The organism is Paenibacillus nasutitermitis, assembly GCF_014641075.1.
Lineage (GTDB): Bacteria > Bacillota > Bacilli > Paenibacillales > Paenibacillaceae > Paenibacillus_Z > Paenibacillus_Z nasutitermitis.
The window spans coordinates 1,498,790-1,556,460 of the sequence record NZ_BMHP01000002.1; the positions used below are offsets into that span (position 1 = coordinate 1,498,790).

The 57,671-nt window shown below is 51.5% G+C and carries 52 protein-coding genes and 1 other RNA gene (2 of these 53 running past the window's edge); 17 read left to right on the forward strand and 36 right to left on the reverse strand.

Annotated elements, in window-relative coordinates; translation table 11 throughout:
- Positions 1 to 563, reverse strand: partial view of a rhomboid family intramembrane serine protease gene (locus IEY46_RS17010; RefSeq protein ID WP_188993140.1) — the 5' portion only. The gene continues 49 nt to the left of window position 1, outside the view; the window shows 563 of its 612 coding nt (coding positions 1-563); its start codon is at positions 561 to 563; its stop codon lies off the left edge, out of view.
- Between the two features lie 101 nt (positions 564 to 664).
- On the opposite strand from IEY46_RS17010, the gene tpx reads away from it, so the two are divergent.
- A complete protein-coding gene (gene tpx / locus IEY46_RS17015; RefSeq protein ID WP_188993141.1) occupies positions 665 to 1,183 on the forward strand; it encodes a thiol peroxidase in 519 nt (172 codons plus the stop codon).
- A 95-nt stretch (positions 1,184 to 1,278) separates the two neighbouring features.
- Here tpx and IEY46_RS17020 read toward each other — a convergent pair whose 3' ends face one another.
- The 4 genes from IEY46_RS17020 to cshA form a co-directional block, all read right to left on the reverse strand.
- Positions 1,279 to 1,671, reverse strand: coding sequence for a DUF1499 domain-containing protein (locus IEY46_RS17020; RefSeq protein ID WP_188993142.1), 393 nt, complete (start codon positions 1,669 to 1,671; stop codon positions 1,279 to 1,281).
- A 94-nt stretch (positions 1,672 to 1,765) separates the two neighbouring features.
- A non-coding RNA gene (ssrS, locus tag IEY46_RS17025) (6S RNA) lies at positions 1,766 to 1,949 on the reverse strand.
- Positions 1,950 to 2,015: 66 nt separating this feature from the next.
- A complete protein-coding gene (locus IEY46_RS17030; protein ID WP_188993143.1) occupies positions 2,016 to 2,783 on the reverse strand; it encodes a YesL family protein in 768 nt (255 codons plus the stop codon).
- Between the two features lie 274 nt (positions 2,784 to 3,057).
- The gene (cshA, locus tag IEY46_RS17035) at positions 3,058 to 4,644 is read right to left on the reverse strand and encodes a degradosome RNA helicase CshA (RefSeq protein ID WP_188993144.1); all 1,587 of its coding nucleotides are present in this window, start codon (positions 4,642 to 4,644) and stop codon (positions 3,058 to 3,060) included.
- Between the two features lie 139 nt (positions 4,645 to 4,783).
- On the opposite strand from cshA, the gene IEY46_RS17040 reads away from it, so the two are divergent.
- From IEY46_RS17040 to IEY46_RS17050, 3 genes are all read left to right on the forward strand, one after another.
- Complete coding sequence (locus IEY46_RS17040; protein ID WP_188993145.1) at positions 4,784 to 5,641, forward strand: YitT family protein; 858 nt, start codon at positions 4,784 to 4,786, stop codon at positions 5,639 to 5,641.
- Between the two features lie 168 nt (positions 5,642 to 5,809).
- A complete protein-coding gene (locus IEY46_RS17045; protein WP_188993146.1) occupies positions 5,810 to 6,004 on the forward strand; it encodes a hypothetical protein in 195 nt (64 codons plus the stop codon).
- A gap of 163 nt (positions 6,005 to 6,167) precedes the next feature.
- On the forward strand, positions 6,168 to 7,379 hold the full coding sequence (locus IEY46_RS17050; protein WP_188993147.1) for a putative glycoside hydrolase: 1,212 nt from the start codon (positions 6,168 to 6,170) through the stop codon (positions 7,377 to 7,379).
- 90 nt (positions 7,380 to 7,469) lie between these two features.
- On the opposite strand, the gene IEY46_RS17055 is transcribed toward IEY46_RS17050, so the two are convergent.
- The 4 genes from IEY46_RS17055 to IEY46_RS17070 all read right to left on the reverse strand — a co-directional run bounded on the left by IEY46_RS17055 (position 7,470) and on the right by IEY46_RS17070 (position 10,566).
- Entirely contained in the window at positions 7,470 to 8,006 is a 537-nt protein-coding gene (locus IEY46_RS17055; protein WP_188993148.1) for an NADPH-dependent FMN reductase, read from the reverse strand.
- 95 nt (positions 8,007 to 8,101) lie between these two features.
- Entirely contained in the window at positions 8,102 to 9,070 is a 969-nt protein-coding gene (gene pfkA, locus IEY46_RS17060; protein WP_188993149.1) for a 6-phosphofructokinase, read from the reverse strand.
- A 39-nt stretch (positions 9,071 to 9,109) separates the two neighbouring features.
- Complete coding sequence (locus tag IEY46_RS17065; RefSeq protein WP_188993150.1) at positions 9,110 to 10,189, reverse strand: tetraprenyl-beta-curcumene synthase family protein; 1,080 nt, start codon at positions 10,187 to 10,189, stop codon at positions 9,110 to 9,112.
- Positions 10,190 to 10,215: 26 nt separating this feature from the next.
- A complete protein-coding gene (locus IEY46_RS17070) occupies positions 10,216 to 10,566 on the reverse strand; it encodes a hypothetical protein (RefSeq protein ID WP_229750336.1) in 351 nt (116 codons plus the stop codon).
- Positions 10,567 to 10,820: 254 nt separating this feature from the next.
- Here IEY46_RS17070 and IEY46_RS17075 point away from each other — a divergent pair, with 254 nt between their 5' ends.
- Positions 10,821 to 12,149, forward strand: coding sequence for a multi antimicrobial extrusion protein MatE (locus tag IEY46_RS17075; RefSeq protein ID WP_229750337.1), 1,329 nt, complete (start codon positions 10,821 to 10,823; stop codon positions 12,147 to 12,149).
- Between the two features lie 10 nt (positions 12,150 to 12,159).
- A complete protein-coding gene (locus IEY46_RS17080) occupies positions 12,160 to 13,353 on the forward strand; it encodes an MFS transporter (protein ID WP_188993151.1) in 1,194 nt (397 codons plus the stop codon).
- A gap of 156 nt (positions 13,354 to 13,509) precedes the next feature.
- Here IEY46_RS17080 and IEY46_RS17085 read toward each other — a convergent pair whose 3' ends face one another.
- From IEY46_RS17085 to IEY46_RS17095, 3 genes are all read right to left on the reverse strand, one after another.
- Entirely contained in the window at positions 13,510 to 14,238 is a 729-nt protein-coding gene (locus IEY46_RS17085) for a YebC/PmpR family DNA-binding transcriptional regulator (RefSeq protein WP_188993152.1), read from the reverse strand.
- A gap of 187 nt (positions 14,239 to 14,425) precedes the next feature.
- Positions 14,426 to 14,623 (reverse strand): cold shock domain-containing protein, encoded by a 198-nt coding sequence (locus IEY46_RS17090; RefSeq protein ID WP_188993153.1) that lies wholly within the window; start codon positions 14,621 to 14,623, stop codon positions 14,426 to 14,428.
- Between the two features lie 74 nt (positions 14,624 to 14,697).
- Complete coding sequence (locus IEY46_RS17095) at positions 14,698 to 15,399, reverse strand: methyltransferase domain-containing protein (RefSeq protein ID WP_188993154.1); 702 nt, start codon at positions 15,397 to 15,399, stop codon at positions 14,698 to 14,700.
- Positions 15,400 to 15,600: 201 nt separating this feature from the next.
- Between IEY46_RS17095 and IEY46_RS17100 the strand changes: the two genes are divergently transcribed.
- The 3 genes from IEY46_RS17100 (at position 15,601) to pepF (ending at position 18,111) form a co-directional block, all read left to right on the forward strand.
- Positions 15,601 to 15,834, forward strand: a complete 234-nt coding sequence (locus IEY46_RS17100; RefSeq protein ID WP_188993155.1) for a hypothetical protein — start codon at positions 15,601 to 15,603, stop codon at positions 15,832 to 15,834.
- Between the two features lie 128 nt (positions 15,835 to 15,962).
- A complete protein-coding gene (locus IEY46_RS17105; protein ID WP_188993156.1) occupies positions 15,963 to 16,142 on the forward strand; it encodes a hypothetical protein in 180 nt (59 codons plus the stop codon).
- Between the two features lie 178 nt (positions 16,143 to 16,320).
- A complete protein-coding gene (gene pepF, locus IEY46_RS17110) occupies positions 16,321 to 18,111 on the forward strand; it encodes an oligoendopeptidase F (RefSeq protein ID WP_188993157.1) in 1,791 nt (596 codons plus the stop codon).
- 154 nt (positions 18,112 to 18,265) lie between these two features.
- Here the strand turns inward: pepF and IEY46_RS17115 are convergent, their stop codons facing one another.
- From IEY46_RS17115 to IEY46_RS17135, 5 genes are all read right to left on the reverse strand, one after another.
- Positions 18,266 to 19,147 carry an ABC transporter ATP-binding protein gene (locus IEY46_RS17115; RefSeq protein ID WP_188993158.1) on the reverse strand — a complete coding sequence of 294 codons (882 nt, stop codon included), beginning with the start codon at positions 19,145 to 19,147 and terminating at the stop codon, positions 18,266 to 18,268.
- A 4-nt stretch (positions 19,148 to 19,151) separates the two neighbouring features.
- Positions 19,152 to 22,043: an ABC transporter permease gene (locus IEY46_RS17120; protein WP_188993159.1), complete on the reverse strand. Its 2,892-nt coding sequence runs from the start codon at positions 22,041 to 22,043 to the stop codon at positions 19,152 to 19,154.
- Between the two features lie 46 nt (positions 22,044 to 22,089).
- Positions 22,090 to 23,133, reverse strand: coding sequence for an efflux RND transporter periplasmic adaptor subunit (locus tag IEY46_RS17125; RefSeq protein ID WP_188993160.1), 1,044 nt, complete (start codon positions 23,131 to 23,133; stop codon positions 22,090 to 22,092).
- On the reverse strand, positions 23,111 to 23,839 hold the full coding sequence (locus tag IEY46_RS17130; protein ID WP_188993960.1) for an ABC transporter ATP-binding protein: 729 nt from the start codon (positions 23,837 to 23,839) through the stop codon (positions 23,111 to 23,113). The genes IEY46_RS17125 and IEY46_RS17130 overlap by 23 nt, the downstream gene beginning before the upstream one ends.
- 186 nt (positions 23,840 to 24,025) lie before the next feature.
- Positions 24,026 to 24,874, reverse strand: a complete 849-nt coding sequence (locus IEY46_RS17135; RefSeq protein WP_188993161.1) for a DUF92 domain-containing protein — start codon at positions 24,872 to 24,874, stop codon at positions 24,026 to 24,028.
- A gap of 151 nt (positions 24,875 to 25,025) precedes the next feature.
- On the opposite strand from IEY46_RS17135, the gene IEY46_RS17140 reads away from it, so the two are divergent.
- The gene (locus IEY46_RS17140; RefSeq protein WP_229750338.1) at positions 25,026 to 26,183 is read left to right on the forward strand and encodes an HD domain-containing phosphohydrolase; all 1,158 of its coding nucleotides are present in this window, start codon (positions 25,026 to 25,028) and stop codon (positions 26,181 to 26,183) included.
- Between the two features lie 43 nt (positions 26,184 to 26,226).
- On the opposite strand, the gene IEY46_RS17145 is transcribed toward IEY46_RS17140, so the two are convergent.
- From IEY46_RS17145 to IEY46_RS17160, 4 genes are all read right to left on the reverse strand, one after another.
- A complete protein-coding gene (locus IEY46_RS17145; RefSeq protein WP_188993962.1) occupies positions 26,227 to 26,961 on the reverse strand; it encodes a glycerophosphodiester phosphodiesterase in 735 nt (244 codons plus the stop codon).
- A 5-nt stretch (positions 26,962 to 26,966) separates the two neighbouring features.
- Entirely contained in the window at positions 26,967 to 28,421 is a 1,455-nt protein-coding gene (locus IEY46_RS17150) for a CapA family protein (RefSeq protein ID WP_188993162.1), read from the reverse strand.
- 82 nt (positions 28,422 to 28,503) lie between these two features.
- Complete coding sequence (locus tag IEY46_RS17155) at positions 28,504 to 29,487, reverse strand: MBL fold metallo-hydrolase (RefSeq protein ID WP_229750339.1); 984 nt, start codon at positions 29,485 to 29,487, stop codon at positions 28,504 to 28,506.
- The gene (locus IEY46_RS17160; protein WP_188993163.1) at positions 29,484 to 30,230 is read right to left on the reverse strand and encodes a class I SAM-dependent methyltransferase; all 747 of its coding nucleotides are present in this window, start codon (positions 30,228 to 30,230) and stop codon (positions 29,484 to 29,486) included. Before IEY46_RS17160 ends, IEY46_RS17155 begins: the two co-directional genes overlap by 4 nt.
- A 187-nt stretch (positions 30,231 to 30,417) precedes the next feature.
- Between IEY46_RS17160 and IEY46_RS17165 the strand changes: the two genes are divergently transcribed.
- The 3 genes from IEY46_RS17165 to IEY46_RS17175 are packed head-to-tail and all read left to right on the forward strand — an operon-like array spanning position 30,418 to position 33,943.
- Positions 30,418 to 31,746 carry a spore germination protein gene (locus IEY46_RS17165; RefSeq protein WP_188993164.1) on the forward strand — a complete coding sequence of 443 codons (1,329 nt, stop codon included), beginning with the start codon at positions 30,418 to 30,420 and terminating at the stop codon, positions 31,744 to 31,746.
- Positions 31,743 to 32,843 (forward strand): GerAB/ArcD/ProY family transporter, encoded by a 1,101-nt coding sequence (locus IEY46_RS17170; RefSeq protein ID WP_188993165.1) that lies wholly within the window; start codon positions 31,743 to 31,745, stop codon positions 32,841 to 32,843. The genes IEY46_RS17165 and IEY46_RS17170 overlap by 4 nt, the downstream gene beginning before the upstream one ends.
- Positions 32,840 to 33,943 (forward strand): Ger(x)C family spore germination protein, encoded by a 1,104-nt coding sequence (locus IEY46_RS17175; RefSeq protein WP_188993166.1) that lies wholly within the window; start codon positions 32,840 to 32,842, stop codon positions 33,941 to 33,943. Before IEY46_RS17170 ends, IEY46_RS17175 begins: the two co-directional genes overlap by 4 nt.
- Here the strand turns inward: IEY46_RS17175 and fni are convergent, their stop codons facing one another.
- Entirely contained in the window at positions 33,944 to 35,023 is a 1,080-nt protein-coding gene (gene fni, locus IEY46_RS17180) for a type 2 isopentenyl-diphosphate Delta-isomerase (RefSeq protein WP_188993167.1), read from the reverse strand.
- Between the two features lie 260 nt (positions 35,024 to 35,283).
- Between fni and nagB the strand changes: the two genes are divergently transcribed.
- Both nagB and nagA read left to right on the forward strand, forming a co-directional pair.
- Positions 35,284 to 36,012: a glucosamine-6-phosphate deaminase gene (nagB, locus tag IEY46_RS17185; protein ID WP_188993168.1), complete on the forward strand. Its 729-nt coding sequence runs from the start codon at positions 35,284 to 35,286 to the stop codon at positions 36,010 to 36,012.
- A complete protein-coding gene (gene nagA / locus IEY46_RS17190) occupies positions 36,009 to 37,202 on the forward strand; it encodes an N-acetylglucosamine-6-phosphate deacetylase (protein ID WP_188993169.1) in 1,194 nt (397 codons plus the stop codon). Before nagB ends, nagA begins: the two co-directional genes overlap by 4 nt.
- A 71-nt stretch (positions 37,203 to 37,273) precedes the next feature.
- On the opposite strand, the gene IEY46_RS17195 is transcribed toward nagA, so the two are convergent.
- From IEY46_RS17195 to citZ, 8 genes are all read right to left on the reverse strand, one after another.
- Positions 37,274 to 38,197, reverse strand: coding sequence for an NHL repeat-containing protein (locus IEY46_RS17195; protein WP_188993170.1), 924 nt, complete (start codon positions 38,195 to 38,197; stop codon positions 37,274 to 37,276).
- 172 nt (positions 38,198 to 38,369) lie between these two features.
- Positions 38,370 to 39,155, reverse strand: a complete 786-nt coding sequence (locus IEY46_RS17200; protein WP_188993171.1) for a DeoR/GlpR family DNA-binding transcription regulator — start codon at positions 39,153 to 39,155, stop codon at positions 38,370 to 38,372.
- A gap of 1 nt (position 39,156) precedes the next feature.
- Positions 39,157 to 40,113, reverse strand: coding sequence for a sugar kinase (locus tag IEY46_RS17205; protein WP_188993172.1), 957 nt, complete (start codon positions 40,111 to 40,113; stop codon positions 39,157 to 39,159).
- 33 nt (positions 40,114 to 40,146) lie between these two features.
- Positions 40,147 to 40,578 (reverse strand): hypothetical protein, encoded by a 432-nt coding sequence (locus tag IEY46_RS17210; protein ID WP_188993173.1) that lies wholly within the window; start codon positions 40,576 to 40,578, stop codon positions 40,147 to 40,149.
- 78 nt (positions 40,579 to 40,656) lie between these two features.
- Positions 40,657 to 42,879: a DNA helicase RecQ gene (recQ, locus tag IEY46_RS17215; protein ID WP_229750340.1), complete on the reverse strand. Its 2,223-nt coding sequence runs from the start codon at positions 42,877 to 42,879 to the stop codon at positions 40,657 to 40,659.
- Positions 42,880 to 43,129: 250 nt separating this feature from the next.
- Positions 43,130 to 44,071 carry a malate dehydrogenase gene (mdh, locus tag IEY46_RS17220; RefSeq protein WP_188993174.1) on the reverse strand — a complete coding sequence of 314 codons (942 nt, stop codon included), beginning with the start codon at positions 44,069 to 44,071 and terminating at the stop codon, positions 43,130 to 43,132.
- Positions 44,072 to 44,317: 246 nt separating this feature from the next.
- Positions 44,318 to 45,613 carry an NADP-dependent isocitrate dehydrogenase gene (gene icd / locus IEY46_RS17225; RefSeq protein WP_188993175.1) on the reverse strand — a complete coding sequence of 432 codons (1,296 nt, stop codon included), beginning with the start codon at positions 45,611 to 45,613 and terminating at the stop codon, positions 44,318 to 44,320.
- A 158-nt stretch (positions 45,614 to 45,771) separates the two neighbouring features.
- Positions 45,772 to 46,887, reverse strand: a complete 1,116-nt coding sequence (citZ, locus tag IEY46_RS17230) for a citrate synthase (RefSeq protein WP_188993176.1) — start codon at positions 46,885 to 46,887, stop codon at positions 45,772 to 45,774.
- Between the two features lie 343 nt (positions 46,888 to 47,230).
- On the opposite strand from citZ, the gene IEY46_RS17235 reads away from it, so the two are divergent.
- Positions 47,231 to 48,760 carry a Ppx/GppA phosphatase family protein gene (locus tag IEY46_RS17235; protein WP_188993177.1) on the forward strand — a complete coding sequence of 510 codons (1,530 nt, stop codon included), beginning with the start codon at positions 47,231 to 47,233 and terminating at the stop codon, positions 48,758 to 48,760.
- Here IEY46_RS17235 and ppk1 read toward each other — a convergent pair.
- On the reverse strand, positions 48,751 to 50,814 hold the full coding sequence (ppk1, locus tag IEY46_RS17240) for a polyphosphate kinase 1 (protein WP_188993178.1): 2,064 nt from the start codon (positions 50,812 to 50,814) through the stop codon (positions 48,751 to 48,753). The two genes, IEY46_RS17235 and ppk1, sit on opposite strands and share 10 nt — an antisense overlap.
- 285 nt (positions 50,815 to 51,099) lie before the next feature.
- Between ppk1 and ytvI the strand changes: the two genes are divergently transcribed.
- Positions 51,100 to 52,221: a sporulation integral membrane protein YtvI gene (gene ytvI, locus IEY46_RS17245; protein WP_188993179.1), complete on the forward strand. Its 1,122-nt coding sequence runs from the start codon at positions 51,100 to 51,102 to the stop codon at positions 52,219 to 52,221.
- 699 nt (positions 52,222 to 52,920) lie between these two features.
- Here ytvI and IEY46_RS17250 read toward each other — a convergent pair.
- From IEY46_RS17250 to accD, 5 genes are all read right to left on the reverse strand, one after another.
- Positions 52,921 to 53,313 (reverse strand): FxsA family protein, encoded by a 393-nt coding sequence (locus IEY46_RS17250; protein WP_188993180.1) that lies wholly within the window; start codon positions 53,311 to 53,313, stop codon positions 52,921 to 52,923.
- A gap of 18 nt (positions 53,314 to 53,331) precedes the next feature.
- Entirely contained in the window at positions 53,332 to 53,787 is a 456-nt protein-coding gene (locus tag IEY46_RS17255; protein ID WP_229750341.1) for an acyl-CoA thioesterase, read from the reverse strand.
- A 214-nt stretch (positions 53,788 to 54,001) separates the two neighbouring features.
- Positions 54,002 to 55,756: a pyruvate kinase gene (gene pyk / locus IEY46_RS17260; protein ID WP_188993182.1), complete on the reverse strand. Its 1,755-nt coding sequence runs from the start codon at positions 55,754 to 55,756 to the stop codon at positions 54,002 to 54,004.
- 106 nt (positions 55,757 to 55,862) lie between these two features.
- On the reverse strand, positions 55,863 to 56,885 hold the full coding sequence (locus IEY46_RS17265) for an acetyl-CoA carboxylase carboxyltransferase subunit alpha (protein ID WP_188993183.1): 1,023 nt from the start codon (positions 56,883 to 56,885) through the stop codon (positions 55,863 to 55,865).
- Positions 56,875 to 57,671, reverse strand: the 3' portion of a protein-coding gene (accD, locus tag IEY46_RS17270; RefSeq protein ID WP_188993184.1) for an acetyl-CoA carboxylase, carboxyltransferase subunit beta. The gene runs 76 nt beyond the window's last position; 797 of the gene's 873 nt are visible here — the last part of the coding sequence; the start codon falls outside the window, past its right edge; its stop codon occupies positions 56,875 to 56,877. Before accD ends, IEY46_RS17265 begins: the two co-directional genes overlap by 11 nt.

A 57,671-nucleotide genomic window follows, 5' to 3' on the forward strand; every position in this document is an offset into this window, starting at 1 on the left:
ATAACGAACCCTGCAAACAGTCCGCCTACATGGGCCCATAGGCCGATTCCCGGTACAAATACGGAGTACACCAGTCCAAATATCAAAATCATATATACCGTCTTGCGGGATGCATCATCCAGTGATTTTTTCATAAGGGCCAAATACAGATACGCCCCATAGATGCCGTATATCGCACCTGACGCGCCCGCACCCGCCGTTTCTGCTTCCGCAATGGCGCTGAACAGGTTGCCGATGATCCCGCTGATCAGATAGAAAACCAGATAACGGACATGTCCCAGCATCTTCTCCAGCGGCGGCGCAAAAATCAGAACTGCAAACATATTAAAAAACAGATGCTGAAAGCCCAAATGTAAAAAAACCGCCGTCACATAACGCCAAGGCTCCTCAAGGGAAAAATAATTCTCGTCAGGGTAACTGTAAAAAATGCCCCCATTGAGCAGCGCATGGTTTCCGCTAAGCTCATCAATCAGAAAAACCAGCAGGTTCAGGGCAATAATGATCGCCGTGACCGGATACATCCGTAAATAACCGCGAAAGCTTTCATATCGTAGAAAGATCATCCCTAACCCTCTTTCCCGTAAATTGGACAACTGCAATTCATTACGATTATAATAAATTTGTTCTATAACATACAATTTTTTCAGGAGGAGGACGTTTTCCAATGGCTCAAGAACGCACAGGTGTGGCTACCCTCAAAGGTAACCCGCTAACACTGATCGGCCCTGAACTGAAAAAAGGTGATCAAGCGCCTGATTTTCAACTGAACAAATCATTGGTGGATGTCGTTTCATTGAAAGATTTCGCCGGCAAAATCAAGCTCGTCAGCGTCGTACCGTCCATTGATACCGGCGTATGCGATGCGCAAACGCGCCGTTTTAACGAAGAGGCCGGCAAACTTGGTGATAACGTGGTCGTGCTTACCGTCAGCGCCGATCTTCCGTTTGCCCAGGCACGCTGGTGCGGAGCTGCCGGTGTTGAGAATGTGGTCATGTTGTCCGACTACAAAAACAACAACTTCGGCGAAGCCTACGGCGTGCTGATTAAAGATCTTCACCTGGATTTCCGCAGCATCTTCGTCATCGACAGCAACGACACGATTCAATATGTTGAAGTGCTGGGCGAAATGACCGAGCATCCGAATTACGAACTTGCACTGGAAGCGGTAAAAGCTCTCGTATAAGTTACATACGGGCGAGGGCGCCGAACGTTTCGGATCGTACGCCAATTCACAACAAAAGCGAGAGAAGGTTCACTTAAACCTTCCTCGCTTTTTGTTTATATGCCGGACGTTTTATAAGCTGCAAGCTTCTTATCAATGGTTCGGTAAATATCGAGTATCGTCCGATAGTTGGAGCCTAGATCGCCGAGCGAACCCCGTGAAGCCGAATAGATATCAACAGCGGAGATGACGGGATTTACACCGATTACCGATACGGTAATATCCATCGTCCGCCCTGTCATGGTACGTTTCTCCAGAACAATCTCTCCGACAGATACGACTTCATGCAGTACTTTGTACCCCTGCATCTTCTTCAATAAGGAGACAACTTCCTCCCATGCCTTATCCTTCGACAGCTTGTAAAAATGGGATTTTAGCAATGGATCTTTCGCTTTATCGCCAGTCAATTCATGACTGCGCAGCAACCCTATCAGGGTTCGCTTCAACAAAGGTGATCTCCCCCTCTAACGTCTATGTATGCTAACAATTATCATAGCATAAAGCTCACAATAAAAAAAAGGGGTTGCCCCCTTTTCTTGTTTCGAAAAACCCGCTAATGCCGTCCGACCCGCTTGCTTCTGAACCCGCTCTCGCAGGTGGGTGTCCGCAGAAACGTTTTTGAGGTCCCTTTTCGAGGGCATGTCAGCCACGTTCCGATATAGGTCTCCCGGGAAACAGCCATTGGTTCAAAACAACGTAAAGCCGTAACGAGCAAAAGCAGGATGTACGTTTATTATAGAGGTTTTTAATTAAAAAGTAAACGTCAGCTGCTGCCAATTAAGGCACCGCCTTGTCAGCTGTCTTTTTTCACTTCTTCATTGAGGTTCATAAGCTCTGCTTCAGCCTCGGCTTCGGCAGCCTTCTCGGCCTGAAGCTGCAGCTTCGTATAGATCTGATAAAAACCCCAGAAGGATATCGCCGCTACGATGCTGCCCGTGAAGAAAGGCACCAGGAACATCAGCTTGGGTGAGCTGAAGCTGATATACACGACCAGACCGCACATTACCGCAGTGGACAGGGAGCGGAAAGGACGCCCGATTGTCAGCAAAACGGCATTCTTCAGCAGTTGAAACGTCTTCATATGGTAATGGACAATCATCGAGAAGAAGTTAAACAAGGAAACGGCAAGCAGGGCTATAATCGCAATAAACAAATACGATACAAGCTGGAATTTCGCTAATTCTTTCAAGTAGACCTGGAAGTCAACAATCAGAATCGCGAACAAAATCACATAAAGGATGCCGCCAATCATGCTCTGCAGGTAGCTTTCCTTATAATTCCGGAAAAAAGTACGCAGAAGCGGCACATCCACCTCGCCCATCACCCATTTGCGGGCAACGCCGAACATCGCCGCCGTCGCCGGAAATAGCGTAAAAGGAGCTATAATGCTCGACAAGATAACACTGCTCAAAAATTGATCGGTATTTTGAGCCATAATGACCGGAAAAATCAAGAAAATATACGGAATCGAACATACAATCCATAATACATTCGTCACCGATAGTCTCATAATCCATTCCGAAATCTTGTACAGCCCGCCCATTAAGCCTCTCATTTCCATGATTGCCTGAATCCCCCTAAGGCGCTTTTTTAGAAAAAAAAGAGAATGCGTGTCCTTTCGCTAAAAGCCGGGCGCTCTCATTTCTGTTGAAACGCGTTCAGCAAGCGATTTCATTATTCTCTAACTATATTACATAATGCCCCTATCCGCCAATATTTCATTCCAGGCTGTCCTTGTTGGCGGGTATTGCGTATGACCAGAACAGCATTGCAATTGAAGAAAACCGGGGCAATCCGCCGATTGCTCGGCTATACGGATAGCCCCGGTTACATCTTTAATTGCGGTTGAAATCCTCCGAAGATTGACGCGAACGACGGGTGTCGCTGCTGCGTCCTTGCGAAGAGCCTCTGCTGCCTTGTCCGTCACGATCGCTGCGGTTGTAGCTGCTGCTTCCGCCACTGCGTCCGCCGTAACCGCCACGGCTGTCGCCGCTGCGGCTTCCGCTGCTGCGTGGACCGCTGCCGGAACGATTGCCTCCGCCAAATGGTCCGCCGGAGAAACGGCGTCCGCTTGAACGGACATCAGGTCTGCGTTTTTTCGCGCGAATCGGATCTTCCGGAGTCAGCTCGATGCTGATATCCTTCTTTTCGCCCGTAATCAGCTTGATTGCGGCTGCGAGCAGATTCACGGAATCATATTGTTCGAGAAGCTGAATGGTAATGGCTTTGAATTCATTAATGGAATCACTTTCGACGAATTCAAGAATACGCTCAGCCGTCACGCGCTGTTTGCCTTCAATCGCTTCCGCAATGCTAGGCAGCGGCTTCTTCGCGATCTTGTGGCGCGTCACTTTCTCGATGAAATGCAAATGGTCGATTTCACGTGGAGTGACGAATGACCAGGCTGTACCTTCTTTGCCTGCGCGGCCTGTACGGCCGATACGGTGAACATAGCTCTCCGGATCCTGCGGCAAATCGAAATTGATGACATGCGATACGCCAGACACATCAAGTCCGCGCGCAGCAACGTCCGTTGCCACAAGCACGTCGATGCTGCCGTCACGGAATTTGCGCATAACATTGTCGCGCTGGTTCTGCGACAGGTCCCCGTGCAGGCCGTCTGCGGAATAACCGCGTTTTTGGAGAGCTTCGCTGAGCTCATCCACCCGGCGTTTGGTGCGTCCGAAAATAATCGCAAGCTCAGGCGATTCCATATCCAGCAGGCGGCTCAGCGCGTCAAACTTCTGACGTTCATGAACTTCAATATAAGCCTGCTCGATCAGCGGTGCGCTGATTTGGGTCGGGATTACCGACACATGCTCGGGATTTTTGAGGAATTGCTGCGCCAGCCGCTGAATATTATGCGGCATCGTGGCTGAGAACAGCATGGTGTGACGGTTCTCCGGAACCAGCGAGAGGATCGAGGTGATATCCTCCATAAAGCCCATGTCGAGCATTTCATCCGCTTCATCCAGCACAACCGTTTGCACGTCGTCAAGCTTGATGGTTTTGCGGTTAATATGGTCAAGCAACCGTCCAGGTGTTCCGATAATGATTTGAGGCCTTTTCTTCAAGGAGCGAATTTGTCTACCGATCTCTTGTCCGCCATAAATCGGCAGCGAACGAAGACCTTTGTAACGGGTAAGCTTTCCGATCTCTTCCGAAACTTGAATCGCAAGCTCGCGGGTCGGGGTCATGATTAATGCGACGATACGCTCTTCGGTTACCGGAATCTTGTTAACGAGCGGGATTCCGAAAGCGGCCGTTTTGCCCGTTCCTGTCTGAGCTTGACCGATCAAATCGGTACCGGTCAGCGCAATTGGAATGGCTTTGGATTGGATGGGAGTGGATTCTTCAAATCCGAGCTCCGTGATGGCTTGCAAAACTTTAGGTTCCAAGCCGAATTCAGCAAATGTTTTCAAACTTTTTCAATCTCCTTCTATCTGCACTCTACAGAAAATATACAGTTCATTATAGCACAACATCTTGCATGAATACCAGCTAGTCAAAAGTACACATACTAATTGTACTTTACGCCAAAGCCGGCAGCGGCTCATAATCATGCCGCCGAGCGCATGCAGTCAGGAGGAGATATCCCTGTTAAAGAGGCTGCAGACAACCCTTGTCATGCTTTTAAGCTCCACCTTAATTGCCTTTGGCTTCAATCAGCTGCTCATTCCGTTGAAGATGATCAGCGGAGGCATATCAGGCATTACGATGATTGTCGGCTATGCGACTGGCTTGAATATAGGCTGGCTTTATTTGGTGCTGAATATACCTGTCCTGCTCTGGGGCCTGAAGGTTCTTGGACTCCGGTTTGTCGGCTGGAGCATCTTCTCGGTCCTAACAACAACCCTTGCGATACAACTGATCCCCGCCCAGCCGGTCGTGGACGATCTATTGCTTGGCGCTGTCTTCGGCGGGGTCGTCGTCGGCTTCGGCAGCGGACTTTCCTTGCGGGAAGGGGCTTCAACGGGAGGTTTCGATATCGTTGCCACTGTTTTGACACGTAAACGAGACCTGTCGATCGGCATGCTAATTTTCGCCATGAACGGCAGCATCATTATTGCACTGGGTTTACTTACGGGGGACTGGAACGTAGCCCTCTACTCCCTGATTTCCATTTTCACCTCAGGTAAAATGATTGATCTGATCCACATCCGTTATGTGAAAATCACTGCGTTCATTATTACCAACAACGCACAGGAGCTGCGCAAGGAACTGCTGCCGCTGCAGCGCGGAGTTACCGTGATCCGTACCCGCGGGGGCTACACGGACGCGGAGAGGGATATGCTGATGACCGTGACCACGCGCTTCGAGCTGCCTCAGCTGCAGCAAATTATCCGGAAATCGGATCCCGCCGCCTTCGTAAATATTGTCGAAACCGTGGGAATTATGGGAGATTTCCGCAGGACCTGAGCAGGGTTATCCAATGCCCATCCTGCTTCTTCCGCAATATACGCAAATATGGAATTTTACGTGAACCCCTAGGTTTTTATGTTCGCTGCTGTTATAATAATGCTACCCCGCAGATTTGAATCTTGCCATACGTTTTTGCCCTCCATTACGATGAAAGGGTGATGCTTGATGGACATGGAAACGGTCAAACTGTTGATGATTGTGGAAAAGCTGGTTCCAGAGCTAGTGCCTTTTCTCACGGAGCGGGAATTGAATTTGAATATTGTGCTCCGGGATGGATTGTCATTATTGGAGCCGGGAGATGCGATGGAAATCGTACAGCACAGTATTTGCGAGCATCAAAAAGCTGTATTTTTGCATTGACGACAGACAGCGCGGGAACGTATTTATACGTTCCCGCCTTTTTTTTGTCTCAGATCCGATTAGATCTTGCCCGATTGCTTTATATTCTACAAAAAACCTCTGTGCCTGTTTTTAAAACTGATTTATAATTAAAGGCACTAAGTCTAGTAGGGAGCGTTGTACTATGGATGCCATTATTTCAGTCTTTTTGTTACTTTTCCATGTGATATCCGGGGGAGCGGCGCAACCGGGGAAAGAGAGCGCCTCCACCAACCATTTGCTTACGACTTTGTTCACTGCCGAGGCCCATGCACAGCCTGGTGGAACAGGACAGCAGACACCGCCAAGCTCTACTGGAACAAGCACCAACGGAACCGTGCTGGAGAAAAAAGATCCTCAGCCGGATGCCCCCAAGGTCAAGGGCATTTATGTAACCGCCCATAGTGCCGGCGGAGCCCGCATGGAGACGCTGCTTAAACTGCTGGATGACACCGATCTGAACAGTATGGTCATCGACCTGAAGGACGATGTCGGCTATATTACATACCCTACGGACAATGCGGCGCTGCTGAAGCTGGGCACGTCCAAGAAGTATATCCACGATATAAAGGCATTGATGGAACGACTTGAGAAGCATAAGGTTTACCCTATCGGCCGGATCGTTGTTTTTAAGGATACGGCGCTTGCCGCGAAGCATCCCGAGCTTTCCTTCCGCAAGAAGGACGGAACGGTATGGAAGAATGGCAAAGGGGACGGATTTGTTAATCCTTACCGGAAAGAAGTTTGGGATTATAACATTGAAGCCGCTAAAGAAGCCGCAAAGCTTGGCTTTAAAGAAATCCAGTTTGATTATGTGCGTTTTCCCGAAGGGTTTGAGAACAAGGCCGACTCCCTCGTATTCACGCACAATGAGGTTAGCCGCGTGGATACGATCGCCGAGTTTATCAAATATGCCAAGGCCGAGCTGGAGCCTCTAGGGGTCCGGGTATCTGTAGATATATTCGGATATGCTGCATCCGTTCCCGCTGCGGAAGGAATCGGTCAGGACTTTGTCAAAATATCCAAGCATGTGGACGTCATCTGCCCCATGGTATATCCGAGCCATTACAGCACGGGCTGGTTCGATGTGAAGGATCCCGACAAAGATCCTTACGCAGTCATTAAAGGCTCCATGATCGATACGCATAAGAAACTGGATCCCATCGGTTCTTATAAACCTGTTATCCGCCCCTGGATTCAGGATTTCACCGCAAGCTGGCTGGGCAAAGGCCATTATGTCAAATACGGCAAGGAACAAGTGCAGGCTCAGATCAAGGCGCTTCACGACACTGGAGTCGATGAGTTTCTCCTCTGGAATGCCGGCAATAAATACACCACAGGCGTCGATTACAAATAAACCCGTTTCACACAGAAAAGCCTTGCAGGACTGGCGTTTGCCAGTCGCTTGCAAGGCTTTTCTGCGGGTGCGGGATTCTATTCTTTGCAGCTATTCCTTAAGCAGCTTCGCCGCAAGCTCCAGGAAATAGTGGACGGCATGATGAATGCGCAGCTGAACGCCTTGCGTTACAGGAACGCCGTCAGCGTCAAACTCCCGCTGTACGCCGCCAAGCGAGATCCACTCCGGACAGTTGATCCCATGGACATTGCGGACGATCGTTTGCAGATGCTGCAGCGAATTGACGCCTACCGCTCCGCCGGCCGAGCTGATAGAGAGGACCGGCTTGCTGTCAAACTGCTCCGAGCTGAGGAAATCGAGGGCATTCTTCAGCGCGCCGGAGATGCTGCCATGGTATTCGGGCGTGCTGAGCACGACCGCATTGGCTTCCAGAACAGCCTGACGCAAGGAAAGAACTTCATCAGGCTGAATCTCATCGTCGGAGCAATAGAGCGGAAGACGGTGCGTGTGCAGGTCAACCATCGTGACCTCATGACCCTGTTCTTCTATCAATCTGGCTGCATAGCTTGCAGCCCGGGTACTTGTAGCTCCCATCCGGGTACTCCCCGCAAGAATAACTATTTTCATATGAGTTGTTCCCCTTAATAGATGATGACTTTATCTGATGCCGGGGTACTTAAGGAAACCTGAACACGGTTCCGCAGGCAATTTTCGACCAAGCCTTACAAAGACAGACGCAGGGCCAAATTATACAGTTCCATATTAAAGGGCTTCTTCGTATTCACAACCTTCTCAATATCCGTTAAGGTCAACTCGCCGCGGATGATGCCGCAGCCTTTGCCCGATTTGCCCTCCATCAGCATGCGAACTGCAAAATCGCCCAGTTGGCTGGCCAGTATCCGGTCGTTATGGGTAGGATTGCCCCCTCTTTGAACATGTCCAAGCACGGTGACGCGCGGATCTACATCGCAACGCTCCATTAGCCCCCGGCCGATCTCATCTCCCGTGCTGGCGCCTTCGGCAACGACTATAATACTGTGGCGCTTGCCCGAATGGAAATTATCTTTCATCCGGTTAGCCACCAGATCGATATCAAAAGGCACCTCTGGCACAATGATGGTTTCCGCGCCGCTGGCAAGTCCCGCGAACAAGGCAATATCTCCGCAGCGGCGGCCCATGACTTCCACAATCGACGAACGCTCATGCGAGGTCATCGTATCGCGAAGCTTATTAATGGCATCCACTACGATGCTTACTGCCGTATCGAAGCCGATGGTGAAATCGGTGAACGGGATGTCATTATCAATAGTGCCCGGGAGCGCCATTGTTTTTATTCCAAGCTTGCTCAGCTTATTGGCCCCTTGGTAGGAACCGTCGCCGCCAATCACGACAAGACCATCGATTCCGCGGTCGCGCAGAACATCCGCCCCCTGCTGCTGGCCTTCGGGACTTAAAAACTCTTTGCAGCGTGCTGTTTGCAAAATGGTTCCGCCGCGTTGAATAATATCGCCTACACTGCGCAGGTCCATCTGCCGGAGATCATTATTCAGCAGCCCTTGATAGCCGCGCTGCACCCCGTATACCTCCAGGCCGTGATACAATGCGCTTCTTACTACGGCGCGAACCGCCGCATTCATCCCCTGGGAATCTCCACCGCTCGTCAGAACTGCAATTGACTTGACTGATGACATTTCATCCACTCCTCCAGCTATTTCTTTTCTATCTGTATCTTAAGTTTGCCGCATTCTGATCCAGACACTGTTTCCCCAGAAGAATAACCGGGTAAGCGGACTTCGTCTCATCAGATGTTTGGAAACGCGACGTACATCGGTCTGCTCCCGCACCTTCGGGTCTGACAGGTACAAAGCAAGCAGCCCTTCAATAACCATAGCATGAAACCTGCTGCCCGGAAGCGTCCGCACATCTTGGCGTGCACACCGTGCAATCTCGCCGATTCTCTCCACCAGCTGTGCTTGATCCGCATAATAATTACAGAAGTTCAGATCCCCGCCGGCCCGGTCTTCCTCCTGATCGATTAAATAATCCAGCATGATATGAAGCCCGCAGACATGAGGAAAATAAGCATCCCTGATCAATCTGGCATCGGATACCGCCAGTCCTTTCTCAGAGGCTGCCAGAAACAACATAAACATGCCCAGCGTAGAACCTGTCGCAGCCGCAAACTCGTTCCACTGCAAATGGGGAACCTTATTTCTGTGTTTCTCCCACCACGCAAGCAGCTCCGGTTCACGGCGGCTGCGGACAATATGCTTGTACACCTGCAAATCGCCATAGAGTCCGACCAGTTCGGAAACGAGAGCCTGTACGCTGTCATAGGAAGGAAGCTCTCTGACGCATCGCTGGCAGGTCCGCACCAGTTCGTGCAGATAACCGCCATCCTCCCGTTCGCTTCGCTTCGCATAATAATCGCGCAAGGGAGCCCCAGGGATAACGGCATCCAGCATCGACTGGTGCAAGAGCCGGAAATCCTGCTCATCCTGCGATGTGCTGCGGTCACATAAATTATCGAGGTAATCGCTGATCGTCTGAAGCGCCACGATGAGCGGAATCAACAGATGCCGCTGACGCGGATTGGCGGCCGCATAAATCCCTCCGCCTTCGCAGTGGAACTGCTTGCCATTCATGCTGTCAAGCGCCTGTGTGCGCAGCTCGTCATCAGGTATCCGCTCGGCGATCGCTCTCAGCCGTCCAAGTTCCTCCCGGACCTCCGGAAGAACATATTTATACACCCGGTACATAAGAGTCACTGGTGTTGTCGGAACATAACGAGCGTGCGCTAACCTCTTCATAACAGCGCTCCCCCTTGAACCTATCTTCAGGAATGGCGCCGTGGTTCAATCTCCTGATTGATGCGGTACCAGATGTGAAGATCATTAATCCGGCTGGCAAGCTCAGCAATTTCTGAATTAATGCAGCATGAAGTCTCGAAATCTTCTTCCTCGAACAACTCCGCCTGTTTCACATGAATTAAACGTTCATAAGCAAAAACACGATCCGGGATCGTACCGCGAATGATTTCCCATTGGGTAACTATGGCTGCGCGCACTTGTTCACTATAGCCTTCCCATTCCTGTTGCAGTTCCGGCAGCGCAATACCAAGGCGTTCATTCCATCTAAAAATGTCATCCACAATAGATAACCTCCAACCAATAATGTACCATTTCATAACGCACAAATCCAGCGCGAAAACATGTTCGTGCCGCTCGTTTCCACCACTTGGAAGCGATCTTTATTTACAAGAGAATCAATTTCATAATTTAGGGGAAATCACCTATTGTGATAGATTAAGCTGAATATGCAAGTTGAAATTGGTTCAATCAATAAACAAATTTAACACTCTTGCCCGATCGGCGGCTCTCTGCCTTATCATCCGTGCTATACTGTTAACCATATAAATAACATCAAGGAGACCGTAAATTAATGATTCAACAGCCAGGAACCGTTACCATGGGGCAGTTGTGGCGCTTTTTCCTGCCACTTGGCATTTCCGCGAGTCTCGTCACCTTATCGCATGTTATAATCAACAGCACACTGTCGCGCGCGGATCATCCGGAACAGATCATCGCCAGCTATGCCATTGCCATGAGTCTGCTCATCATAACCGAACGGCCGGCTATTCTGCTGCGGCAGACCAGCTCCACCCTCGTCAGAGACAAACGCTCCTTCCGCTCCATGCTGCTTGTCGGGCAGTCCGTGTTCGCAGCCATTATGGCGCTGGGCCTGCTTATTTGCTACACGCCGCTTGGCATTTGGATTTTCAGAGGCCTATTCGGCGCGGAGCAGTCGCAAGTTCCTGACATTATCGACGTGTACCGGGTGTTGATGTTTGTAAGCCTCTTCTCCGGAATCCGCTGCTTATATCAGGGCGTCATCATCTATAATATGCGTACCAAATGGCTGACCATCGGAATGACGGTTCGCCTCTTGGGAATGTACGGGCTCTCGCTCTACTTTATTCATACGGGCGTACACAGCAGCACCGTGGGGGCCGTTATTTTTCTGGTAGGAATGATCATGGAAGCTGCGATGAGTTTTGCGGAAGGCCGGCTGCTGGTCCGTCAACTGCCGGAAGAAGCAGAGGGGCATCCCGTAAAGTCAGGCAGACAGATATTCTCTTTTTATCGCCCGATGCTGGTTTCCACCTTTATTGCCGTCTGGATCGGGCCTTCTATTAATGCGTTTCTGGGCAAAACAACCGACGCAACGCTGGCGATTGCTTCCTTCGCCCTGGCAGCCAGCCTGGTTCAGCTGGTCACCAGCTTTTTCAGTTATTTTCATCAAATCGTCCTGAATTTTTACAGGATTGACCGGAATGCGGTACGCCGTTTCACATTGGCTTTCGGTTTCATTCCGCTCGCTCTGGTAAGCGTCATTGCTTTCCTGCCTGCAGGCGATTTTATTCTCGGTACAGTCATGGGCGTCGAAGGAAAATTAAAAGAAGAAACGCTCCGCGCTTTAAAGCCCTTTGTCCTCTTCGCCCTTGCCATGCCCTGGCTGGATACGTTCAACGGCATCATCATGGTACGCGGCCATACCCGGGTCATGCTGGGTTCCCAGGCATCGAATCTGCTGTTTACCGTCACAGCCATCGTTGTGCTGGTAGCCCTGACACCCGGATGGAACGGCGCCATAGGTGCCTCTGCGCAATCGATCGGACTAGCCGCTGAATGCGGATTTGTTGCCTTTGCGATCCGGCGCGGACGCAAAACAAACCGGATCATGGCCGGAAAAGTATTGGATATGGAGTGACACACGCATCATGAACTCAACAAACTATATTATAGCCGCCTTCGGACGGTCGCTTACCGCCGGGAAAGAAACCCGGGTCCTTCGCATGTTCTGTTTTGCCGTTTATATGACTCAAGCGATTATTGTTTCCTACTTTCCGCTCTATTTTCTGGATCAGGGTTACAGCGCCTCCCAGATAGGCATTATCTATTCCATCGGACCTTTTATTTCCGTCTTCTCCACCCTGCTGTTTGGAGCGGCCAGCGACAAATACCGCACGCTCAAAAAAATCTTGAGTGTCATTCTCTTTGGCCAGCTCATAATGGTCGCACTGCTGTTCTCCACTCAGACCTTTGCGATCGTATGCTTCATTATGCTGGTGTTCTATTTCTTTCAGACGCCGATAAACCCGCTGACAGACAGTCTGATCCTGTTATCGAGCAAACACACCGGCACACCTTATGCGCTGGTGCGGATCTTCGGATCGCTAGGCTTTGCTTTTATGGCCTTTTCTATGGGGCAGCTGTTAAAGTTCACAGGGTCGTGGGCGACGCTGCTTGTCGGCTTGATTACGATCGGGATCACCTTTTTCCTCTCGCTCGGGCTGAAGGATTACCAGGGCTCGCTCAAAAAAATGGATTTTTCCGGACTGTTCAAGATTTTACGCAAGCCCGATATCGTGACCTTTTTTGCGCTGGTGTTCATTTTGTCCGTTTCCCACCGGATGTACGAAGGATTCCTGGCTGTGACGCTGCGGCAGATGGGCGCAAGCGATTCGCTTGTCGGTGTAGCCTGGCTGGTCTCCTCGGTCAGCGAAATCCCGGTCCTTTTTTTGCTGGGCAAATATGGTCATAAATTCAAAGAACTCCCGCTGCTTGCGATTGCCAGCCTTATGTATGCCGTTCGCTTCTTCCTGGTCGGTGAAATCCAGTCGCCCATATGGGTCATTCCCGTTCAGGCGATGCACAGCATCACTTTCGGCATTTATTTTACAACTGCCCTTCGCTATCTCTCCACCATCATTCCGGATGAATACCGATCCTCCGGGCAAGCTGTCTTCGCCGTGGTGTGGACAGGCTTCGCCGGGATCATCAGCGGGATGGTCGGCGGGTCGATATTCGATCATTACGGTAAAGGCGCTTTCTTTCAATTGGCGATGGTGCTCGCCTTGATCGCTGCGGCAAGTTTTCTCGCCAAGCATCTCTTCTCCCGCTCAAGTGCCTGATGCCTTCGCTAAGCATGCAAAAACCCCTTCCCGGGTCATTCGCAGTCTTAACATCTGCGCACCCGGAAGGGGTTTATTTGAGATTCGTTTATCAGAAGTAATGCAGAGACATCAGCACTCTAAAGCATTTACTTGGTTATTAGCCGGAAATACAAGCTATTCCTCATCTTCCAGCTCGAAGTTGGCGATCACATCCTGCACATCCTCATTGTCTTCAAAGGCATCCATCATCTTCAGCAGCTTCTCGGCATTTTCGCCATCCGCTGTTATCGTGTTCTGGGGCAGCCAGCGGATGGCTGCGCTGCTAAATCCGTAGCCGTCATGCTCAAGAGCGGTCTTCACCCGGTCAAATTCCTGCGGATCCGTGAGAATTTCATAGCTGTCATCGTTGACGATCACATCCTCTGCTCCGCCTTCAAGCGCCATCATGATCATCGTATCTTCATCGGTGTCGTTCTGTTCACGGTCGATGACAAGCAGGCCCTTCTGGTCAAACATGTAGGACACGCAACCGCTCTCCCCCATGTTTCCGCCCCGCTTGTTGAAGATGGAGCGGACATCCGCTGCCGTCCGGTTGCGGTTGTCGGTTAAGCAGCGCACCATAATCGCCACGCCGCCGGGTCCGTACCCCTCATACATGATTTCCTCGTAATCCGCACCATCCGTGCTTCCTGCGGCTTTCTTGATGGCGCGTTCGATATTATCGACAGGCATCTGCTCAGCCCGAGCTGCCGTAATCGCCGTTTTGAGAGCAAAGTTGGACTCCGGATTAGGTCCTCCCTTGCGGGCATGTACATAAATTTCACGAGCCAGCTTCACGAATTTATTATTTTTAGCCTGATCGGCCTTGCCTTTACGGTCTTTAAACAGCTTGAACTTCGGCATTTCCAAATCGCTCCCCTGACGTTAAATTCCAATGTTTATTTTATCATCTTGCACGCCTCCGGGTCAAAGCCTACATGTCAGGATTCAAGCGGATCAGGAGATGGCCAGGATATAAGAAAAACCCGACAAAAAGAATGTCGGGTTTTATATGCGTTGTTATCTGTGTTTAATCGTTTGTGTCCGTGCCTTACAGCTTTACGACGTTGGCAGCTTGAGCTCCGCGATTGCCTTCTGTGATATCAAATTCTACGGCTTGACCTTCATCAAGCGATTTGAACCCATCTCCTTGAATTGCAGAAAAATGTACAAATACATCTTCTCCGCCTTCGACTTGAATGAAACCATAGCCTTTCTCTGCGTTAAACCATTTTACTGTTCCTGTCAATTGAATTACCTCCTAGAATAACGTCATTAAATGACGTGTGCTTCCATTATACACCTATTCTGGAACAGTTGCAATTACATCCGGATAATCAATCCCGTCTCGGAACCGGGTATGAACGGCAGCTTGGAACGAAAGAATTGCGCATGGCCTCCGGCTACCCGGATTTCCTCGAGAAGCAGCTCCATATGCGGGTATTTTTCCAATTTCAAAGAAACCAGCGGGTAAATCCGTATCGAGCCGCCAGGCCGGCATATCCGCATCATCTCAAGCACAGCCTGTTTATGAAACATATAATCAAATTGTTCTTCATATAAAAACAAAAAGTGGCTGCATAGGACCAGGGAGAACCGCTGATCCGCAAATGGCAGGTTTGGGAGACTCCCAGGCGCATAACAGCGCGATCTTGTTTCATGGTCTCCATAGTGGGCGATAAACCGCCGAAGCGACATCTCGCGTCCGGCACGGTGATTGGCCATATTGCCGTAGAAGGACATATCATACAGATCAGCCAGAGCTTCAAGCTTAGCCGTTGACAAGGCGATCTCCGCTTCAGCTTCGGCAAACAGCACTGCAGGTTCAAGCGCGTATCTGGGATCTGCCGCCACTGCCCTGAATCCCCTATCGTCGATATCCGCAGTGAAGGATGAACCACCTGCCGCAATATCCAGGATTTCTCCCGCTTCCAGCTCATGCTCCGGCAAATCAAACATCCTTACATATTCGTCAAATCCCCTGCATGTAACCGCGACTCCGATCTGCTCATACCTCTTGTCCATCTCTCATCTCTCCTCTTCTCAGCTCGTCTCATCTAAGCAACAACCCGGCTCCTTGCCCACTCGCCGATTTCAAACCAGTCCCCTCAAGGACTGCTGCCTGAAATTGTTGAACAAATTTTATCATGAAACATATTTGATTTCCACCCTGTATTTTAGCTATGATTGATGGATACGCCACTATGCCGAAGGGAATGTACGTTCATGTTTAAAAAAGTGCAAATTTATAAGACAGACAAGTACAATATGCTCAATGTCGAAATTCAGGGGAAAACGCTTATCGTACGGGAAATCTCCGATCAATGGGGCGAGGAATGCCATACTTTCGTCAGCCGTCCGGAGATGCTCCATTGGGCCGGGAACCGTTTTAAGCCCGAGAACTTTAAGGGGCGCGAGGAAGAGCTTGCCGCTATTATGGAAGCTTTCCGTTCGGTTTAGAAGATCCTCTGCTCGCGGCCTAAAAGAATATGGAAGGAATTTCATCCTCGGGCAGCGAAGACATATCAGGGCAGGTTATAACGGAATGGCCATCCGAATAGGTTGTGCGGAGGGGAGTTTGAAAGGAATTGGATACAACGGCTACAGTAATTTTTATTATCGCTTCTTTTGCACTCGGTATCCTGACGATCGTGCAGCGGAACAGCATTCCTCCCAGTCTGCGAAGAGGCACGGCTATCGCAGCCATTGTATTTATCGCGTTTGCTTTTTTCCTGATTGTTTATAGTTTGACGACGATGGGTTCATAACCGGAACGTTCCCGGGCAAGACTAGGTGCAAACTCACCTGGGAGCGTGAACCCTGAAGATGAAATGGCTTTCGATTATACTGTCGTTGTCCTTATTGCCGGCCGGCCGCTTAGCCACACCGCTGCCGGCGCCTGTTATGAAAGCTCCATCACCTATACACCAATCGAGGGGGATTCCAATGAACCACGTACCCAAACGTTCCGAAACCAAAGCGGAGAACAGCTGGAAGCTGGAAGATTTATTTGAAAGCCAGTCTGCATGGGACAAGGAATATTCGCATGCGAAGGAATTGATGAAGAAGGTTGATGCGTTTGAAGGCACGCTGTCCGACCCGCAGCAGGTTAAAGGCTGCTTCGAACTTGAAGATGAGCTCTCGCAGCATGTGGAACGTTTATATGTATATGCCAACATGAAGCATCATGAAGATACTGCCGAAGCCGCTTATCAGGCATTATCGGAGAAATCGAAGAAGCTCAGCGTTGAAACGGGAGAAGCCTTATCCTTTATTACGCCGGAAATTCTAAGCTTGCCGGATGCCGACCTGGATGCGATGATCAACAATCCGGGGCTCGCCAAATACCGACATACCCTTGAGGAAATGCGGCGGGAGAAAGCCCATATTCTTTCCAAATCCGAAGAAGCGCTTCTGGCTGCGGTCGGAAATGTGAGCCAGGCCCCGGGGACGATATTCAGCATGCTCAATAACGCGGATCTTAAATTTCCCAAGGTCAAGGACGAGAATGGCGAGGAAGTGGAACTGACCCAGGGTCGATACATACAGTTCCTGGAAAGTAAAAATCGCGAGGTGCGCGAGAACGGCTTTAAAGCCATGTATGAAACCTATGGCAAGCTTAAAAATACATTGGCATCCACCCTCAGCGCCAATGTGACCAAAAACATATTCTATTCACGCGCCCGCAAGTACCCGTCGACACTGGAGATGTCGCTGTATGGCGACAACATCCCCAAAGCGGTATATACCAACCTGATCGACACGATCCACAAGCACCTGCCTTTGATGCACCGTTATATGGAGCTTCGTAAAAAGCTGCTTAAGGTCGATGAGCTTCACATGTATGACCTGTTCGCGCCGCTTGTTGACGAGTTCAAGATGGATATTACATTCGAGCAGGCGAAGGAAACGGTCAAGGAAAGTCTTGAGCCGCTTGGCAAGGACTATTTGCAGGTGCTGGAGCAAGGCTTCAAGGACAGATGGATCGACGTTTACGAGAATGAAGGCAAACGTTCCGGCGCGTACAGCTGGGGCGCTTACGGCACCCACCCTTATGTTCTGCTCAATCATAAAGACAACCTGAACAGCATGTTCACGCTGACGCATGAAATGGGCCATGCGCTTCACTCGTATTACTCCGACAGCAGCCAGGATTACCGGGATGCCCAATATACGATCTTCCTCGCCGAGGTTGCTTCAACGCTTAACGAAGCGCTTCTGATGGATTATCTGCTGAAGAAATCAACCGATCCAAAAGAAAAAATGTATCTGCTGACCTACTATGCGGACCAATTCCGGACAACGGTATTCCGGCAAACCATGTTCGCGGAATTCGAGAAAATCATTCACGAAAAAGCCGAACAGGGTGAATCGCTGACACCGGATCAACTCAGCAAAATCTACTACGACCTGAACAAACTTTATTATGGCCAAGGTATGGTCGTAGACAAGGATATCGAAATGGAATGGGCGCGTATTCCTCATTTCTATACCAGCTTTTATGTTTACAAGTATGCAACAGGCTTCTCTGCAGCAACGAGCTTCTCCAAGCAGATTCTCGAAGAAGGGGCTCCGGCCGTGGATCGTTATCTGGGTTTCCTGAAGAGCGGAGGCAGCGATTTCTCCATTAACATCCTCAAGAAAGCCGGCGTGGATATGTCATCGCCTGAGCCGATCGAGCAGGCGATGAGCGTGTTCGAAGAGCTGATCGCCCAGATGGAGGAACTGACGAAATAAACGGCCGTTGAATGGTTCCAAGAGTGCTTAGAGGATCATTATGGGAGAACATTCGCAAGCTGCAGGTTTCCCACTCCAAAACAAGTCCCGCCATAATCGGCGGGACTTGTTTTGTTTCCTGGGTGCTGGCTTATAAAGGCCATTCTATTACATTTCACTCTTCGGGCGGGTAGAGGATGATGCGCCCTTCCTCCATCTCTACGCGGACCTTGTTTTTCTCTTTGAACTCATCGGCCTGCAGATAATTTGCGGGAATTTGCAAACGTCCTGCTTTGTCGATGACGGCGTATTCAACATGGCTTTCCTCATGTTTAAACAGTCCGCCCCGTTCCAGTTCAGCAAGCTCTTCCGCATACGATTGGCGGCGGATAATTTCCGAAGAGGTCTTGCCGTCGCGAATGGCTACAACGCGGTCGACCTTGCGCGCAAGCAGCGGGTCATGCGTAACAATCACGACCGTGATGCCGATTTTGCGGTTCAACTCGCGAAACAGATCCAGAATCTGATCCGACATCCGCGTATCCAGCGAGCCTGTAGGCTCGTCGGCGAGCAGCAGCTTCGGTTCATTGGCCAGCGCTATGGCAATCGCTACCCGCTGCTGCTCGCCGCCCGAAAGCTCACTCAGCCGGTTCTTGATCCGGTGGCTCAGTCCGACGGCGTCAAGCAGCTCCAAGGCCCGCAGCCGCTTGCGCCGCCCTTTGAGCAGGATCGGCAGCTCCACGTTCTCAAGCGCCGTCAAATAAGGGATCAGGTTGCGGGCATTGTTCTGCCAGACAAACCCGACGGTTTCACGCTTGTATTTGACCAGATCGCGTTCCGCAAACTTCAGCAGGTCCTTCTCATCCACAAGCAGCGTCCCCGCAGACGGGCGGTCAAGGCCGCCCAGCATATTAAGCAGCGTCGATTTGCCGCTGCCGCTGTTGCCGATGATCGCCATCAGCTCGCCCGCTTCAACATGCAGATCAAGTCCCTGCAGCGCAACGACTTCCAGATCATCGGTCTTGTAGATTTTGACAAGTCCATCGCAATGGATCATAAGCTTATTCCTCCCCAAGCTTAAGCGCCTGCGTAATCTTCATCCGGGATACCCGTATACCGATAACAAGCAGTCCGATGAGCAGCATCACCCCAACGACGCTGTAAAGCTGGACATAATCACTCAGCTGATGAATGATCTGGAACGGCGGCACCTGCTCCGAGGCGCTAAAGGACAGCTGGAAGAGCGGAACGAACAGATCACTCACCGTATTCCCGATCCATACCCCCATCACAATTGCCGCAGCAGAGGTCAGCAGCTGCTCGCTGAGCAGCATGCCGATCACCTGCATAAACGAGATGCCCATTGCCCGTAAAATACCAAACTGCAGCGTACGACCTGCAAGCGTCAGCACCCAGAACAGAAGGAATCCGAAGAAGCTGATCATCATCGATATGACAAAACCCAAAGTCATGACACCATTGATTGCCAGCCTAAACGGATCGTTCTTGGAGCGGATCAGCTGCTGATTGGCATCGACTAGTCCCTCGACCGGAATTTCCTTCTTCTCCAGATCTTCATAGATCACTTTGCTGGTGGCATCTTCTTTCAATTTAACCCAGACCTCGTACGGCTCAAGGGCCAGATGGTTCTGGATGTAGGACAGATTTCCAACGATCAGATTGGGCAGCCGGACATTCTCCTCATCCTGGTCTTCGGGAATTCCGCCGACAGGCAGCGGGCTCCAGCCGGGCCAATAATCAATGATCCCGTAAACGGTAAATCCGGCATAATCCAGACCGCTCCATTTAACCGAAAGCGGGTCCCCGGGCTTCACTTGATATTTATCCGCGATAGACCGTGAAATCAGCACGGCTTTGGGATCGGGAGCGATCAGATTCAAATAGCTGTTGATGTGGTGATCGAGCAGACCGCCCCGCATCCAGACTACGTTACCGAAATCAAACGTATCAATGCCGTATAACGTAGCGGTGCTGTCTCCTCCACTTGCGCTGAAATTGGCGTCGTTTTTGCGGAAGACGCGGGCAGCCTTATCCACTCCAGCCAGCTCTGTCATCTTGATAAAGGAAGGCTCAGTGTATGTGACCACCTTCGGCTTGCTCGCCGCATCCTCGGCGGACTCGCCGCCGCTGGGCGCTCCTGGCATTGCCGGAGCGGGCGGGGGTGCATCATTGTCCCAATGAATGTTCAGTTGAATATCCGAACCGACGTGATAATGAATCGCATCCTCCATATTGCCGTTGATGGTCCTGGCAGCATTGGCGCTGAACAGTCCCATGGCGACGGTCATAATCAGAAATACCTTGATCGTCAAATATTGTGTGGATGAACGGCTGATCTGCAGCAGTGTGGAATAAAGTGCAGGCGTCCACCATCTTCGGCCCGCCCAATAGATCAGTTTAATGAACCAGGGATAGATACGCAGCAGCAGCAGGCCGCACCCAAGCGCGAACAGAGCAGGCATAAAAAACAGCAGCGGGTCCACTTGCAGCGCATTCGGATCCAATGCAAGCTGTTTCAGCTCATCCAACCGTTTATTGAAGCCGACCAACAAATAAATTGAAATGGCCAGGAGGATCAGATCGATCCCCGTTTTATGCCAGAAAGACATTTTGCTTGATCGGGCGAGCTGCTGCTTATGACCGACAATTGAAATCCGCGTGGCCAGAAAAGCCGGAATAAGGATAAGCACAATCGATCCCAGCACGGCCGCCACAGCGACCTTATACGATGCGCTATTCAGCGCCACTTCAAGCGACGAACGCTGGACAAACTCCAGGAAGCCGTTTGCGGCACCGAGCATTTTCGTGAAATAGACCCCGATGAAAGGCCCGGTCAGCAGTGCCAGCAGCCCCAGAATAAGACTCTCCGCCGTGAATACCAGCATGATCTGCAAACGGCTTGCGCCGCGGCTGCGCAGCACCGAAATTTCTGTCTTCTGCCGCTCAATAATCAGATTCGCCGCCATATACAGGTAGAAAGCCAGCATGAACATGACCGGCGAATAAAGCGACCATAGCATAATGTCAAGCTTTTCCTTCTTGTCCATATAGGATTGTATCGGCATTTTGGCCGGAATATCGACGGAAGCGATACCAAGGCGCATGGTGAAATAATTGCTCAGCGCCTGGCTTTGCCCCGTGAAATTGGCGATATTGTCGATTTTCAACTGTTCGTAGTTGAGTGAATACTGCCAGATGATGCTGGAGAGCTTCAGCTTCCCTTCCTTCTGGACAAAATCCTGCTCAAACCGCTCAAAAGGTATGTAGAACGATGAATTGTAATTCTCCACATTGAATTGGTCGTAGGCATTGTCCGAACCGCTTTCAATCAGACCCACGACCAGCACCCGGATTTTCTCGCCCGTGTCTTTGTTGGTATATACGAATTCATGCTCCAGGTCACGCTTCAGATCAATGATGAATTTTTGCGTCACAACTGCCTCGTATATGCCATCGCTGCGTGCCGGATCGGGGAAACGACCGTCAATCAGGCGAACGCGCTTCTCCATATCGGTAAATGCCCTGAAGCTGCCGCTGACGTTGATTTCTTTCAGCTCGCGCTCCGAACCGTCCGCTGGAAATACGCGGAAAGATTGTGTAGATCTCGCTACCAGATAGGATTGGGTATCCAGTCCGAACCGCTCAGGTGTTCTGTCCATATAGAGATCGGCTTTGGCGATCATGCCCCGGACCTGCTCTGGCGTCCGTTCACCTGGTGAAATGGATGTGGCTACCCGCACAAAGCCGGGATAAATATTCTGATCCTTCTGGAGCTGCTGCAGCTCCTTGATCAGCGTTCGCTGGAGAATCGCATGCGAATATAAGGGCATGGAGCTGAATAATGCAACACAGATCGTCAAGCCGAACCACAAATTAAGCTGAAGCCAACGATTTTTCGCCATCTTGCGAAAAATCATCGTCCATAACGCCATAGTCGTTTCACCTCTTCTTGTCCCTGAAGTCGGGCATCACGCGAAACTAATTATTCAATATAACCTGCTGTTCGGGTTCAAGCCCCTTGACGATCTCCACTTCCGTAGACGTTATAATTCCCGCCTCTACGTCTACCTCCTTGCGGCGGTCCCCTTCCAGCACCTGCACATAGGTTCGTCCCAGATAAGTGCGCAGACCGCTGCGGGGGAGCACGATAACGTTATCATGCTTCTCCAGCATGATATGAAGCTGGACAGTATCTCCCATGACCAGCTTGTCGTTAGGCTTATCCAATTCGATATACAGCAGCTTGGAATTACGCTCTGCCTGCTCCTTATTATCGGTAAACGGCGCGCTGGAAGGCGACTGGATCACCTTACCGCTCACCTTGTTCTTGCCCACAGTCACTTCGACGACCATATGATACTGAATCGCCGAGATTGTTTTGGGATCCTCCACCATGCAAACGAGATAAAGCTCTTTAGGATCGGATACGCTTACAATCGGCTTATAACCGGATATGCCGTCACCGGCGGCGATCGTATCCTTGTAGGTGACAATACCGTCTATCGGTGCCGTCATCCTCGCTGAAGACGCTTCCTGCTCCAGGGAATCCATGGCAATCTGCTCGCGTTCCTTGTCGATCTCCCTGAGCCTGATCAGACTGGAATCCTCTTTGTTCTGCTTGGCTTTCACAAATTCCAGCGTAGCCTTCTCCAGATTCAGCTTTTGCAGCTTGATCCGCAAATCCAAATCTCCCCTGTCCAGCTCGGCAAGCAACTGCCCGGCTTTTACTACATCGTTCTGGTTAACATAGATATCCTTCAAACGTCCATTTTCTTTGTAAAAGAGCGGTATGCTGCGTTTGGAAGTCACCACAGCCGTACCCGAGAAGTACCGCTCAATCGTCCCTTTCTTGACTTCAACCGAATCGAATCTCTCCTGCGACGGCTTAATCAGCGGCGGCGCGAGCGATTTCTCCCCACTCGGCAGCAGTGAACAGCCTGACAATAACGAGGCAGCGAGCAGCAGCATCGAGGTTTGCTTGAGCAGCATCCTGCGGCGGCTACGATTTTGGTTCAGCGACAATCTCCCCATCCTCCAATGCAATGACATGGTCGACGATTTCCATAATACCGGGATCGTGGGTCGTCATAACGACAGTCATGCCCCTACGCTCCACCAGGTCACGGAATACCTTGATGACCTGGAGTCCCATCCTGCTGTCCAGTTCAGCCGTCGGTTCATCCGCCAATAGAAGCAGCGGTTCATGCGCAATCGCTCTTGCGATCGCAACACGCTGCTGCTCCCCGCCGGACAGCTCCGGCGGGCGGTGCTTCATGCGGGATTTCATCCCCACCCACTCCAGAGCGGTTTCGGCACGTTCCTTATTCAATTTCTTATCGGTGCCCGCAATACGCAAGGCGAATTCAACATTCTCATAAGCGGACATCAACGGAATTAATCCGAATGCCTGAAAAACAAGTCCGAGCTGTGATCGTCTCCAAAGACTGCGCTGCTTCTCCGGCAATCTGGAGAGCTCTTGCCCGTTGAACAGCACCTGTCCTTCCGTCGGCTGGTCAAGCGCAGCCAACAGATTCAATAATGTGGTCTTGCCCGAACCGGATCGCCCCTTAAGCGCGACCATGGAGCCAGCGGCAATATCCAGATGAATATTCTTAACGGCCGTAACCGCTGTCTCACCTCGGCCAAATACCTTCTTCACATTGACGGCTTGCAGAATCGGATCCGGATGCTGTGATTGTTTCACAATCGGGATAGACGGCGTTTCCATCTTCAAATGGGGTCCAGCTCCTTTGTCTGATGAATCGAAAGGCTATCAAACATTTACATTTCATCCATATTGAAGCCCAGCCTATGTCAGAGTTAGAATACCCGCTGTATGAATGCGCTGTCAACCTTATATTATAAGGGTCCCTGCCCGTAATGCACCATCATAGACCTTCCTTCGCTTCAAAAGTCAACCCAACCAGATACCGGCCATCGCTGCAAGCAGTGCCGCTGCAGCGGACGAGAGAAGATTAACGGCGTCATTGGTCATCCATCCCCATCCGCGTATCTTCTGTGCTGCAGTCCCGCAATGCACTGCACGCTCGGTCTGCTTGCCGCAGATTCTGCAGCGGTACATGACCTGAACTGTCGCTCCAAGAAAGGAATCAGCAAAAGCCCCCGCCGTTCCCGCGAGGCTGCCAAGGGCGATCAATCCGAGCGGGTGCGCCGCTTCCTGCCCGGGAGCGATAAGCGGCGACGACAACAGCGCCGAGGCGGCGGCAACGACAGCGGCACCCGCCAGGGCGGCTGCGCTGCCAAGCAGGGTAACTCCGCCGCTTGTTCCGGGGGCGACACGTGCACCGCCAAGCAGCGCGCGCGGCTGCGCCCTGCTGATCGCTCCAAGCTCCGTCGCCCAGGTATCGGCGTTCACCGAGGCCATAACGCCAATAAATGCATACAGCCAGACCGGTTCCGGCCAGATCGCATGGATGGAGCAGAGGATCAGGCCCAGTCCGCCATTGGCCCATACCTGGCCGGCATCGCGCCTGCTCCCCTTGGCGTAATTCGCTTCCGCATTGCGCTTGGTGTGATGCCGCCGTTTGAATTTCGACAAGACGGTTGATGTGCCAAAGAAAACAATCAAGGCCCCGAACCAAACCGGACTGCCCAATGTGACGTAGCCGGTGCCCATCACAACAGCCGCCCAGGACCCGGAAGCCGACAATGAACGGAATCGGTAAGCAAGCATCGCGATTGCAGCGCTGCCGATCAGACCCAGTGCCATGCGAAGCCACCAGGCGTCAATCCATCCCACCATTTTACTGCAAACCTCCTCAAATACAGCTTTACAACTTGCCGGATCCCGCGGAATATTTTCAAACTTGTTCAGTTAAAGGCAGGATTCCCCTGCTCTTATCCAGAAATAGATACGTTATCCGATTCCCTATTTCTCAAGGAGTGTCAACGCTTTGAACTATGAACCTAACCATGCGGTTTCAGACGAAGAACCTTCCTCCAATGAGCGAAGTCCTGAAGAACTGCTTCGCATCATATTTGATTATACCGCTAAAATCGGCAGAGAACGCAGCTTAAGCAGTGTTCTTCTGTTGATGGCAAACATGGGGCGCGACATGATTCTGGCCGACAGATGCACCGTATGGCTAATTGATCACGCCAACCAGGAACTGTTTACAACCGTTGCGCACGGCGTAAACGAAATCAGAATACCTCTTGGCTCCGGGATCGTGGGGCATTCCATTGCCATAGGAGAATCACTGCTGATTGAAGACGCCTATCAGGACCCCAGACATAATGCCGAGAATGACCGGCGTACCGGCTACCGCACCAAATCCATTATTACGGTTCCGTTTGTGGGCAATGACGGCAAGATAATCGGAGCCTATCAGGCTGTTAATAAATGGGCGGCAGACGGCGTTTTCACACGGCATGACCTGGAGCAGCTGAAGCTGGCCGCCTCCTATGCCGGCAAATCTCTGGAATCTATCATGCTGCATGAAGAAATTATGGCTACCCAACGCGAGATTATATTCACAATGGGCCAGATCGGAGAAACCCGCTCTGTGGAAACCGGCCATCATGTGAAAAGGGTAGCTGAATATTCCTATATACTCGCCCTCGGATGCGGAATGCGCGAAGAAGAGGCGGAGCAGCTGAAGCTGGTATCGCCTATGCACGACATCGGCAAGGTCGCCATTCCCGACTCCATCCTGCAGAAGCCGGGCAAGCTTACCGGTGATGAATTCGAGCAGATGAAGCGGCATACCGATGTCGGCTACCAGCTGCTAAGGAATTCAGGCCGCCAGCTGCTCAAAACAGCGGCTATCGTCGCCTACGAGCATCATGAGAAATGGGACGGGACCGGCTATCCCCGTGGAATCAAAGGCGAGGCTATTCATTTGTACGGACGCATTACCGCCATTGCCGATGTTTTTGACGCGCTGGGCAGCGACCGGGTATATAAGAAAGCCTGGCCGCTGGAACGCATTCTGGAGCTGTTCAAGGAAGAAAGAGGACGGCACTTTGACCCGCGGCTTGTCGATATCTTTATGGAGCAGCTGCCAAGCCTTCTGGAAATACACGAACAATACCGCGATCAGGAAATATAAAATAAGGAAACCGGCTCCTGTATAGGTGGCCGGTTTCTTTATTTTATATCCCGTCCTGGAGCAGCTGCGCAAACCGGTCCGGATAATTCGTACAGATCATCAGATTCGGATCGATAGCCGCCAGACGGCGCATTGTGGCCGTATCATTGACAGTCCAGGCCATGACATCGATGCCTCGGCTGCGCATTTCCTTCATTAATTCCGGCGTAATCCGCTTAAAGCCGATTGAAAGAAACGAAGCGCCCAATTGCTGGAGATCCGATGCCAGAGAAGCAGGAGCAAGATCGGTAATCAGCCCTGTTCTCACTTCGGCAGAAAGCTCTCTTACTGTCCGCAATGCCTGATGATCAAAGGATGTGATGACCGAATCATGCTGCAGCCCTTTTCTTTCAAGCAGCTCTACGACCTTTCGCTCCATCCCCGGATAAATGCCATTGTAGGTTTTCAGCTCGATATTCAACCGGCATCGGCCGATAGTGGCGTCCAGAACCTGCTCCAGCAAAGGAACCCGCTCACCGCCAAAGGATTTGGAGAACCAACTGCCCGCGTCCAGACGCGACAGCTGGGTGGTTCTAAAATCCGCTACCGGTCCGGCGCCGCTTGTCGTCCTGTTCAGTGAAGCGTCATGAATAACAACCGGAACCCCGTCCCGCGACAGCTGGACATCCAGCTCCATCCATTGGACAAAAGGAAAGGACATCGCTTTTTGAAACGCAGCCATTGTATTTTCCGGAGCAAGGCCGGATGCTCCCCGGTGAGCAACACATAAATTATGGATCGTCGTCATTTTGCACTTACAACCCCTTCCGCATCAATGGAAGCATTTAACGAAATACCCGACAGCCGTTTAAGCAGCGCCTTCGCTTCTTCACCTTCGAGCGGCGTTGGTTGGGAAGCGACCGCACGCATAGGATTGAACTTCAGCGAGCAATCCCCTTTAATGCTGCAGACCGCGTTGAGCACGCCGGTATCTTTCGTTTTTTCCGTTTTCGTCATATTAAAAATAAAATTGCCCAAGCTGTAGGAAATCCACTTGCCTTTATAGGTTTCAAAGCCTTGCAAGACATGCGGATGGCTGCCGATTACCAGATCCGCCCCGGCATCGATGTATTCATGCGCCAGACGCTTCTGGTCCGCATTGGGATTATCCGCGCGCTCAATCCCCCAGTGAACCATGACAACTACGATATCCGCCTGCTTCCTGGCTTCTTTGATCGCCTTTAAGCCGCGCGTGGAGTCATAGCTTTCGGCTAGTCCGGGGTGATTGCTTCCCGCTTTCCATGAGACTACTGGGAGTACCCGCGTAAGCCCGACATAAGCAACGCTGATGCCGTTTGCTTCCAGATAAACCGGCTTGAATGCTTCGATATCGTCATTCCCCGCTCCGACGTTCGGCATTCCTGCTTCCTCCAGATGACCGAGGGTATCGAGCAGCCCCTCCACGCCTTGATCGAGCGTGTGGTTATTGGCCAGATTGACGATATCGAATCCGGCTTCCTTCAAGGCAGGAAGCGATTTGGGCGAGCCTTTGAATACAAACTGCTTGTCTTCAGCCGGAATCCCGCGTGTCGTGATGGGGTTTTCCAGATTGCCTGCCGTTAAATCGGGTTTTGTCAGGAAAGGCAGCGACTTTGCATACGGATAATCATACCCGTTTTTTTGCATCAGCTTATCCACCGCTGCCGCAAGCAAAATATCGCCAACGAAAGCAAGCGTGATTCTGCGCCCGTCGTCTATTTTCCCATCGTCAGGCTTGACGGCTTCTCCGTCCGTTTCCGATTGACCGGAAGATTCGTCCACCTTGGGCGGGGTCTGCGGATCGCCCTGTGAACCGCTTTGCGAACTGTCCTGTGGATCGATGGGATCGTTGACGGCACCATTGGAGCTCCCCGGCTCAGAATCTTCGGGAGCAGCGCCTTCAGGCACAGTACTTCCGCTTCCTTCCTCTATTACAGGACCACCTTCATTGCCGGACATATTGTCCCCGGGTTGTTCACCGCTGTCTATGGATGCATCCCCGCTTTCGGAAGGATTGCCGGTCCGATCCGGCTGAGCCAGATCCCTATTCCCGGAACTGTCTTCAAGCCTGGTGGACCCGTCATGATTCACGATGTAATAGATGCCGGCAAGTACACAAATGGCCAAAAGCAGCGATACATTGAGCAGCAGCAGCCGGCGCATCCGCCGGTTCTTTCTTTTTTTATTTAACTGGTGAGACTCCGAGCGGGTTATTGCCATACCAAACTAGCTCCTTCTGGCGGCTGCCAATCAGGCCGATTTCAATTGCCGCCGTGCTTCTAATAATAGCTGCTGCCCTTCTTCAGGCCATAAAAACAACGTAGCCCTTGCGAGTATGACGATGAATTTGCCGCCGGTTCTCAAGATGAAATAAATGGGCAAGCGTCTCGGACATCGCAAACCTTAATTGATGAGCGTTGCCGGCGATGCGCTCGCCGAACAGCCGCTGGCAGAGCTCATAGCCGCTGCAGGGCTGCGTTACCAGAAGATGGATAATTTCGGCTAGCCTCCGCTCATGATGCCGCAGAAGCTCTGTAATGCGGGTGTGGAACCCTGTAAATGGATCCCTGTGACCCGGGAAAGCCAGCTCCACCTCATAGGTCTGCAAATGGGCTAGGCTATCCAGAAATTGCTGCAGCGGATCCCCATCCTCTCCTGGCACCACGCTTACATTCGGCGTAATATCAGGCAGCACCTGATCCCCGCAAAACATCCACCGCCGCTTGGCGTTATACAAACACAATTGGCCGTTCGCATGTCCAGGAGCATCAATGGTCAGCCAATCCATGTTCCCAAGCCTTAACGTTTCTCCTGCAGCCATATACGAGACTTCCGGCTGGGGCGTGACCATTTCCCGGAAACCGGCCAGATGGGGGCCAATAGTTTCCAGAACACCTCCCGGCATGCCATGCAAGGCATACAACCCGGTCAGTTCCAAAGCAAATCTATCATCTTCTCCCCATAATCGTAAAGCATAGGAATGAGAGCGCCGGGATATCAGCACAGGTGCGTCCGTACGCTGCTGGAACCATCCGGCCAGACCGTAATGGTCGGGATGCTGGTGAGTAAGCAGGATCAATCCGATGTCCTTATAGTCGATTCCATGAGCCACCAGGGCTTCTCTCCAGGTATTCACCGCATCGGGCGTATGCAGTCCGGGATCGATGAGCGTATATCCGTCCTCCCCCGGAAGCAGATAGCTGTTCACCCACTTCAGGGAGAATGGCAAAGGGACTTTGACCTGAATCATCCCCTCCGGCCAGCCGGCAGTCACCGCGCCGTTCAAGAGAATACCTTTCCCGTCATAATCATCCGCGGAGATTCCGCTTTATCATATGTACGCCCTTCATAATCGCCATATACGCTCTCAAGCGTTAAACCTGCCTCCGACAAAGCGCCTTCGAACCAATCCAGGGACAATAAGCGGACATGCTCCTCATATCTCCTTGCTCCGTCCGTTTCCGAGTTTATGATAATCTGTTTCCTGACGCACTCATCGCGAATAACCCTGGTCTCATCAATCAGCAGACCCGTGGGCTCGTCTATGCGGCGTGAATGAGGTACAAGATGCTTCTTTACATAATCCGGATTAAGAAAATCAATCAGAAACCGGCCGTCCGGAGTGAGGACTCTGCGGATTTCCTTCAATACCTGATGGTTGTCCGCTTGTTCTTCAAAGTAGCCGAACGAGGTAAATAAATTGACGGTTGCCTGAAACTGGCCATCCCCTATGGGGAGGTGCCGCATATCGCCTTGAATCAGAGTGTCAAGCCGGCCTTCTTTGTCCTGCTCACGCGCTTCCTCCAGCAGCGCTTCCGACAAATCCACCCCCGTTACCCGGTAACCGAGATTTGCCAGCGCCAAAGCGTGGCGGCCCATCCCGCAGCCGATGTCCAGAACCCGCGCGCCTTCCGGAAGCTCCAGCCAGCCGGCCATGCGCCCGACCTCGCTGCTGGCCTGCTCCCAATTGCGATGGCGGTATACAATCATATAATCGGAACCGAAGCTCCTTTCATACCAAGCTGACAATGCGAACTCCCCCTTGTTGCTGCGTCCCCTCAGATCTAAATTTTTTAACAAAGCCCGGGACTTCAGGCCGAACATATCTATTATTGTAGCGCACCTTCAGCCTCTCTGGCAAAGAACACTTGGAGTGGCATAATTTGCATGGCGGGGGACAATACTATGCAAGCTAGAATAAAGGAGGAGACTATCAATGCTGCAACGGCTCGCAACTTTATTCGCTGATGCCAAGGATCTAAATCTGCATCGCGTGCAAAATGACTCCTTGATCATCGAAGTCGCCTATATCGCCTCCCTATGCGACGAAAGTAAAGTGAGCGACTTTATTTTGGTTCCTTTTATGAAACAGGAGCATCCTTTCGAAAACATTATCAAATACGACCCCAGCTATAAGTGCATAGACGATCCTGCCAAATGGGCCGATACTCTGCTGCGGGGATTTGCCCTAATCAAGCTGAAAGACACGGTCTATATGCTTGACGTTGCCCGGATTATCCGCAACCAGAGTCCCCAAACCCAAGTTGAAACCGCCATACTTGGCCCACAAATCGCGCTTAGCGAGGATTTGATCGATTCGCTTAATATCATCCGCAGCCGTTATCCCACACCGGAGCTTGCAGTCGAGGAGAAGACGGCGGGAACCATGTCGCATACGCGTGTTCTGCTTGTCTACGACAAGCGCAGAGTCGATCCCAATGTCTTGACCAATGTAAGAAAAAAACTGCAAACCATACAAATAGACTTTCTCCAGGCTCCCGGCCAGTTGGAGAAAGCACTTACCAAAAAACGGAATTTATTTCCCACGATGATGATATCCGAGCGCGCTGACCGTGTTTGTTCCTGCCTGCAGAGGGGGAAAATCATCCTCATTATGCAAGGGTCTATGTTCGCCATAATCCTGCCCGCAACCTTCTATGATTTTATGCATGCGGTTGACGATGACTACGACGCGTTTTGGATGACCCGGGTATTGATCGTGCTGCGCTATTTCGCAGTCATCCTGACCATTACCATGCCCGCTTTGTACATCTCCGTGGTTTCCTATAACCCGGAGCTATTCCGGGTCCAGCTTGCATTCTCTATCTTGGGCAGCCGTTCTGCCGTGCCCTATCCCTCCTTTGTCGAGGTCATCGTGATGCTGTTCATGATAGAATCCCTGAACGAAGCGAGCCTCCGGCTGCCCAAATATATCGGATCGACCGCCACCACAGTGGGTGGTTTGATTCTGGGACAAGCCGCGCAGCAGGCAGGTCTTGTCAGCAGTATTATGATTATCGTGACCTCGGTTGTAGCGATCGCCAATTTTATCGTGCCTGTCAATAACATGTCCAGCGCCATCCGTTTTCTGAAATATCCGCTTATTGTGCCGGCTATCTTTTTTGGGATAACGGGCGTAGCGGTTGGAATATTTACTTGCCTGGCATATCTGACAGACCTCAGAAGCTTCGGGAAGCCTTATTTCCGGTATATCGGCAGAACGAAACCTCATTTTGGAGATATCGGGCAGGTGAATGAGAAATGAACCGTTATTTTTATTACAATGTTTTCCTGGTGAGCCTCCTGAACCTGATGCTGTTTATCCCGCATATACTCATAAACTACCGTTACAACGGAGCCGTATCATCGATGATCATCGCTCCTTTTATTGGAACGGGACTGGCCTTTCTGTTTATCCGGGTCATGCATAAATTCCCCGGTAAAGGCTTACCGGAAATACTGGAGCAATTCTTCTCCAAAATGGTGGCCGTTCCGATTCTTCTGTTCAATGCGGCGATATGGCTGATCGCTTCCATTATTGCGGTCGTTTCCTATGCGGTTCTGATCAACCGGTTCTTCAACCCGGATACAAGTCCGTTGATCGTACTGGTTTTACTCTGTCTTGTATGCGCTTATGCCGCGACCCGTTCCTCGCTGAGCATGATTTTTCTGATTGAGATGGGTCTGTTGATTAATATGCCGCTTATCGTGCTGCTCCTGGTCAAAGCCATCCGCAGCAACGCGATCAGTTGGGATGCCGTGCGGACCGTTGCCCACTACTGGTCGCAGCCTCCAAAGCTCCAACCGCTTGGAGCTGCAACCTTCTTGTTTACAGGTTATATGCATTATGCAATCTTTAACAGGGTCAACCCTCCCAACTTCCGGTTGAAATACCGCTGGCTGATTCCTGTTTCCTGTACACTCATCATGCTGATCACCTTCTTCGTGCCGATTGGATTTAACGGTACCGAGACCGTCGACGATTATTTGTATTTATGGAGCGTCACATCTGATTCTATGCTCATGAGTTATGGCTTTATCGAGCGGGTGCTCTTTGTATTCCTTATTCTTTATTTGAATTTGACCTTGATTTATACGGCATCGGGCTGGCATCAGGCGATGGAATTCATCAAAAGCTGTTTACCCCATAACAAAATTAACATCGATCCTGAAAAAACCCCGCTTGCCAACTGGATTATTGTTTCCACCTTTATCATCATGACAATTGCCACCTATTATTTGGTCAATGAGAAGCAGGTCTCCATGATCTCATCCGCCTGGCTTTCCGTTCGTATGTTTACAGAAGTCGGGGTGGTCGGGATTCTGTTTATACTGGCCTTGAGGAGGAAAAAATCATCATGACAACCCGCAGTCTCCTTTATGCGATACTAGCCATCAGCCTAATGGCAGGTACTTTAACAGGATGCGGCTTTAAAGATATCGATAAGCGTTTCTTTGTTGTGGCTATGGGAATCGATTTGTCTGAAACGAACAAGAAAGACTACTATATCACGCTGCGCCTGGCGGCTCCGTCCCCAAGAGTTGAACCCGGCGCCTCCAAAACGGATGTCCAGGCGATTCACGCACCCTCAATAGCCGAAGCGCTCCGGCTGTTGAAATCCTATGTGGACAAAGAGATTGATTTCGGGCACTGCAAATTATATGTTTTCGGGGAGAAGCTGGTTCAATCTGATTACAGGGATGTGATGGATTGGCTCTCCCGCAGACGTGACGTACAGAATGTCTCTTATCTCGCCATCGGAAGGCCCGACGCGCAGTCGATCATGAAAATCAACCCTCCGACAGAGCGGTATCCGGGAAACACGCTATTTCTTCAGTTCGGCAAGGACGGCACGGAATCATCTTATATTATTTCTGAATATTTATTTGATTTCATGCGACGGCTTGGTGAAAAGGGAATGGATCCGATTCTGCCGGTTGTCCAAACGGTAAATAACGGTTATTTGATTGCCCAACTAGCTCTGCTCAATAAGAGAAATATGGTCGAAACCCTGAGCCAAAGCGAAACGCAGCTGTTCAACCAGATTTTCAACAAATTCACAAAATCAACCATCACAGCCACGATAAAGGATGAACGTCTGGTTTTAGCCGTTAACCGCATTACATCGCATTATAAAATAGTCAAAGGAACAAACGGAACACATACGCTCAAGCTTACGCTCGGATTCAGAGGGATTTTCGAGGAAGCTCCTCAGGGGATATATAACCGTAACTGGACAGATTTGCAGAATCATTTTAACCGGCAAATAGCCGGGGAAGCCAAACAACTGCTGGAGAAAGTTCAAAAGGCGGATGTTGACCCCTTCGGCTTCGGTCTTCGTTTCCGTGCCACGCATAAAGGCAGTGAAACGACGTGGAAAGAATGGCAGAGCATTTACCCCCGTCTTACATTTGATGTCAAGGTCGACACCATGATTGAAGGGACGGGAGTAATCCGCTAGTCAAGTTAAGGTTTGAAGACGGTCCGTTGTGCGCAAGCTGCTGATCGATGAAGCCCCTATTCCGAACATCGCTGTACGCAGCTCAAATTCAATACGCTCCAGCTGAAAATAAACGGATTCCGGTTTGACCTTCGACGGCTGGACTCCCGCTGCGCCAGCAAGCAGTGTGCGGCCGAATCCGGCCAAGTCGGCTCCAAGCGCAATTGCTTTAGCAGCATCGACTCCTGTATGCAACCCCCCGCTTGCGATCAGACAGGTGTCCGGAAGGCACTCGCGGACCTCCCGTATACAGTCCGTCGTTGGAATACCCCAATCGGCAAAAGCAGCAGCGGCATCGGCGCGCAGCGGATCGCGGATGCGGTATTTCTCCACCTGGCTCCATGAGGTGCCTCCCGCGCCGGCGACATCGATGAAAGCGACCCCGGCTTCTGCCAGGGTCTGAGCCGTATCCGCATCAATGCCCCATCCCACTTCTTTGACGCCGACGGGAACATCAAGCTGTTTGCAGACCTCTGCGATCCGGCTGACCAGCCCTCGGAAATCCGTATCTCCCTCCGGCTGAAACACCTCCTGGAGACTGTTAAGATGCAGCACAAGCGCATTGGCCTCCGCTAGCTCCACCGCTTGTCTGCACTGGTCTACCCCGTAACCGTAATTCAGCTGTACGGCGCCCAGGTTCGCAATGATCGGAATAGTCGGCGCTTCCTTCCGCACCTTGAAGGTGCCGGCAAGCTGTTCATTCTCAATGGCTGCGCGCATGGACCCCAGACCCATCGCCCAACCTCTGGTTTCAGCCGCCTCGGCCAGACGCAGATTAATGGGACCGGCTTCCCCTGTTCCTCCCGTCATGGAGCTGATAAGAAGCGGCACTTGCAGCTTCATGCCGAGGAATGATGTGCTCAAATCCATATCCTGAAAGGACAAATCCGGCAGCGCGCGGTGGCGGAAACGATAACGGGAGAAACCGGGATCAATCCCTATGCTCTGCACAGATTCCTCCAGGCAGATACGTATATGTTCGCTCTTTCGTTTTGCCGTCTGTTCATAACCCTCTGTCGGGGTACCCGTATAATCAGTCATAACCATGCTCCCTTAGCCGAACCATTATATATCTATCATCACATAGGAGCAACCCGTTGATCAAGCTAATCGCTTTTATTGGGATAACACCACAAGGAATATAATTAATTTGATCATTTATTTCATTTTAATGATTTTATCGATCATTTATATTGTGTATTTGGTCGCTTTATTTTACAATTAATAAGAGGCGGCCCGGTAATGCGGCCAACCGTCTCATCATCTATCCATAAAAATTCATTTTAACGGAGGCTATCCCCTTGAATATCCTTTCATTCAACAGCAAAGAAGAACTTGATCAGCATGCAGCCGGATTGTTTGCCGGGCTTCTGGCTCGTAACCCGCAGGCAACGCTTGGCTTGGCAACAGGCTCGACACCAACGGGAATTTATGAAAAAATGATAAAGATGCACCAGCAAGGCAAGCTTTCCTTAAAGGAAGCGACGACCTTCAATCTGGACGAATATGTAGGACTTCCGCCAGAACATGATCAGAGCTATGCCTATTATATGAATAAGCATTTGTTCGACCATGTCGATGCAAGAAGAGACTCTATTTATTTGCCAAATGGCATGGCTCTTGATCTGGACGCCGAGTGCGCCCGTTATGATCAGCTTCTGGCCGAGAAGCCTATCGATATCCAATTGCTTGGCCTCGGACATAACGGGCATATCGGTTTCAACGAACCGGATGATTCTCTCCGCGGCGGCACGCATATCGTGGAACTGCAGGAGGAGACGCGGGAAGCCAATGCAAGATTCTTCGCATCTGTGGAGGATGTCCCCGCCAAAGCAGTCACCATGGGAATCGGGTCCATTCTGAAGGCGGATACCATTCTGCTCGTCGTCAAAGGCGCCGACAAGGCGGAAATTGTGAAAGAGGCGTTAACCGGACCCATTACAACCCAATGTCCGGCATCTTTGCTGCAAACGCATGCGAAGGTTATTGTACTACTAGATCATGAAGCGGGGAGGCTGCTTGATTTATGACATCAACCCATACAAAATGGCGTGTGAACAACGTCCGGATTGTGCTGGAGGATCAGACCATACAAGGGAATGTGTCGGTAGAGAACGGCATCATCACGGAGATCGCCCGGTCCGATGCCGATGAGGCTCAGTCCCCTCATAACGGGGACTGGCAGATCATTGACGGGACAGGAGGCGTACTGCTTCCCGGTTTCGTCGATGTGCATGTTCATGGCGGCTTTGGAGCTGATTTCATGGATGCGGACAAGGATGCTTACGATACGATCACCCGTTTCCACGCGTCCAACGGAACGACTGCCATGCTGGCCACAACCGTTACCGCATCCCACGATGCGATTGCAGCCGTGCTTGAAGCCTCTTCCGCCTATATCGGTAGCGGAAGCATGCCTTATGCCGCGTTAGCTGGCGTTCACCTGGAAGGCCCCTTCATCAGCGAGCTGTGGCCGGGTGCGCAGAATCCATCCTTTATCTCGCCGCCCCGTCTGGACTGGCTCCAGAAGTGGCACGGCGCACATCCGGGACTGATTAAACAATTGACGCTTGCCCCGGAGAAAGAAGGCGCACTTGCCCTGATTGGCTGGCTGGCAGAGCAAGGAATTGTTGCCGCTTGCGGTCATACGGATGCTAAATATGCTGATATTATCAAAGCGGCGGATGCCGGGCTGACCCAGGCCGTCCACACCTTTAATGCCATGCGCGCCCTGCATCACCGCGAGCCTGGAACGGTGGGCGCCGTACTGAGCGACTCCCGTATTTATGCCGAGGTTATTACAGACGGGCACCATGTCCATCCCGCAGCGGTGAGGCTGCTTGCCGCATCCAAACCGATGGACAAGGTGATTCTCATCACGGATGCTATCGCTGCAGCGGGTCTGGGAGATGGCAGCTATAAGCTCGGCGGCCTGGAGGTTGACGTTAAAGACAGCGTGGCCAGACTTCATGAAGGCGGCAATCTGGCAGGAAGTACGCTGACGATGATCGATGCGTTCCGGTTCATGGTGGAGAATACTTCGCTGACCCTTCCCCAGATCAGCCGGATGGCAAGCGCTAACCCAGCGGCCCAGCTTGGCTTGCAGGACCGGATTGGGTGTATCGCGGTCGGCAAACAAGCTGATCTTGTCCTGACCGATCATACATTCAGGGAAGTAAAAGGTACATGGGTAAACGGCAGACAAGTATTTCAGCAATAATGATCCACACAAAAAAAAGGTATCCGCTCCTTGTTAGAGGCGGATACCTTTTTTTCATTGCCAGCCTTGCCTTAACCGCGTTTGCGGACCAGTTTCGTTACGCGGCCATGAACCGTCCATTCGGCTACGTATACATTTCCTTCGGCATCCACGCATACTCCGTGGGGCGAGCTGAATTTGTCGGCTTCGAATAAATTCACATCAATATTCGGCCAGCCTTCCCGCTTGGAGGCATTCTCATCATCGCCCAAATGTGTGATCAAGCGGTCATTTTTATCAAAAATAGTGATTCTGCTTTGCAGATCGGGGAAATAGATCTCATCCTTGTAATAATAAAAACTGCAAGGCATCTTCATATCGTCCGTAATAAAACGTTTATGCTTGCCGTCCAGCGTGAACACTTGGATCCGGTTGTTGCCGCGGTCCGCCACATACAGCTCGGGCTCATCGCCGCGAAGATCAACGGAAATGCCATGCGGGCAATCCACCTGGCCCGGTTCGCTGCCTTTTCCGCCCCATGAACGGATCAATTGGCCTTGACTGTCGTATTGATGAATCCAGCTTTGTCCATAACCGTCCACCACATAGATATCGCCGTTTGGCCCAACTGCAACGTCTGTCGGTACAAACTTGCGGTCCTCATCGTAGATGTCCGGCAAATCAGGCGTGCTGATCGTCAATATTTCCTCTCCGTCCAGCGTTGTTTTAACAACCAGCCGGCGTGCGGTGTCTGTCAGGTACAAATACTGCCCATCGTTCTCCGTGTGCAAATAAAAACCGTGGGCGCCGCCAGCAAAGGCCTCTCCCCAGCTGCGCAGGTAATTCCCGTTTTTGTCGAACACGACTACCGGTTTATCTCCCGTATGGAAGACCAATACGTTCTCGTTGGCATCCACTTCAATACCGTGAGTATAACCGAATTCCATTCCTTCCGGCAGCTTAGCCCAGCCTTCCGCCACTTCATAAACATGTGTTCCCGATCCCATTACAGCCATTATGTTCACTCCTTAATTTTTATAAATAAATAAAATAAAAAATGGATACCGCTCCATTAACATTCCATAGGCATGGGGAAAATCCTGCTCCATACCCGTAAAATAAAAAAGTCATTGCAGCATGATCGTCCGAATCGGAAATAACGGAGTCTCCTATTGCCGTAAGTCTCCGTTATTCTGCTTCTTCTGTTACATAAACGCGGATTCCATGTCCATCTGCCACCGACGAAAGCTGCTGCGGCAGCGGCATATCGGTAATAAAGCCCTGCAGCTCGGAAAGCGGCGCAATCGAGAACAACGAATTCCTCCCGATCTTTGTATGATCGAACATGGCATAGGTCGCCTGCGACCTGCGCATCATCGCCTTGGCCATATGCGCTTCCTGTTCGGAATACGTCGTTATTCCGCCTGTGGAGGAGATCCCGTCGACCCCAAGGAACATTTTGCCCAGATTAAGATGTCCCAGCGTCCCTTCGCCGAGCGGACCGCACAACTCGAAACTGTTATGCCGCATAAGGCCGCCGGTCACCACAACCTGAATATCGCTTCCAGCCAGTTCCATCGCCACATTCACGGCATTTGTCACAACCGTAATGCCCCGGCGCGTCTTGAGCAGCTTGGCCAGATAATAATTGGTTGTACCGCCGGAAAGTCCCACTACGTCGCCTTCTTCGATAAGCCCGGAAGCAGCAATGGCAATCCGTTCCTTCTCCAGAAACGACAGCCCCTCCTTCTCGGCAAAAGGAAGCTCTCTTACCGCATTCAATCCGTCATACATAGCGCCGCCGATCGTCCGGATGACGGGCTCGGATTTCTCCATTAGCTCCAGATCCCGGCGCGCCGTCGCCTCCGAGATATGAAAACGGTCGACAACCTCCTGGATGGTAATCCTGCCCTGACGTTTGAGCACATTCATGATCTGATCGCGTCTTCGTTGTCCTTTAGACCCGTCAGCCATTTCAGCGTTCCACCCAGGCCTTGTCCGACAACCGCTGATCGACGGAAGCCCAATCAGGAAGCGCTTCCCAGTCGCCGCGCATCTGCACGACCAATGACCCGCTGACACTTCCAAGACGTACGGCTTCAACCGGCGTCATACCCTTTAGAATGCCTGCCAGGAACCCGGAACAGAAACCGTCTCCCGCTCCTACCGTATCGACGACTTGATCCGCCTTGTAGAAAGGTATGGTTTGGGAATCGCCCTTACCGATTACCATCGTGGAATCATCTACGCCCTTGACGATGCTGACGGCACTCAGCTGTTTCAATTTCGCTTCAACCTCATCCAGCTGATCCGTTTCATACAGCAGCTTGAGCTCGTCCCATCCCGGCAGAAAATAATCCGCTTGCTCCGCCAAAGGAAGGACAAATTTGCGCGCTTCCTCAATCGACCACAGCTTCAGCCGCAAATTCGGGTCGAAGCTGACCTTCACCCCGGCCTTCTTCGCCGCTGCAACTGCGGCAAATACCGTTTCACGGGCGCTTTCGCTCAGCGCCAGGGTAATGCCGGTCACATGGAGAATCTTGCAGCCCGTTATGTATTGGAGATCCAGGTCACCGGGCCGCATCCGGCTTGCCGCCGAATGTTTGCGGTAATAGTGAACCGCCAGCTTGCCTGCAACCGATTCGCGGAACATCAGTCCCGTCTGCTGGCCAGCAACTTGTCTTGCCCGCGAAACATCGACCCCTTCGCCGCGCAGCCGCTTGAATATAGCGCGGCCGAACGGGTCATCGCCCAGGGAACCGAACCAGCCAACCGAGCAGCCCAGTCTGGCCGCTCCGATCGCGACATTGCTCTCCGCGCCCCCGAATCCCTGCTCCAGCGACGCTGCCCCTTCAAGGCCGCGGTGCTCCTGCGGCATGAACAGCGCCATCGTTTCGCCGAAGGTTAATAAATCCGGAACTTCCTTCGTCAATGATATCGCCCCCAAGCTTAATTTGAAGCTTCTTTAGATGTCCTTGTAAATTGGGAATTTCATGAAGTAAATGATGACAAGATAAATCAGCAGGATAATAAGGCTGAGCGTCCGTGCCTTTGCAATGTTGGATGTCGCGCTTTGGCCGGAATGAATCGCCGTCACAATCTGTTTAAGCGGTTTGGATACGATACCGCCAATTGCCGCAATAGCGAGAAACAGAACGACCACAATAATCATCCAGATCACTTCGTAATCCGCTTGTGAAATCAAATATCCGCCTGTCAGCAGCTGCAAAACCAGAAAATATTGCGAGATCCGGTTGGCCGAAACCAGTCCATCCGCAAGTCCGGCTTGTCCAGCGCCGTCAAGTTTCGTAGCGCGTCCGACGAGGAATGGAAGCACGATGTAGAACCCCATACCAACTGCGCCGATCACATGCAAAAAAATCATTACATTCAACATTTTGTTTTCCTCCTGCAATTCATTTACAATCACATCAAGTATACTAGAACTATCACCCAAATTCAAAAGACAAACGGCTTATTTCCCTTCATGGGACAAACTAAGCTTGATCATGACCGCTTTAATAGAAAAATAGTCTATACTGTCCGGCAACGCTTCCTTGATCGGCTTGAGCTTCTCCGCTCCCAGCCGCAATACCGTTTCGGCAATAAGCGCCTCATGCTCGGATGGTATAAAATCATCCCAGGCGATCGTTTCGCCTTCTTCCGCGCAGCGAAGCAGATGATTCTCGATCGTAAGGCGGCCCATCTCGCGGATCGAAGCGATCTCCGTAATGGAATGCCCCTCGCGGAGCATCGCCAGCGATTGCATGTGGCTGGACAAACCCGTGTCGCCGCCTGGAAGGTCCCCAGAGCTTTTGCCGCCCGGAGCTTGCCTCGTACTTGCTCTTCCTCTGCCGGAGGCCTCGGAAGGCACTCCGGCGGGTTCAGAACCGGCAGATTTGTCGCCGCCGCCTTGAAAGTTTCTGACGATTGCAATGACATCACTGCCGTATTTGCCTGCTTTGGCAGCGCCGACGCCTTTGACACTGAGCAATTGCTCGGTCGTAACCGGCTGGCGGTCCGCAATTTCGCGAAGCGCCGCATCGAAGAACAACATAAACGGCGGCACATGCTCCCGGGCTGCCGTCGTTTTGCGCCAGTCGCGCAGCGCTTCGAACAACGGGGTATTCACTGCAGCGCCTGATCCAGAGCCTGAAGCCGAACGCCGCTTGGACGCCATACTGCGCCGCCTGAATACGGTTTTGCTGCCTTCCAGCACGGGGAGCGCTTCAGCCGTCAGGGAAACAGTTGGAAATTCCCCTTCGCTGATCCGCATATATCCTTCCGCCACCAGCCAATACAGCCAATCCGTGATATCCTTCTCCACCCAGTCGCGCAGCAGGCCATAGGTGGACAAACGGTCCAGTCCGAATTCAAGAATCCGCTTTTCTCTGGAACCCTTGAGCACCTTGGATGCCAGTGCGATTCCGAACCTGCCTTTGAGTCTTCCGACGCAGGACAGCGCCTTGCGCGCATCCTCGGTCATATCCAGCTTCTCGCTTTGATCCAGACAGTTGCTGCATTTGCCGCATTCGGGCACATCCGCTTCGCCAAAATAACTGACGATAAATTGCAGGAGGCATTTCTCCGTGCGGCTGTAATGCATCATCGTATACAGCTTGTTTAATTGAATCCGCTGCCTGTCCGGATCGGTGGTGCCGCGTTCGATCAGAAACCGCTGGACCTGCACATCCTGCGGCTCGAACAGCAGCACGCATTCGCTTTCCTCCCCGTCGCGACCGGCACGGCCGGCTTCCTGGTAATAGGACTCCACATCGCTTGGCATCTGCCAATGGACAACATAACGGACATTCGGCTTGTCAATTCCCATGCCGAACGCATTGGTTGCGACCATTACACGAGCTTCGTCAAAGCGGAATTTTTCCTGCGCTTCCGACCGATCATCATCACCGAGTCCCCCATGATATTTGCCTGCCGATACGCCCAGCCGGGTTAAATCGGCATATACTTCTTCCGCTTCCTTGCGGGTTGCCGTGTAGATAATGCCGGATTGATCCTGGCGCTGCGCCACATAATCACGCAGAAATTTGCGCCTGTCCGTACCTGTCACAACCGACAGGCTCAGATTGGTCCGCGCAAAGCCGGTTACGAACACATTGGGCTTGCGAAGTCCAAGCATCGCGGAAATATCGTCCGACACCTCCGGAGTCGCCGTAGCCGTAAATGCCGCTACAGGAGGACGGTTCTCCAACCGCCCGATCCAGCCTGCAAGCTGGCGGTAGCTTGGCCGGAAATCATGCCCCCACTGCGATACGCAATGCGCCTCATCTATCGCGATAAGAGGGATGTGCATCTGGCTGGCCAGCGACTCGAACATCGTCCCGTCCAGACGTTCCGGCGCAACATAGAGTAGCTTGTAAACTCCCTGAGCGGTATTTCTCACTACATCCCGGTAAGCCGCAGCATCCAGCGAACTGTTCAAGTAAGCTGCTTGTACGCCCAAGCGGCCCAGTGCGTCAACCTGATCCTTCATCAAGGAAATAAGCGGCGATACAACAATCGTTGTCCCCGGCAGCAGAATGGCCGGCAGCTGGTAGCAGACCGATTTCCCCCCGCCCGTGGGCAATATGGCAAGCGTATCCTTTCCTTCCAGCAGGCCTTCGATTATATCCTGCTGGCCTTTACGAAAGCTGTCGAATCCGTATATCTCTTTCAGCATCCGCTGTGCTTGCTCCACTAAAAGACATCTCCTTTCGGATTAAAACAAGAAGAAACGGCTAATGCCGCTTTTTGCGTCGAAGCAAGTTTCTTCCCTTGGAATTATAGAGAAAGGATGACGAAAATTTATACTTTCCTATAAGAATCAATTTCTATTATGAAAGATTAAGCTGAATATGCAATTATGAAATTGATTCATAATTAAATGAAAAACCCTGACTACAATCCGTCAGGGCCCCATGTGCTTCATGAGAACTGTCGCCTACAAATTATCCATTCACGACTGCAATGACATTGCGTACAGAAACCGCGGATTTCTCCAGAGCGGACTTCTCTTCGTCAGTCAAATCCAGTTCAAAAATTTTCTCGATTCCATCACCGCCCAGTACTGCCGGAACGCCCATGAACAGTTTGTCGTAGCCGTACTCGCCCTCCAGCAGAGCGATAACCGGGGTAATCCGTTTTTTGTCCTTCAGAATGGATTCGGTCATTTGGACAAGGGAGGCTGCAGGCGCGTAATAGGCGCTGCCATTGCCGAGCAGATTGACGATTTCCCCGCCGCCAACGCGTGTACGCTGTACGATCGCGTCAATGCGGTCTGCAGGAATCAGCTTCTCGATGGGAATGCCGCCCACATTGGAATAACGGACCAGCGGTACCATGTCATCGCCATGACCGCCAAGGACAAAGCCACGGACGTCTTCAACCGATACGTTAAGCTCTTCCGCAATAAAAGTGCAGTAACGGGCCGTATCCAATACGCCGGATTGGCCGATTACGCGGTTTTTAGGGAATCCAAGCGCGTTGTAAGCCACATAAGTCATGGCATCAACCGGATTGGAGAGGATAATCACATAAGCGTCCGGACTGGTTTTTTTGATATTTTCACAGACAGACTTGACGATCCCCGCATTGGTATTCACAAGATCATCGCGGCTCATGCCCGGTTTGCGGGCAATACCTGCGGTGATAATAACTACATCGGAATCCCTGGTATCCCCATAGTTGGATGTACCGGTTATTTTCGCGTCGCAGCCTTGGACCGGTGTAGATTCCATCATATCAAGCGCTTTGCCTTTGGTCGGATTCTCCAGCTGCGGAATATCGACCAATACAACATCGCCCAATTCTTTCTGTGCAAGCATAAAAGCTGTTGTTGCTCCAGTAAAGCCGGCTCCAACAACCGTAATTTTATTCCGTTTGATCGCCATTGTTCAATGCCTCCCAAAAATTAGGCTTATATTCCCGTCTTAACCAGATACACGAGCCATGAGTATGTCCAGCTATTTCATACGGAAACTATTTACAATTGCTATTGTCCCCAGATTTACCTGAATGTATAAAATCTTAGTGATAGACAGCCCGCAAACAAAGGAGAAAGGTCCGCTTCATCAGGATGTTTCCTCCTGCTCCGCAGACCATTCATCGAACTTCTAAGATCGAACGCCTAACCTAATTTACACCAAATTTTTGATGATTTCATCAGCAAACGCGGAGCATTTCACTTCTGTAGCGCCTTCCATCAAACGGGCAAAGTCATACGTAACGGTCTTGTTGTTGATCGACGTTTCCAGCCCTTTGTAGATCATATCAGCCGCTTCCAGCCAGCCAAGGTGCTCCAGCATCATTACGCCGGACAAAATCACGGAGCCCGGGTTTACAACATCAAGATCCGCATATTTAGGAGCTGTACCATGCGTTGCTTCAAAGATTGCGTGTCCGGTCAGGTAGTTGATGTTCGCTCCAGGAGCAATACCGATACCGCCAACCTGTGCTGCAAGCGCATCGGACAGATAGTCGCCATTCAGGTTAAGTGTCGCGATCACATCAAAGTCGGTCGGACGGGTCAATACCTGCTGAAGGGCAATGTCGGCAATAGCGTCTTTTACAATCAGTTTGCCAGCCGCTTCCGCATCCTTCTGCGCTTTGTTCGCCGCATCCGCGCCTTCTGCTTCTTTAATACGGTCGTATTGGCCCCATGTGAAGGTTTTGTCCGCATACTCCTGCTCAGCCACTTCGTAGCCCCAGTTTTTGAAGGCTCCTTCCGTGAATTTCATGATATTGCCTTTGTGAACCAGCGTCAGCGTTTTGCGACCATGCTTCAGCGCGTATTCGATAGCGGCGCGTGCAAGGCGTTTGGAGCCTTCAGCGGAAACCGGCTTGACGCCGATACCGGAGGTTTCCGGGAAGCGGATCTTGTTAACACCCATTTCATTTTGCAGGAAGTCGATTACTTTCTTCACTTCCGGCGAACCTTCCTGATATTCGATACCTGCATAGATATCTTCCGTATTCTCACGGAAAATAACCATGTTGACCAATTCTGGACGTTTGACCGGAGAAGGCACGCCGTCAAAATAACGGACAGGACGCAGGCAGACATACAGGTCAAGCTCCTGGCGCAGCGCAACGTTCAGGGAACGGATGCCGCCGCCGATTGGAGTCGTAAGTGGTCCTTTGATGGCAACCATATACTCGCGGATTGCAGTCAATGTATCGGCTGGCAGCCACTCGCCATAGTTATTGAATGCTTTTTCGCCAGCGAAAACTTCGTACCAGGCGATTTTTTTCTCGCCGTTATAGGCTTTTTCTACAGCTGCGTCAAGAACGCGTTTGGAAGCCTTCCAGATATCGCGGCCAGTACCGTCGCCTTCGATGAAAGGAATAATCGGATTGTTTGGAACCTGCAGAACACCATTGTCAATCGAAATTTTCTCGCCTTCGGTTGGAAGATCAAATTGTTTAAGCTCCATGAATAAATTACCTCCTGAAAGTTTGGTTTGAATGATGGGTGATGAAGTTCACATAACACGACGGGAGCTGACTGCAGGGCTGCGCGAAGCAGCTCTTGCGCCGGCACCCCGTCGCTCATGCGCGTTTTATGACAGGCCAGACAAGAGCAGCCGCAAGATTATTGACGCTGAGCGATCGGCGTCACTTTCTGATCAACAGGCCCTACATACTCGGCACGAGGGCGGATAAGCCGGTTATTTTCGTATTGCTCCAGAATATGCGCTGTCCATCCGGATACACGGCTGATGGCAAAGATCGGCGTAAACAGGTCGCGCGGAATTTTGAGCGACGTATAGACAGAAGCGGAATAAAAATCGACATTCGGCTTGAGGCCTTTTTGACCCGTTACGATTTCTTCGATCTTGATGGACATATCGTACAAATCCATATTGTCCGTCAGCTTGCCGAGCTCACGCGACATTTTTTGCAAATGCTTCGCACGGGGATCGCCATTCTTGTAAACGCGGTGGCCAAATCCCATGATTTTCTCTTTATTGGCAAGCTTCTTACTGATGACGGCTTCCACATTTGCCGGGGTACCGATTTCCTCCAGCATCACCATTACCGCTTCGTTCGCTCCGCCATGCAGCGGCCCCTTCAGGGCACCGATGGCTGAAGTTACGCCGGAATAAATATCGGATAAGGTGGCCACCGTAACACGCGCTGCAAACGTCGATGCATTCAGCTCGTGATCGGCATGGAGCACCAGCGCCTGATCAAGCGCCTTAACGGCAACCTCATCGGGTTCTTGACCTGTAAGCATGTATAGAAAATTGTAAGCAATCGTTACGCCTGTTTTGGGGGCGATAGGCTCCTTGCCTTCGCGAATGCGTGCAAAAGCAGCGACAACAGTGGGAAGCTGTGCCTGCAGTTTGACCGCTTTGTGAATATTGGCTTCATGCGACATTTCGTTAGCGGATTCATCATACAAGGCCAAACTGGAAATTGCCGTCCGCAAGCTGGCCATTGAATTGGCATCCTTAGGATAAAGCTTGAGCTGATCGAGCACACCCGCCGGGATGGGCGCGTATTCGCCGAGCTGTTGTAACAACTCGTCCAGTTCCGGCTTCGTCGGCAATTTACCGTACCAGAGCAGGTAGGCCACTTCTTCAAAAGAAGCGTTAACCGCCAGGTCATCGATGTCAATACCGCGATAAGTCAACACGCCATCTATGATTGAGCTGATGGATGAAGTAGTAGCGACGATCCCCTCTAGGCCTTTGGTTGCTGTCATTTTTTTCTCTCCTTTAACCTTGGTCTCATGATTCAGAAATAACAATAATTGGTTTCGGTTTCCGTATCGTCAAGCTAATCATATCGGATTTTGACGGGGAAGTGAACTAAAACACATATAAAAATGCTTTATCAGCACCATCAAAAAAATTTTATACTTATTTTCGGCTTATTGCAATGATCGCATAACCGCGGCCTTTTTTTTGAAAGTTCTTCACCTTGAGAAAACAAATCTTTGTGTAACGCGCGGCAAATGTTAAACTATAGGAATCATTCGACACGCGGCTGCAGTCTTTCCTCCTGCCGGCCCTTACAATATTTATTTGAAACCGGAGGCTCATTATATGACGGAACAACGCATCGGCATCATCGACCTTGGCTCCAACTCCGTCCGTCTTGTCGTTTACGAACGGACCGCAAGCGGGGCACACCGGGTTATTGACGGAAGCAAGCGATCAGCCCGGCTCAGCGAACAAATCGATGAGAACGGCGTTCTGCCGGATGAGGCATTGGACGAATTGGTCGACACGATCAATCATTTTCGCCTGATATGCGCCCATCACCGCACCGGACATATCCGCGCCATCGCCACGGCAGCTATACGCAATGCCGCTAATCGCGAACAGATCCTTTTCCGCCTCGAAGCCGAGACCGGAATGCCAATAGAAGTGATCACAGGCATGCAAGAAGCCAGTTACGGTTTTCTTGGCATGATTAACTCCATGAATATCCAGGATGGTTTTCTTATCGATATCGGCGGCGGCAGCACCGAAGTTTCCCTGTTCAGGAACCGCTCGCTGGTGAATGCCGTTTCCTTTCCATTCGGCTGCGTCAGCCTGACCAAACGTTTTGCCGAAGGAGGACTTCTCTCTGACGACAGGCTGCAGGAACTCGAGATGCATATCGCCAGAGAGGTTGGCGGCGAATCCTGGATCAGCCATTCCCCAGGCCTCCCCCTCGTTGGTATCGGAGGGACCGTGCGGGCTCTGGGCAAAATCCATCAGGCGGTTACGCGCTATCCGTTTGAGAGCTTTCATAATTATACCATGACGGACAAAACCACGGAGGAACTGTTCCATCTGCTCCGCAGCCAACCTCTCGACAAACGCAACCGGATACCGGGGCTGGCCAAAGATCGCACCGACATTATCGTTCCGGGTCTGACCATTTTGCGTACGCTGTTCAAAATCATGGGTGCCTCCCATTATCTCGTTTGCGGTTCCGGTTTGCGCGACGGGCTGTTCTTCTCCACCCGTTTTCCGGAACGTCCCAAGCTGGACAATGTGCTGGAATACAGCGTCAACAATCTTGCCGCCTTGCACCCGGAAGCTCCCCGGCAGCATATGGCGCAAGTCAGCCGGAATGCGCTGCAGCTGTTTGACGCGCTGCAAAGCGGATATTCCTTCCCGGAGCAGTCTCGGTCATGGCTGGATACAGCCTCCACCTTATACCGGATCGGGGCGAGCATCGACTATTACGACTACAACAAGCATACCTTTTATTTGATAGTTAATTCCCATATCAATGGATTATCCCACAAGGAAACCCTGCTCTGCGCAGCCATTGCTTCCTTTAAGAGCCGCAATCGCGCCCGGCAGCAGGCCGCCGCTTACAAACCGCTGGTGTCCGAGGAGGATCTTTCGCTCATCTGCATGCTGGGTTCCTTGCTTCAGCTTGCCATTGCCCTGGACCGGAGCGAGACACAGGCAATCGGCCGGCTGCGCATCGAGCATGCCGACGGAAAACTGCTCCTGTACGCCGCTATGGCTGAAGGCTCGCTCGTCGTCGAACGCAAGGAAGTGGACGCCTTAGCCTCCGATTTCAGGAAGCTGTGGGGCATAGCTCCCGTTCTCTACCCTCCGGATTACCGGTAGGTTTTCCATTTCCGAATATTCTTCGCTTCAAATTGGCTGCGCATTGGCGGCAGGTCATTGCGCACCCTTTCATATGAACCGCTGGGCATCAGCTCGCGGGCTTTAATATTGTCATCCAAATTAAGCTGCAGAATTGAAACCAGATTTCTGCGCAAACGGGCGTCGAAGACCGGGCACATCAGCTCGATACGGCGCGTCAGATTGCGCGTCATCCAGTCGGCGCTGGACAAATAAACCTCTTCTTCGCCTCCGTTGTTGAAATAAACGATTCGCGAATGCTCCAGGAACCGGTCGACGATACTGATAACCCGGATGTTCTCGCTTAATCCCTCCACACCCGGACGCAGGCAGCATACTCCGCGCACAATCAACTCTATTTTAACCCCGGCCTGTGAAGCTTCATACAATTTATCGATCATTTCCTGATTGGACAAGCTGTTCATCTTGGCGATGATTCGGGCTGGTTTACCGGCCGCGGCATGCTTCTGCTCTCTTTCGATCAAGGTAAACAGCTTCTGCTTGAGATGCGTCGGCGCCACGCCGAAGGCTTCCCATTCGTATGGCGAAGAATACCCGGTGACCTCATTGAACAGCGCCGATGCATCCGCCCCGATGACGGGATGGGAGGTAAACAAACCAATATCGGTATACAGCTTCGCTGTATTTCCATTGTAATTGCCCGTACCCACATGAACGTAACGACGCAGCATTTGCTGCTCTCTGCGGACCACCAACGTAATCTTGGCATGTGTTTTCAAGCCGACCAGCCCATAAACCACATGGCAGCCCGCCTTCTCCAGCTGACGCGCCCAGGCGATATTGCGCTCCTCATCAAAACGCGCTTTCAGCTCCACCACGACTGTCACCTGCTTGCCCGCTTCGGCGGCAGCCGCAAGAGCTTGTACCAGCGCAGACTGGCCGCTTACCCGGTAGAGGGTCATCTTGATGGCCAATACATCCGGATCCTCCGCCGCTTCCATCACAAAATCATCCACCGCTTCAAACGATTCGTAAGGATGATACAGCAGCACATCCTCTTGGCGCAGCACCGCAAAAATATTGTCCAATTTTTCGAACTCCTGCGGATAAAAAGGCTCGATTTTCTCAAAACGCAGCGATTCGTAGCCTGGAAGCGAAACAGAGAATTTCATTAGAAAGCTCAAGTCCAGCGGACCATCGATTTCGATAATATTATCGCCCTGCTCAAGCTCCTCTTTAAGCATTTGCAGAGCGTATGGATGCATGCCTTTTCCCACTTCCAGTCGGACAGGCAGTCCCCACCGGCGGCGGCGTATCTCTTTTTCGATCTCCTCCAGCAGGTCCTCCGCCCCTTCCTCGTTCAGGGTCAGATCGGCATTGCGGGTCAACCGGAAGGGATGAACGTCTACCGACTTATGCCCATAGAACAGTGTGCTGATATGCCTTTCGATCAGCTCCTCAAGAAATACAAATTCCATCTTCTTGCTGTTAGTCCGGGATGGTACCGGCACCAGGCGCTGCAGAATCGAAGGTACTTGTATAATAGCAAAAAAAGGATCCTCTCCTGGCGGCATACCGTCCGGACTCAGAAGAACAGCCAAATAAAGTTCTCTAGTATGGAGCAGCGGGAATGGCCTGCTCTGATCCACAGCCATCGGGGTCAGGACGGGGAACACAATTTCGTGAAAATACTCATCCACCGCATGCAGCTGCATGGGGTTCAGCTCATCCATCGAGCGGAATGATATGCCTTCCTTATTGAGCCCCCGCAGCACCTCCCGATAGGTTTTGTATTGTTCCGTCACCATCTGGGAAGCCCGCCTCATCAGCCGTTTCCACAACCCGTCCGGCGTATAGCCGGTAAAATCCTTTTTGGTGTAGCCAGCTTTTATCTGATCCTGAATCCCAGCCACGCGCACACTCATGAACTCATCCAGGTTACTGGACATAATAGCGAGAAATTTAGCTCTTTCCAACAGCGGATTGTCCGCATCCTGCGCTTCCTCCAGGACTCGGCGGTTAAACTCGATCCAGCTCAGGTCGCGGTTGACATACGGGGACATTGGCTTATTCATTGCGAATCCTCCTGTTGAAAAAACGGTTATTCTCATTATGTGGGAGTTCTATTATGTTCATGTTAAGGGATTGTTAATGGCACGTAAAGTGATCGCATTTTTTACGTTTTTTTGGTAAACGTCCGGTCTCAATGATACAATATCCAAGAAGCAGAAACCTTTCGCTTTGAAAAAAAAACGGGTTATTTTGTTGAGTTCGTATTCTATTGGAAAATCAAACATAGCATTCCCTATGAGGCAAGCTGCAGTCGCACGATTTTTTATGTATTAAAGGAGGAGTGTTTAATGGATCGTGCGATTTGGAAACAGATTGGACGCGGACTTCTCGTGCTCATCGGGGTGCTGCTGCTGATCCTTGCCCTTATCTATGTAACGCCGCTGGTTTATCCTTTTATCATTGGCTGGCTGCTTGCTTATGCCATTAATCCCGTCGTGAATATCATGCATCGCAAAATGAAAATTCCCCGCTGGCTTGGCGTTACTCTATCGCTTTTCATTGCGGTGCTCGCTTTGCTGACCATTCTTTCCGCTTTGGTTACCCGCATTGTCGTGGAGATCATTCATTTGTCCAAATCGCTCGACAGCACCATTGAATGGTGGCGCAACGAATTTGAGCGTATTGTGGCATCGACGGAAATTCAGGATTTGATCGGGAAGCTGAATGCCTTTTACCAGAACAACCCGAATTATCAGCAGACCATTAATTCCCGTATCTCGGATACGGCGAATCTGCTGGCCAAAACCAGTTCTTCCATAATCAGCACGATCCTGAACAGCATTGTGAATCTTATTTCTTCACTGCCCAATGTCGCCACGATTACAGTTGTCGTCCTGCTTGCCGCCTTCTTTATCGGCAAGGACTGGTATCGTCATTTGGGCAAAGTATCCGGCTGGGTCCCAGCTGGCATCCGCAAAACCACCTCTGTCGTGTGGGCCGACCTGCTGCATGCCCTGCTTGGTTATCTGCGCGCTCAGTTTATAATGATTTCTATCACGGCCGTCGTTGTCACCCTCGGTCTGTTAATCTTGGGGGTGGACTATCCGATCACTATCGGCTTGCTGATCGGACTTGTGGATTTGCTTCCTTATCTGGGCGTCGGCGCAGCAATGGTGCCCTGGATCGCCTATATGTTTATCTATGGTGATATTTCGCTAGGCATTGGACTTTCCGTTCTATATGGCGTCATTCTCGTCGTCCGTTCATCCATCGAGCCCAAAGTTCTGGCAAGCAGTGTCGGTCTTGATCCCCTTCCCACGCTCATCGCCATGTTCGTCGGCCTGAAGCTGTTCGGCGTGGCCGGTTTGATTATCGGTCCCGTTTCACTTGTTATTCTGTCGACCATTCACCGGGCCAATGTTTTTCGGGATCTGTACGGGTTTGTGATGAGAGGGAAGAGCCCTCCCTAACGCTTAAGTACCCTCCCTAAATCGCTTAAATGCCCCTCCCTAAATCCCTCCTGAGGAGGGACCCCAAGGGCCCCGGCCCTCTGGACACCCGGAATGGAATAACGTTGGCGTTACAGTGAATCGCTTGTTAGTTGGTGCGAGCTTGGATCGTTTTTCGTCCCTTGCGGGACACACTTCACTCTTAGCGCACCCGGGGTACTTGTGGACTTCGTCCTTTCAAAACGTTGGAGTTACACATACGCTGGATGGTGCTGCCTGCCTGGATCGTTTTCGTCCCTCACGGGACACACTTTACTTTTTACGCACCCGGGGTGCCTGTGGACTTCGTCCCAGCAAAACGTTGGTATTACACATACGGCCCTGTTGGGCATTGTCTGCCTGAATCACTTTTCGTAATGCCCCTCCCTAAATCCCTCCTGAGGAGGGACCACAAGGGCCCCGGCCCTCTGGACACCCGGAATGGAATAACGTTGGCGTTACAGTGAATCGCTTGTTAGTTGGTGCGAGCTTGGATCGTTTTTCGTCCCTTGCGGGACACACTTCACTTTTGGCGCACCCGGGGTGCCTGTGGACTTCGTCCAATTTATAACGTTGGAGTTACAGACTCCCCTGCTGGACATTACCTGCTCGGATCGTTTTTCGTCCCTTGCAGGACACACTTCACTTATGCGCCAACCGAGCTTAGCCGGGACTTCGTCCCTACTTTCTGCGGATCGTCAGGGTGCCTGCGCGGAGCTTGCGTTCGAGCCATCGAAGGATAGCCAGGCGGTAAAATGGGCGGGTGAGCGGAAACAATAGCGTAATGCCTATAATATCCGTGAAAAATCCCGGAAGCAGAAGAAGCAATCCCCCCGCCAGAATGCAAAGTCCGTTTAGCATGGCATGCCCCGGAGGCTGGCCCGTCTGCATCTGGCGCTGGACATCCACCAACGCTTTGCGCCCTTCCATTTTCGAGAAATACGCGCCCGCAAAACCAGTGATCAAAATGAGTAAAAAAGTGGGCAACCCGCCAATCCAATGACTCATTTTAATGATTCCCCATATTTCCAACGCCGGAATGACGATTAATGCCGCAACGATCCATTTCAACATGCTGTTTCCCTCCTCTTATTAAGCTTTTCCATCCGCTGCCTGTTCAAGCAGCTTGTAAAGCTCCGGGAGCGCCTTATCCAGTCTCGAAGGCCTCATTTGCGCATTGACCCACACATGGCGGGTGCTTCCCCTTACAAGCAGCTCTCCGGGCAGCTCCGACCCTTGCCAGGTGGGCGGATAGGTCTCCTTATCCGAAATGCGGCGAATCTCCGAGCGGAAAGACAGACGGACCGGAGAATATTCCTCGATCGCGGTGCAAATGACCACCAGGTCGTCATACTTCGCAGGAGCGATGTAGCGGCACTCCAAATCCACTACCGGCAGCAGCATGCCCTGTTCTTCAATAGTCCGGTATGGAATGCCGAAGAAGCGGATAAGCTCGGTCCGGCCGATCTCCATCCAATTTACATAATTGGCGTGGAAAACAACGCCCATGCGGTCCGACTCCTGGTATCTAACCCGAAGCGGATGCATATGCCATATCCTCCCGGCCCCCGATGCTGTCATGGTATCACAACCTTTTTTACGTTATCGTACTGCCGGAGGTAACAAAGATAATAAGGGAAAAGCTGGTTTTTTGGCTTAAATTGTATAAATGTTCGATGTCTATGTTTAACAAAAGCGATGGCGCCCCGGCACCATCGCTTTTGCTTTTCTTTTTGGGCTATAAAAAACCTGCTGATTGCAATTAAAGAACCTTTGCTTGCCCCGAGTAAATTACGCCTACTTCGGCATATACGGTTACTTCCATGCCGTCCTGCAACGTTTCCAATGCATTGTGAACACCCAGAATAACCGGAAGACCCAAATTCAGGGCAACGATTGCAGCATGGCTCGTTACACCGCCTTGCTCCGTAATGACAGCTGCCGCTTTCTGAATAGCCGGCATGTATTCCTTATCCGTCGAAACGGTAACGAGGATGGAGCCTTCGGTCGTTTTGGCAATGGCTTCCTCAGGCGTCCGCGCAGTGACGACCTTGCCGGTGGCGCTTTGGCTTCCAATTCCTTGACCTTTGGCCAGCAGCTCGCCGATGGTGTGAATCTTAATCAGGTTCGTGGATCCGGAGCGGCCTACCGGCACGCCTGCCGTAATAACGACCGTATCTCCCAGCTTCACGATACCCGAATCGATTCCGCCGCGGACGGCGATATCGAACATGCCGTCCGTTGTGGTCGCCGGAGTGCCTTTAACCGGTATAATGCCCCATGTCAGGGACAGACGGCGGAGCACCTGCTCAATAGGCGTAACGGCGATGATCGGTGACTTGGGACGGTATTTGGAAACCATCCGCGCCGTATAGCCGCTTTCCGTCGAGGTGATGATTGCTTTGGCATTCAAATCCAGAGCGGAATTGGCAACCGCCTGGCTGATCGCCTCCGTAACGGTTGTTTGCTGCGCATTCGCCAGCTTCGTAAACATTTCGCGGTGATCAAGAGCGGATTCTGCGCGGACCGCAATACGGGCCATCGTCTGAACCGATTCCACCGGATATTTGCCTGCAGCGGTTTCTCCGGAAAGCATGATGGCATCCGTTCCATCAAAAATCGCATTCGCTACGTCACTTGCTTCCGCACGGGTCGGCCGCGGGTTGCGCTGCATGGAATCCAGCATTTGCGTAGCGGTTATAACCGGCTTGCCTGCACGGTTGCATTTGAAAATCATGTTTTTCTGCACGAGCGGCACTTCTTCTGCCGGAATCTCTACCCCAAGATCTCCGCGCGCCACCATCAGGCCGTCGGACACCTCAAGAATTTCATCCAGATTGTCTACGCCCTGCTGATTTTCAATTTTGGAAATGATTTGAATATGGCTGGCATTATGGCGCTCCAGCAGTTCACGAATTTCCAGTACGTCGCTGGCTTTTCGGACAAATGAAGCGGCGATGAAATCCACATTCTGTTCGATGCCGAAAATAATATCGCTGGCATCCTTCTCGGTAATGCCTGGCAGCGAAATATTAACGCCTGGCGCATTGACGCCTTTTTTGCTTTTAATGGTGCCGCTGTTCACGATTAGACATTTGATCTCCGTGCCCCGCACTTCCTGAACGGTCAGTCCAATCAGGCCGTCGTCGATCAGAATGGTTGAACCTACGGAAACATCGGTAGGCAAATTGGCATAAGTAACGGGAACGCGGTTGCGGTCGCCAAGAATCTCCTCCGTCGTCAACGTGATGATGTCACCTTGATTAAGCTCGATCGGCTCCTCTTTCAACTTGCCCAGACGGATCTCCGGACCTTTGGTGTCCAGCAGAATCGCTACTGTAGCACCAAGCTCCTGGCAGGCCTGGCGGATATTTTTGATCCGGTTGCCATGCTCTTCAAAGTCGCCATGGGAAAAATTGAGACGGGCCACGTTCATTCCTGCATTAATAAGCTTCTTGGTGTTTTCCAGTGATTCGCTGGAAGGGCCGATCGTACAAACAATTTTTGTTTTACGCATAAGTAAGTTCCATCCTCCGTATTGATGCATTTAGCTTGATTATAAAAATATCGGTATGTCAGCGCCGATGTTATACCTGATTTACTTCATTTTATCAACAAGCCCCTTAAATCTGGGCAGTTTCGACGGGTTCTTCGGCCGAAGCTTCCAGCTCCGTTGCCGTCTCGGACAGGTCGGGTTCATGATACTCGCCGATTTTACGGAATTTCTCATAGCGGTCTTGAATCAGCTGCTCCGCATTCATGGCCCCAAGCTCCTGCAAATGGCGCCAAACCGCTTCCTTTATGGATTCGGATTGGACGGCCAGATCATGATGGGCTCCGCCCTGGGGCTCGGGTATGATCTCTTCCACAATGCCGAAACCAACCAAATCGTCGGCGGTTATTTTCATGACCGATGCCGCTTCGTCCGCTCTCCCCGCATCCTTCCACAGGATGGATGCGGCTCCATTCGGGGAAATGGCCGAATAAATCGCATTCTCCAGCATCAGTACCCGGTTTCCTACCCCAAGCGCCAAAGCCCCCCCGCTGCCTCCTTCGCCGATAACGACACAGATGACAGGCACGCCGAGTACCGCCATTTCACGGAGATTGCGGGCAATCGCTTCCGATTGTCCCCGCTCCTCGGCGGTATTTCCGGGATACGCTCCCTTGGTATCGATGAAAGTGATAATTGGACGTCCGAATTTATCGGCCTGCTGCATCAGCCGGAGCGCTTTGCGGAAGCCCTCCGGATGCGGGCTGCCGAAGAAACGGGCGATATTATCCTTCGTGTCTTTGCCGCGCTGATGACCGATAACGGTAACCGGAATGCCACTGAGCTTGGCCAGCCCGCCAACAATGGCAAGATCGTCGGCAAACAGCCGATCGCCATGCAGTTCGATAAAATCGGTGAAAATCGCCTGGATGTAATCAAGCGATGTCGGACGTTGATGATGCCTGGCAAGATGCATTTTTTGCGCGGGCGTGAGCCCGTTATAGAGATCTTCCTGCAGCTTGGCGCAGCGCTCCTCAAGACGGGAGATTTCCTCGCTGAAATCGATTCCCGAATCGATGCCGATTTTCTTCAGCTCATCGATCTTCTTGCGCAGATCGCTTAGCGGCTTCTCAAATGGCAAATCAACCGCCATGCGTGTCCCCCCCTTTATCTGCATGCATATCCAGCAGCTTGCTCAGCGTAGACTTCATGTCCTTGCGGTGCACAACCTTATCAAGCTGGCCGTGCTGAAGATTGAATTCCGCCGTTTGAAAGTTGTCAGGCAGCTTCTGGCGGATCGTTTGCTCAATAACGACTCTTCCGGCAAATCCGACAAGCGCGCCGGGCTCGGCCAGATTATAATCGCCCAGCATGGCAAAGCTGGCAGACACGCCGCCTGTCGTCGGATCCGTAATAACGGAAATATAAAGGCCGCCGTCTCCCTGGAATTTAGCCAATGCCGCACTGGTCTTGGCCATCTGCATGAGACTGAGGATGCTCTCCTGCATCCGGGCTCCGCTGGATGTGGAGAAAATAATAACCGGCAGCTTCTTCTCATGGGCTTGTTCGATCGCGCGGGTGATTTTTTCCCCGACCACCGAACCCATACTGCCTGCAAAAAAGTCAAAGCTCATAGAGGCCACTATAACGGGAAAGCCTCCGATTGTACCTTCTCCGGTCACCACGGCATCTTTCAAGCCGGAGCTTTTCTTCTGCGCTTCGAGCTTGCCGGCATAGCCGGGAAAACCAAGCGGATCCACAGATTCCAGTTCGGCGTCGAACTCCGTCAGCTTGCCTTCATCGAGCGTGATCGCAATACGCTCCCATGCGTTTAGGCGGAAATGATGGCCGCAGCTTTGGCATACCTTGAGATTCTTCTCGATTTCTTTATTAAATTGAATGTTGCCGCACTTCGGGCATTTGGACATCAGGCCTTCCG

Excerpts from the sequence above, each read along its gene's own strand:
- tpx (WP_188993141.1), top strand. The coding sequence starts at position 665 with ATGGCTCAAGAACGCACAGGTGTGGCTACCCTCAAAGGTAACCCGCTA.
- IEY46_RS17030 (WP_188993143.1), bottom strand. The coding sequence starts at position 2,783 with ATGGAAATGAGAGGCTTAATGGGCGGGCTGTACAAGATTTCGGAATGG.
- IEY46_RS17040 (WP_188993145.1), top strand. The coding sequence starts at position 4,784 with ATGCCGCCGAGCGCATGCAGTCAGGAGGAGATATCCCTGTTAAAGAGG.
- IEY46_RS17045 (WP_188993146.1), top strand. The coding sequence starts at position 5,810 with ATGGACATGGAAACGGTCAAACTGTTGATGATTGTGGAAAAGCTGGTT.
- IEY46_RS17050 (WP_188993147.1), top strand. The coding sequence starts at position 6,168 with ATGGATGCCATTATTTCAGTCTTTTTGTTACTTTTCCATGTGATATCC.
- IEY46_RS17055 (WP_188993148.1), bottom strand. The coding sequence starts at position 8,006 with ATGAAAATAGTTATTCTTGCGGGGAGTACCCGGATGGGAGCTACAAGT.
- pfkA (WP_188993149.1), bottom strand. The coding sequence starts at position 9,070 with ATGTCATCAGTCAAGTCAATTGCAGTTCTGACGAGCGGTGGAGATTCC.
- IEY46_RS17065 (WP_188993150.1), bottom strand. The coding sequence starts at position 10,189 with ATGAAGAGGTTAGCGCACGCTCGTTATGTTCCGACAACACCAGTGACT.
- IEY46_RS17070 (WP_229750336.1), bottom strand. The coding sequence starts at position 10,566 with ATGAAATGGTACATTATTGGTTGGAGGTTATCTATTGTGGATGACATT.
- IEY46_RS17075 (WP_229750337.1), top strand. The coding sequence starts at position 10,821 with ATGATTCAACAGCCAGGAACCGTTACCATGGGGCAGTTGTGGCGCTTT.
- IEY46_RS17080 (WP_188993151.1), top strand. The coding sequence starts at position 12,160 with ATGAACTCAACAAACTATATTATAGCCGCCTTCGGACGGTCGCTTACC.
- IEY46_RS17085 (WP_188993152.1), bottom strand. The coding sequence starts at position 14,238 with ATGCCGAAGTTCAAGCTGTTTAAAGACCGTAAAGGCAAGGCCGATCAG.
- IEY46_RS17095 (WP_188993154.1), bottom strand. The coding sequence starts at position 15,399 with ATGGACAAGAGGTATGAGCAGATCGGAGTCGCGGTTACATGCAGGGGA.
- IEY46_RS17100 (WP_188993155.1), top strand. The coding sequence starts at position 15,601 with ATGTTTAAAAAAGTGCAAATTTATAAGACAGACAAGTACAATATGCTC.
- pepF (WP_188993157.1), top strand. The coding sequence starts at position 16,321 with ATGAACCACGTACCCAAACGTTCCGAAACCAAAGCGGAGAACAGCTGG.
- IEY46_RS17115 (WP_188993158.1), bottom strand. The coding sequence starts at position 19,147 with ATGATCCATTGCGATGGACTTGTCAAAATCTACAAGACCGATGATCTG.
- IEY46_RS17120 (WP_188993159.1), bottom strand. The coding sequence starts at position 22,043 with ATGGCGTTATGGACGATGATTTTTCGCAAGATGGCGAAAAATCGTTGG.
- IEY46_RS17130 (WP_188993960.1), bottom strand. The coding sequence starts at position 23,839 with ATGGAAACGCCGTCTATCCCGATTGTGAAACAATCACAGCATCCGGAT.
- IEY46_RS17135 (WP_188993161.1), bottom strand. The coding sequence starts at position 24,874 with ATGGTGGGATGGATTGACGCCTGGTGGCTTCGCATGGCACTGGGTCTG.
- IEY46_RS17150 (WP_188993162.1), bottom strand. The coding sequence starts at position 28,421 with ATGGCAATAACCCGCTCGGAGTCTCACCAGTTAAATAAAAAAAGAAAG.
- IEY46_RS17165 (WP_188993164.1), top strand. The coding sequence starts at position 30,418 with ATGCTGCAACGGCTCGCAACTTTATTCGCTGATGCCAAGGATCTAAAT.
- IEY46_RS17170 (WP_188993165.1), top strand. The coding sequence starts at position 31,743 with ATGAACCGTTATTTTTATTACAATGTTTTCCTGGTGAGCCTCCTGAAC.
- IEY46_RS17175 (WP_188993166.1), top strand. The coding sequence starts at position 32,840 with ATGACAACCCGCAGTCTCCTTTATGCGATACTAGCCATCAGCCTAATG.
- fni (WP_188993167.1), bottom strand. The coding sequence starts at position 35,023 with ATGACTGATTATACGGGTACCCCGACAGAGGGTTATGAACAGACGGCA.
- nagA (WP_188993169.1), top strand. The coding sequence starts at position 36,009 with ATGACATCAACCCATACAAAATGGCGTGTGAACAACGTCCGGATTGTG.
- IEY46_RS17195 (WP_188993170.1), bottom strand. The coding sequence starts at position 38,197 with ATGGCTGTAATGGGATCGGGAACACATGTTTATGAAGTGGCGGAAGGC.
- IEY46_RS17200 (WP_188993171.1), bottom strand. The coding sequence starts at position 39,155 with ATGGCTGACGGGTCTAAAGGACAACGAAGACGCGATCAGATCATGAAT.
- IEY46_RS17210 (WP_188993173.1), bottom strand. The coding sequence starts at position 40,578 with ATGTTGAATGTAATGATTTTTTTGCATGTGATCGGCGCAGTTGGTATG.
- mdh (WP_188993174.1), bottom strand. The coding sequence starts at position 44,071 with ATGGCGATCAAACGGAATAAAATTACGGTTGTTGGAGCCGGCTTTACT.
- icd (WP_188993175.1), bottom strand. The coding sequence starts at position 45,613 with ATGGAGCTTAAACAATTTGATCTTCCAACCGAAGGCGAGAAAATTTCG.
- citZ (WP_188993176.1), bottom strand. The coding sequence starts at position 46,887 with ATGACAGCAACCAAAGGCCTAGAGGGGATCGTCGCTACTACTTCATCC.
- IEY46_RS17235 (WP_188993177.1), top strand. The coding sequence starts at position 47,231 with ATGACGGAACAACGCATCGGCATCATCGACCTTGGCTCCAACTCCGTC.
- ppk1 (WP_188993178.1), bottom strand. The coding sequence starts at position 50,814 with ATGAATAAGCCAATGTCCCCGTATGTCAACCGCGACCTGAGCTGGATC.
- ytvI (WP_188993179.1), top strand. The coding sequence starts at position 51,100 with ATGGATCGTGCGATTTGGAAACAGATTGGACGCGGACTTCTCGTGCTC.
- IEY46_RS17250 (WP_188993180.1), bottom strand. The coding sequence starts at position 53,313 with ATGTTGAAATGGATCGTTGCGGCATTAATCGTCATTCCGGCGTTGGAA.
- IEY46_RS17255 (WP_229750341.1), bottom strand. The coding sequence starts at position 53,787 with ATGCATCCGCTTCGGGTTAGATACCAGGAGTCGGACCGCATGGGCGTT.
- pyk (WP_188993182.1), bottom strand. The coding sequence starts at position 55,756 with ATGCGTAAAACAAAAATTGTTTGTACGATCGGCCCTTCCAGCGAATCA.
- IEY46_RS17265 (WP_188993183.1), bottom strand. The coding sequence starts at position 56,885 with ATGGCGGTTGATTTGCCATTTGAGAAGCCGCTAAGCGATCTGCGCAAG.